Source organism: Bifidobacterium sp. WCA-178-WT-4B (assembly GCF_009696495.1).
GTDB lineage: Bacteria > Actinomycetota > Actinomycetes > Actinomycetales > Bifidobacteriaceae > Bifidobacterium > Bifidobacterium infantis.
In genome coordinates this window covers 1-56,221 of record NZ_VULV01000019.1, presented here as the reverse complement: position 1 = coordinate 56,221, position 56,221 = coordinate 1, and the positions used below count along the sequence as shown (strand labels likewise).

At 60.2% G+C, this 56,221-nt stretch carries 58 protein-coding genes and 1 tRNA gene (1 of these 59 cut by a window edge); 17 read left to right on the top strand and 42 right to left on the bottom strand.

Annotated elements, in window-relative coordinates; translation table 11 throughout:
• Positions 1-84, top strand: partial view of a phage holin gene (locus FYJ31_RS11860; RefSeq protein ID WP_154536758.1) — the 3' portion only. The gene continues 228 nt to the left of window position 1, outside the view; only the last 84 of its 312 coding nucleotides appear in the window; its start codon lies off the left edge, out of view; it ends in the stop codon at positions 82-84.
• A gap of 499 nt (positions 85-583) precedes the next feature.
• Here the strand turns inward: FYJ31_RS11860 and FYJ31_RS11855 are convergent, their stop codons facing one another.
• From FYJ31_RS11855 to FYJ31_RS11840, 4 genes are all read right to left on the bottom strand, one after another.
• A complete protein-coding gene (locus FYJ31_RS11855) occupies positions 584-805 on the bottom strand; it encodes a hypothetical protein (RefSeq protein ID WP_154536757.1) in 222 nt (73 codons plus the stop codon).
• A 49-nt stretch (positions 806-854) separates the two neighbouring features.
• On the bottom strand, positions 855-1,349 hold the full coding sequence (locus tag FYJ31_RS11850; protein WP_071478528.1) for a hypothetical protein: 495 nt from the start codon (positions 1,347-1,349) through the stop codon (positions 855-857).
• A 428-nt stretch (positions 1,350-1,777) separates the two neighbouring features.
• Entirely contained in the window at positions 1,778-2,905 is a 1,128-nt protein-coding gene (locus FYJ31_RS11845) for a branched-chain amino acid aminotransferase (RefSeq protein WP_012577891.1), read from the bottom strand.
• A gap of 224 nt (positions 2,906-3,129) precedes the next feature.
• Positions 3,130-3,753, bottom strand: a complete 624-nt coding sequence (locus FYJ31_RS11840; RefSeq protein WP_012577892.1) for a 50S ribosomal protein L25/general stress protein Ctc — start codon at positions 3,751-3,753, stop codon at positions 3,130-3,132.
• A 428-nt stretch (positions 3,754-4,181) separates the two neighbouring features.
• On the opposite strand from FYJ31_RS11840, the gene FYJ31_RS11830 reads away from it, so the two are divergent.
• Positions 4,182-5,219 (top strand): alpha/beta hydrolase, encoded by a 1,038-nt coding sequence (locus FYJ31_RS11830; protein WP_012577893.1) that lies wholly within the window; start codon positions 4,182-4,184, stop codon positions 5,217-5,219.
• Positions 5,220-5,265: 46 nt separating this feature from the next.
• Here the strand turns inward: FYJ31_RS11830 and FYJ31_RS11825 are convergent, their stop codons facing one another.
• Genes FYJ31_RS11825 through FYJ31_RS11815 form a run of 3 tightly spaced genes read right to left on the bottom strand, consistent with a single transcriptional unit; the run spans position 5,266 to position 8,174 of the window.
• Entirely contained in the window at positions 5,266-6,690 is a 1,425-nt protein-coding gene (locus FYJ31_RS11825; RefSeq protein WP_154536756.1) for an NAD(P)(+) transhydrogenase (Re/Si-specific) subunit beta, read from the bottom strand.
• Complete coding sequence (locus tag FYJ31_RS11820) at positions 6,690-6,995, bottom strand: NAD(P) transhydrogenase subunit alpha (RefSeq protein ID WP_007053366.1); 306 nt, start codon at positions 6,993-6,995, stop codon at positions 6,690-6,692. The genes FYJ31_RS11825 and FYJ31_RS11820 overlap by 1 nt, the downstream gene beginning before the upstream one ends.
• Before the next feature lie 15 nt (positions 6,996-7,010).
• Positions 7,011-8,174 (bottom strand): NAD(P) transhydrogenase subunit alpha, encoded by a 1,164-nt coding sequence (locus FYJ31_RS11815; protein ID WP_154536755.1) that lies wholly within the window; start codon positions 8,172-8,174, stop codon positions 7,011-7,013.
• 437 nt (positions 8,175-8,611) lie between these two features.
• Here FYJ31_RS11815 and FYJ31_RS11810 point away from each other — a divergent pair, with 437 nt between their 5' ends.
• Entirely contained in the window at positions 8,612-10,645 is a 2,034-nt protein-coding gene (locus FYJ31_RS11810) for an AMP-dependent synthetase/ligase (protein ID WP_065472095.1), read from the top strand.
• A gap of 116 nt (positions 10,646-10,761) precedes the next feature.
• Here the strand turns inward: FYJ31_RS11810 and era are convergent, their stop codons facing one another.
• The 6 genes from era to FYJ31_RS11780 form a co-directional block, all read right to left on the bottom strand.
• Positions 10,762-11,826, bottom strand: coding sequence for a GTPase Era (era, locus tag FYJ31_RS11805; protein ID WP_154536754.1), 1,065 nt, complete (start codon positions 11,824-11,826; stop codon positions 10,762-10,764).
• 1 nt (position 11,827) lies between these two features.
• A complete protein-coding gene (locus FYJ31_RS11800; RefSeq protein ID WP_154536753.1) occupies positions 11,828-13,261 on the bottom strand; it encodes a hemolysin family protein in 1,434 nt (477 codons plus the stop codon).
• A gap of 75 nt (positions 13,262-13,336) precedes the next feature.
• Positions 13,337-13,885, bottom strand: a complete 549-nt coding sequence (gene ybeY / locus FYJ31_RS11795; protein WP_007052156.1) for an rRNA maturation RNase YbeY — start codon at positions 13,883-13,885, stop codon at positions 13,337-13,339.
• Positions 13,875-15,050 (bottom strand): PhoH family protein, encoded by a 1,176-nt coding sequence (locus tag FYJ31_RS11790; RefSeq protein WP_326831214.1) that lies wholly within the window; start codon positions 15,048-15,050, stop codon positions 13,875-13,877. The genes ybeY and FYJ31_RS11790 overlap by 11 nt, the downstream gene beginning before the upstream one ends.
• 17 nt (positions 15,051-15,067) lie before the next feature.
• Positions 15,068-15,406, bottom strand: a complete 339-nt coding sequence (locus FYJ31_RS11785) for a histidine triad nucleotide-binding protein (RefSeq protein WP_032743702.1) — start codon at positions 15,404-15,406, stop codon at positions 15,068-15,070.
• Positions 15,407-15,454: 48 nt separating this feature from the next.
• Positions 15,455-16,252, bottom strand: coding sequence for a 16S rRNA (uracil(1498)-N(3))-methyltransferase (locus FYJ31_RS11780; RefSeq protein ID WP_065472101.1), 798 nt, complete (start codon positions 16,250-16,252; stop codon positions 15,455-15,457).
• Positions 16,253-16,347: 95 nt separating this feature from the next.
• On the opposite strand from FYJ31_RS11780, the gene FYJ31_RS11775 reads away from it, so the two are divergent.
• From FYJ31_RS11775 to glgC, 3 genes are all read left to right on the top strand, one after another.
• A tRNA-Leu gene (locus FYJ31_RS11775) sits at positions 16,348-16,435 on the top strand.
• 60 nt (positions 16,436-16,495) lie between these two features.
• Positions 16,496-17,374 (top strand): TrmH family RNA methyltransferase, encoded by an 879-nt coding sequence (locus tag FYJ31_RS11770; RefSeq protein WP_154536752.1) that lies wholly within the window; start codon positions 16,496-16,498, stop codon positions 17,372-17,374.
• A 201-nt stretch (positions 17,375-17,575) separates the two neighbouring features.
• Positions 17,576-18,820, top strand: coding sequence for a glucose-1-phosphate adenylyltransferase (gene glgC, locus FYJ31_RS11765; RefSeq protein WP_032683911.1), 1,245 nt, complete (start codon positions 17,576-17,578; stop codon positions 18,818-18,820).
• Positions 18,821-18,909: 89 nt separating this feature from the next.
• Here the strand turns inward: glgC and FYJ31_RS11760 are convergent, their stop codons facing one another.
• The 10 genes from FYJ31_RS11760 to aroC all read right to left on the bottom strand — a co-directional run bounded on the left by FYJ31_RS11760 (position 18,910) and on the right by aroC (position 30,656).
• Positions 18,910-19,503: a metal-sulfur cluster assembly factor gene (locus FYJ31_RS11760; RefSeq protein ID WP_154536751.1), complete on the bottom strand. Its 594-nt coding sequence runs from the start codon at positions 19,501-19,503 to the stop codon at positions 18,910-18,912.
• A 6-nt stretch (positions 19,504-19,509) separates the two neighbouring features.
• Positions 19,510-20,064: a Fe-S cluster assembly sulfur transfer protein SufU gene (gene sufU / locus FYJ31_RS11755; protein WP_195839504.1), complete on the bottom strand. Its 555-nt coding sequence runs from the start codon at positions 20,062-20,064 to the stop codon at positions 19,510-19,512.
• 11 nt (positions 20,065-20,075) lie between these two features.
• Positions 20,076-21,350, bottom strand: coding sequence for a cysteine desulfurase (locus FYJ31_RS11750; protein ID WP_154536749.1), 1,275 nt, complete (start codon positions 21,348-21,350; stop codon positions 20,076-20,078).
• Positions 21,351-21,489: 139 nt separating this feature from the next.
• A complete protein-coding gene (gene sufC, locus FYJ31_RS11745; RefSeq protein ID WP_012577907.1) occupies positions 21,490-22,269 on the bottom strand; it encodes a Fe-S cluster assembly ATPase SufC in 780 nt (259 codons plus the stop codon).
• Positions 22,270-22,294: 25 nt separating this feature from the next.
• Entirely contained in the window at positions 22,295-23,530 is a 1,236-nt protein-coding gene (gene sufD, locus FYJ31_RS11740; RefSeq protein ID WP_154536748.1) for a Fe-S cluster assembly protein SufD, read from the bottom strand.
• Between the two features lie 5 nt (positions 23,531-23,535).
• Positions 23,536-25,035 carry a Fe-S cluster assembly protein SufB gene (gene sufB / locus FYJ31_RS11735; protein WP_012577909.1) on the bottom strand — a complete coding sequence of 500 codons (1,500 nt, stop codon included), beginning with the start codon at positions 25,033-25,035 and terminating at the stop codon, positions 23,536-23,538.
• 228 nt (positions 25,036-25,263) lie between these two features.
• A complete protein-coding gene (locus FYJ31_RS11730) occupies positions 25,264-26,925 on the bottom strand; it encodes a CTP synthase (protein ID WP_014484975.1) in 1,662 nt (553 codons plus the stop codon).
• Between the two features lie 228 nt (positions 26,926-27,153).
• Complete coding sequence (gene aroQ / locus FYJ31_RS11725; protein ID WP_012577911.1) at positions 27,154-27,600, bottom strand: type II 3-dehydroquinate dehydratase; 447 nt, start codon at positions 27,598-27,600, stop codon at positions 27,154-27,156.
• 163 nt (positions 27,601-27,763) lie between these two features.
• Entirely contained in the window at positions 27,764-29,386 is a 1,623-nt protein-coding gene (locus FYJ31_RS11720) for a bifunctional shikimate kinase/3-dehydroquinate synthase (RefSeq protein WP_154536747.1), read from the bottom strand.
• Positions 29,387-29,468: 82 nt separating this feature from the next.
• Positions 29,469-30,656: a chorismate synthase gene (aroC, locus tag FYJ31_RS11715; protein ID WP_023658228.1), complete on the bottom strand. Its 1,188-nt coding sequence runs from the start codon at positions 30,654-30,656 to the stop codon at positions 29,469-29,471.
• A gap of 63 nt (positions 30,657-30,719) precedes the next feature.
• On the opposite strand from aroC, the gene FYJ31_RS11710 reads away from it, so the two are divergent.
• Positions 30,720-31,193 (top strand): prepilin peptidase, encoded by a 474-nt coding sequence (locus FYJ31_RS11710; protein WP_012577914.1) that lies wholly within the window; start codon positions 30,720-30,722, stop codon positions 31,191-31,193.
• A 165-nt stretch (positions 31,194-31,358) separates the two neighbouring features.
• Here FYJ31_RS11710 and mltG read toward each other — a convergent pair whose 3' ends face one another.
• The 6 genes from mltG to FYJ31_RS11680 form a co-directional block, all read right to left on the bottom strand.
• Positions 31,359-32,540, bottom strand: coding sequence for an endolytic transglycosylase MltG (gene mltG / locus FYJ31_RS11705; protein WP_154536746.1), 1,182 nt, complete (start codon positions 32,538-32,540; stop codon positions 31,359-31,361).
• Positions 32,541-32,553: 13 nt separating this feature from the next.
• Positions 32,554-33,009, bottom strand: a complete 456-nt coding sequence (ruvX, locus tag FYJ31_RS11700; protein ID WP_012577916.1) for a Holliday junction resolvase RuvX — start codon at positions 33,007-33,009, stop codon at positions 32,554-32,556.
• Between the two features lie 8 nt (positions 33,010-33,017).
• On the bottom strand, positions 33,018-35,696 hold the full coding sequence (gene alaS, locus FYJ31_RS11695) for an alanine--tRNA ligase (protein WP_038425923.1): 2,679 nt from the start codon (positions 35,694-35,696) through the stop codon (positions 33,018-33,020).
• A 128-nt stretch (positions 35,697-35,824) separates the two neighbouring features.
• Positions 35,825-36,061 (bottom strand): hypothetical protein, encoded by a 237-nt coding sequence (locus FYJ31_RS12555; RefSeq protein WP_007053386.1) that lies wholly within the window; start codon positions 36,059-36,061, stop codon positions 35,825-35,827.
• Positions 36,061-36,459, bottom strand: a complete 399-nt coding sequence (locus FYJ31_RS11685) for a DUF948 domain-containing protein (protein ID WP_012577919.1) — start codon at positions 36,457-36,459, stop codon at positions 36,061-36,063. Before FYJ31_RS11685 ends, FYJ31_RS12555 begins: the two co-directional genes overlap by 1 nt.
• A gap of 82 nt (positions 36,460-36,541) precedes the next feature.
• Positions 36,542-37,216: a histidine phosphatase family protein gene (locus FYJ31_RS11680; protein WP_015438748.1), complete on the bottom strand. Its 675-nt coding sequence runs from the start codon at positions 37,214-37,216 to the stop codon at positions 36,542-36,544.
• A 262-nt stretch (positions 37,217-37,478) separates the two neighbouring features.
• Here FYJ31_RS11680 and FYJ31_RS11675 point away from each other — a divergent pair, with 262 nt between their 5' ends.
• Together FYJ31_RS11675 and FYJ31_RS11670 are read left to right on the top strand one after the other, a co-directional pair.
• The gene (locus FYJ31_RS11675; RefSeq protein ID WP_003829235.1) at positions 37,479-37,775 is read left to right on the top strand and encodes a type II toxin-antitoxin system RelB/DinJ family antitoxin; all 297 of its coding nucleotides are present in this window, start codon (positions 37,479-37,481) and stop codon (positions 37,773-37,775) included.
• Entirely contained in the window at positions 37,762-38,118 is a 357-nt protein-coding gene (locus FYJ31_RS11670; RefSeq protein WP_154536744.1) for a type II toxin-antitoxin system PemK/MazF family toxin, read from the top strand. Before FYJ31_RS11675 ends, FYJ31_RS11670 begins: the two co-directional genes overlap by 14 nt.
• A 176-nt stretch (positions 38,119-38,294) precedes the next feature.
• Here the strand turns inward: FYJ31_RS11670 and FYJ31_RS11665 are convergent, their stop codons facing one another.
• The 3 genes from FYJ31_RS11665 to FYJ31_RS12960 all read right to left on the bottom strand — a co-directional run bounded on the left by FYJ31_RS11665 (position 38,295) and on the right by FYJ31_RS12960 (position 39,237).
• A complete protein-coding gene (locus tag FYJ31_RS11665) occupies positions 38,295-38,897 on the bottom strand; it encodes a transglutaminase-like domain-containing protein (protein ID WP_154536743.1) in 603 nt (200 codons plus the stop codon).
• A 104-nt stretch (positions 38,898-39,001) separates the two neighbouring features.
• Positions 39,002-39,124 (bottom strand): hypothetical protein, encoded by a 123-nt coding sequence (locus FYJ31_RS13125; RefSeq protein WP_268234353.1) that lies wholly within the window; start codon positions 39,122-39,124, stop codon positions 39,002-39,004.
• Positions 39,085-39,237 (bottom strand): SdpI family protein, encoded by a 153-nt coding sequence (locus FYJ31_RS12960; RefSeq protein ID WP_229774101.1) that lies wholly within the window; start codon positions 39,235-39,237, stop codon positions 39,085-39,087. Before FYJ31_RS12960 ends, FYJ31_RS13125 begins: the two co-directional genes overlap by 40 nt.
• Before the next feature lie 208 nt (positions 39,238-39,445).
• Between FYJ31_RS12960 and FYJ31_RS11655 the strand changes: the two genes are divergently transcribed.
• Both FYJ31_RS11655 and FYJ31_RS11650 read left to right on the top strand, forming a co-directional pair.
• On the top strand, positions 39,446-39,931 hold the full coding sequence (locus FYJ31_RS11655) for a cytidine deaminase (RefSeq protein WP_154536742.1): 486 nt from the start codon (positions 39,446-39,448) through the stop codon (positions 39,929-39,931).
• Between the two features lie 137 nt (positions 39,932-40,068).
• Complete coding sequence (locus tag FYJ31_RS11650) at positions 40,069-40,851, top strand: gamma-glutamyl-gamma-aminobutyrate hydrolase family protein (RefSeq protein ID WP_154536741.1); 783 nt, start codon at positions 40,069-40,071, stop codon at positions 40,849-40,851.
• A gap of 178 nt (positions 40,852-41,029) precedes the next feature.
• Here the strand turns inward: FYJ31_RS11650 and rpsD are convergent, their stop codons facing one another.
• From rpsD to FYJ31_RS11625, 5 genes are all read right to left on the bottom strand, one after another.
• On the bottom strand, positions 41,030-41,656 hold the full coding sequence (gene rpsD / locus FYJ31_RS11645; RefSeq protein WP_007052130.1) for a 30S ribosomal protein S4: 627 nt from the start codon (positions 41,654-41,656) through the stop codon (positions 41,030-41,032).
• A gap of 198 nt (positions 41,657-41,854) precedes the next feature.
• On the bottom strand, positions 41,855-42,847 hold the full coding sequence (locus tag FYJ31_RS11640; RefSeq protein ID WP_154536740.1) for an ABC transporter ATP-binding protein: 993 nt from the start codon (positions 42,845-42,847) through the stop codon (positions 41,855-41,857).
• 1 nt (position 42,848) lies between these two features.
• A complete protein-coding gene (locus FYJ31_RS11635; protein ID WP_326831213.1) occupies positions 42,849-44,066 on the bottom strand; it encodes an ABC transporter permease in 1,218 nt (405 codons plus the stop codon).
• A 90-nt stretch (positions 44,067-44,156) separates the two neighbouring features.
• The gene (locus FYJ31_RS11630; RefSeq protein ID WP_154536739.1) at positions 44,157-44,555 is read right to left on the bottom strand and encodes a DUF4418 family protein; all 399 of its coding nucleotides are present in this window, start codon (positions 44,553-44,555) and stop codon (positions 44,157-44,159) included.
• Between the two features lie 144 nt (positions 44,556-44,699).
• Positions 44,700-47,393, bottom strand: coding sequence for an ATP-dependent helicase (locus tag FYJ31_RS11625; RefSeq protein WP_326831212.1), 2,694 nt, complete (start codon positions 47,391-47,393; stop codon positions 44,700-44,702).
• Positions 47,394-47,509: 116 nt separating this feature from the next.
• On the opposite strand from FYJ31_RS11625, the gene FYJ31_RS11620 reads away from it, so the two are divergent.
• Together FYJ31_RS11620 and FYJ31_RS11615 are read left to right on the top strand one after the other, a co-directional pair.
• The gene (locus FYJ31_RS11620; RefSeq protein WP_071475365.1) at positions 47,510-48,091 is read left to right on the top strand and encodes a xanthine phosphoribosyltransferase; all 582 of its coding nucleotides are present in this window, start codon (positions 47,510-47,512) and stop codon (positions 48,089-48,091) included.
• Positions 48,092-48,141: 50 nt separating this feature from the next.
• The gene (locus FYJ31_RS11615; RefSeq protein WP_154536737.1) at positions 48,142-49,506 is read left to right on the top strand and encodes a nucleobase:cation symporter-2 family protein; all 1,365 of its coding nucleotides are present in this window, start codon (positions 48,142-48,144) and stop codon (positions 49,504-49,506) included.
• A 129-nt stretch (positions 49,507-49,635) separates the two neighbouring features.
• Here the strand turns inward: FYJ31_RS11615 and FYJ31_RS11610 are convergent, their stop codons facing one another.
• From FYJ31_RS11610 to FYJ31_RS11600, 3 genes are all read right to left on the bottom strand, one after another.
• Positions 49,636-49,845, bottom strand: a complete 210-nt coding sequence (locus tag FYJ31_RS11610; protein ID WP_003829211.1) for a helix-turn-helix domain-containing protein — start codon at positions 49,843-49,845, stop codon at positions 49,636-49,638.
• Between the two features lie 6 nt (positions 49,846-49,851).
• Positions 49,852-50,109, bottom strand: a complete 258-nt coding sequence (locus tag FYJ31_RS11605) for a DUF2975 domain-containing protein (protein ID WP_154536736.1) — start codon at positions 50,107-50,109, stop codon at positions 49,852-49,854.
• Between the two features lie 151 nt (positions 50,110-50,260).
• Positions 50,261-51,082, bottom strand: coding sequence for an alpha/beta fold hydrolase (locus FYJ31_RS11600; RefSeq protein ID WP_154536735.1), 822 nt, complete (start codon positions 51,080-51,082; stop codon positions 50,261-50,263).
• A 542-nt stretch (positions 51,083-51,624) separates the two neighbouring features.
• Between FYJ31_RS11600 and FYJ31_RS11595 the strand changes: the two genes are divergently transcribed.
• On the top strand, positions 51,625-52,563 hold the full coding sequence (locus FYJ31_RS11595; protein WP_032683896.1) for a cobalt transporter: 939 nt from the start codon (positions 51,625-51,627) through the stop codon (positions 52,561-52,563).
• A gap of 89 nt (positions 52,564-52,652) precedes the next feature.
• Here FYJ31_RS11595 and FYJ31_RS11590 read toward each other — a convergent pair whose 3' ends face one another.
• Positions 52,653-53,054 carry a VOC family protein gene (locus tag FYJ31_RS11590; RefSeq protein ID WP_065472147.1) on the bottom strand — a complete coding sequence of 134 codons (402 nt, stop codon included), beginning with the start codon at positions 53,052-53,054 and terminating at the stop codon, positions 52,653-52,655.
• Between the two features lie 159 nt (positions 53,055-53,213).
• Between FYJ31_RS11590 and FYJ31_RS11585 the strand changes: the two genes are divergently transcribed.
• Together FYJ31_RS11585 and FYJ31_RS11580 are read left to right on the top strand one after the other, a co-directional pair.
• Positions 53,214-53,828: an isochorismatase family protein gene (locus FYJ31_RS11585; RefSeq protein WP_154536734.1), complete on the top strand. Its 615-nt coding sequence runs from the start codon at positions 53,214-53,216 to the stop codon at positions 53,826-53,828.
• 99 nt (positions 53,829-53,927) lie between these two features.
• Positions 53,928-54,551 (top strand): Type 1 glutamine amidotransferase-like domain-containing protein, encoded by a 624-nt coding sequence (locus FYJ31_RS11580; RefSeq protein ID WP_143882225.1) that lies wholly within the window; start codon positions 53,928-53,930, stop codon positions 54,549-54,551.
• Between the two features lie 192 nt (positions 54,552-54,743).
• Here the strand turns inward: FYJ31_RS11580 and FYJ31_RS11575 are convergent, their stop codons facing one another.
• Positions 54,744-55,964 (bottom strand): MFS transporter, encoded by a 1,221-nt coding sequence (locus FYJ31_RS11575; RefSeq protein ID WP_015438738.1) that lies wholly within the window; start codon positions 55,962-55,964, stop codon positions 54,744-54,746.
• A gap of 136 nt (positions 55,965-56,100) precedes the next feature.
• On the opposite strand from FYJ31_RS11575, the gene FYJ31_RS11570 reads away from it, so the two are divergent.
• A partial coding sequence (locus tag FYJ31_RS11570; RefSeq protein ID WP_154536733.1) for a helix-turn-helix domain-containing protein occupies positions 56,101-56,221 on the top strand: 121 nt, incomplete at its 3' end.

The window sequence follows — 56,221 nt, the reverse complement described above, 5'->3', positions numbered from 1 at the left end:
ACCACGCTCAACGCGCTCGGCATCCTCGCCGGCGCGCTCATCGGCGTCAGCGCCATCAAACAGCACCTCGACCGCGCCGCATAACCACACATAGTTCGGCCCCGCCCGGCATCGCAGGCGACTCGAATAGAGTCAACCTGCTGCCGGACGGGGCCGATTTCGCGTTGTGGCAGAGGGCTTCGCGGGCTCGATTTCTGCCCACATCTTGCCCACATTTTCCGTAAAAACAGGTTAAAAACCGTTAAAACTGGTTAAAACGAAAAAAGCCGCTCAGCCCTACTCCCGCAAGGCAAAGCGGCCATTTTCCAACCCGTTCTCAGCTCAGCGCGTCCTTCAACAAACAGAAGAAGCACCATCCGCGCCAGCCGGGACATCCGAATCACAACCCGCACCCATCCAACAGCAACCATCAACCAACACCACTCGCCCAGCGCCAGACACTCCCGTCACCCCTCAGCCCACACCTCGACCGTCTCCCTCAGCCCCATCATGGGACGTGCCAAGCACCGACTCACCCTCAACTTTTCCTGACACTTTATGAGGGGAAGATGACGTTGATGTCATCTGAAACTTACATGGACATCTAAAAATAGGGCGTTTTTTGACGTTTTTCATTGATTGATGTAAGTTTTGGCGTGCCAAAACTTACATCAATCAAAATCCACGGCTTTTCTGATGACGGATAATGGCACTGGAGCTGTGTCTTCGATAAGGTCAATATCGAGCGTTTGATCGCCGCAGGATTCGGAGTCGCATACAACCCGGTACGCATGGCCGGCAAGTAGTCGCAGCGAATAAATACCACCGCCCCTCCCCCAGCAGTAACGCTGGACGGAGGGGCGGTTTTCGCGTATTTACGCTTTCATGGGCGGAAGATTGAAATACAATCGGGCGATTCGCTCAGCTTCGCGGTTCTCCCTCTCATTACCAAGCAACAGAAGCCAGATGGCATTCTTCCCCGCTAGAGGAATCGGAGCCTTTAGCTGCTTTATACAGCCCTGCTCTTGTAAAAACTTTGCACCACGGCTCAGTCGGTTTCGCGCTGTCCGTGTGCGGGCCATTGTTGTTTCTGCGGCAGTGTCTAAATCATGTTCCTTGGAGGCGATGACCATGCCCATACCCTCTATCATCTTGTCCCAACCCTCCCAATAACACCAGTAGGCACGGTTTTGATATACGACGGCGTTCACATCCTCTTTGTCGATTACCTTCGAGGCCATGTAGGTCATCATCGACAAAGCCAGTAGGTCTAGCGTCTGCTTGCCGTTTTCATCAGTCTTGGAGAATTTGCCTTGGCTTGCGAGAGCATATACGCGATCTACATTGCGGTAGCCCATCTGTTCCGTCATCTTTCCTCCACGCCCTCGACTAAACTTGGGAGTGGAACTCTTGCTAGGGTTTCGTTTTTCAACCCTGTGGAGTCTTCACCTCCATAGGGTTTTTTATTCACACTCACATGATAACAGATAGTCACACCATAATGGGAATAGTGAGTCACAGTCAACGCTGATTATTGCTCACACCGACATGTGAACATACATGGATAGATACTAAAAGGCTTACATGAATATTTATACAAAAACCGATTTTTGATTTTTCGAGCGAATCACCGTCGATTCCGCCACGCCGAAACCGTTCCGCAGCCCAACCCGAAGATTTGTTGGAGAATGTTGGAGAATGACATTCCTAGACGCCGGAAATCTTACCCGAGATACGATGAGACCCCTTGCAAACATTGTCGTTCGCAAGGGGTCTCAATGTCTAATCAGCGAGTGATTCAGCATACCTTCCACATCCAGTTGTGCGGGTCTTCCACCTCGCCGAGCTGGATGCCGAGCAACTCGTTGCGCAGGGCGACGGTCAGCTCGCCGGAGCCACCGTCGGCGACGGTGACATCGAACTTCTCGGACTTGAAGCGACCGATCGGGGTGATGATGGCGGCGGTACCGCAAGCGAACACCTCAGTGACCTCGCCGGACTTAATGTCCTCGAGCAGCTGGTCGAGGGCGATCATGGTCTCGACCACGTCGTGGCCCTTGTCCTGAAGCAGCTGAATCAGGGAGCGACGGGTCACGCCCGGCAAAATGTTGCCGGTCAGGGACGGGGTCTCCACGTGGCCATCCTTGTGCACGGCCATCATGTTCATGCCGCCAAGCTCTTCAAGGTAGGTCTTGGTGGCGGCGTCCACAAAGCAGACCTGCTCGCAGCCGTTCTCGATACCTTTGTACTCGCCGAGCAGGGAGGCAGCGTAGTTGCCACCGCACTTGGCGAAACCAGTGCCGCCGGGGCCGGTGCGGAACCACTTGTCTTCAACCCAGATGCTCACCGGCTTGACGCCGCCCGGGAAGTACGGGCCGGACGGAGAGGCGATCACGCAGTAGTCGACTTCCTGCGGAGCGCGCACGCCGAGGAACGGCTCGGAGGCGAACATGAACGGACGCATGTACAGCGTGTACTCACGGCGTGACGGCACCCAGTTGGCGTCGCGCTTGACCAGCGCGGCCACGGAGCCGAGGAAGTCGTCAACCGGCAGCTCGGGCAGGTATAGACGCTTGGCGGAATTCTGGAAACGCTCGGCGTTCGCATCCGGGCGGAACAGCCAGGTGGAGCCGTCAGCGTGACGATAAGCCTTCAGACCCTCGAAACACTCCTGTGCATAGTGCAGCACAGAGGCACCCGGGTCCATCTTGAGCGGCGCGTACGGCTCGACGCGGCGGTCGGACCATCCTTCGCCTTTGGTCCAAGTCATGTGAGTCATGTTGTCAGAGAACACCTGGCCGAAAGCCGGCTTGTCGATGAGGGACTGACGCTTCTCATCGGATGCGGGGTTGTCGTTCGGCAGTACGGTGAACGGTTCGGTGAGCTGGTCGAGCGCTGCCGGATCGTGGTGCGTATTTTCAGTCATTACTAGCTACTTCTTCTTGACTTTGGCAGCCCGAAAGCCACCATATGGGGTGTGTGCTGTGCGCTTGTGGCGCGAGCTCTGTTGCATACTTTTGCACACCCATGTGTTACTCGTGTGGCAGAGTTCACATGGTGAAAAAACGAAGAAGCCCGCACCGTTCTCAACGGCTGCGGGCTTCCACGTTTCAGTTATGTTCTGAATTGTTCGCTATCGAAGCGACCGACTCACTTGGCGTCGGCAGCCGGAGCAGCGGCGGCGTCAGCCGGGGCGGCAGCAGCTTCCGGAGCGGTGGTGGACTCGGTGGCATCCTCCGGCACCTCGACGGTGACGACGGACTCTTCCGGATCCTCGATGTCCAGCTCGACGCCCTCAGGCAGGACGACATCCTTGGCGAACACCTTGGTGCCGTCGGTCAGGCCTTCGACGCTGACCACAATCTTCTCGGGCAGGTTGGTGACGTCGGCGCGGACCTTGAGCTCCTGAATGTCGACGAACGCCACGGCAGCACCCTTCGGGGTGCCTTCCACGAACACCGGCACCTCGACGTCGATCTTCTCGCCGGCCTTGACCTCGAGGAAGTCGATGTGCTCGATGATGCGCTTGACCGGGTTCTTCTGCACGTCCTTGACGACGGCCATCTTGGTGTTGCCGTCGAAGGCGATGGTGAACAGGGCGTTGGTGTGACGCAGGGCCAGGGTGGTCTCGCGCATCGGCAAGGTCACGAAGGCGGGCTCTTCGCCGCCGGCGTAGATGGTGGCTGGAATCTTGTTGGCAACGCGCAGACGACGAGCAACGCCCTTGCCGAACTCGGAACGGGCCTCGCCCTCAAGCTTAATGGTGGTAGCCATAATGGATACTCCTTGTAGTTTCGTTTCGTACTGTCTCGCTCAGACGCCACGACGCGCCGAAAGACACCCTACAAAGAGTGAAATACGCCGAGTCGATAACGGAAGCTGTGTCATGTGTCAGCACGCACACTTCCCTCGCCAAAGCAACAATTGTCAATTATACGCCAACTCCGGACTTTGCGTGGTGATGTTTCGATGACGCTGCATCCCGGCCGTCCCAGCCACGTCAACGCACGGTTTCCGCGAAATAATCCCTAGCTTTGTGAAGAACGTACGCTTACCCGTTCTCATCATACGGTTTTCACGAAATCGTCCGCCATTTCGTGAAAACCGTACGCTCAGCGACACTCAGTGTACGGTCTTTCACGAAGTTGGGGATGATTTCGAAAAATAACGTACGATGGTGAGTACCGTATCGGGAGGTTGATATGACTCGTTCGGACGACGTCATCAATGAGGACGACCATGACGTCATCGCCGCACACACTCGCGTTGTCAGGGGTATGGCTGCGGCACTTGCCGCGATAGCCGCCACCGGAGCCGGCGTCACAGCCGCGGCCGCCAACGTCATGTTCACGTTCGCGCTGGACACCAAGGCCAAACGTTCGATGTTCAACATGCCGCACGAGGAGACGCCGAAAGGCATCGAATTCGACATGTCCGAGCAGCTTGAGGCCACCCGGTGGTTCGAGGAGGCCAAGCAATCGGTCACGCTGCGCAGCCATGATGGATTGAAACTCCACGGCTGGCTGTTGGACCCGGATTGTTCCGACCCACAGCCGCACCTATACGCGATCTGCTGCCATGGCTATACCGGAGAGCCCGCGGAAATGGCCAAATGGGCGCATCGCTATGCGCAACTCGGTTTTACGGTCCTGCTACCCGCGCAGCGCGCCCATGAGTTGAGCGAAGGGCGTTACGTGGGTATGGGATTGCTGGAAAGCGACGATCTGTTGGGCTGGGTTTCGCTGATCACCGCAGCTGATCCGGATGCACGCATTCTGTTGCATGGCAATTCGATGGGCGCCGCCACGGTGATGATGGCGGCCGGCGATGCGCGACTCCCCCGCAACGTCGTCGCCGCGATTTCCGATTGCGGATACAGTTCCGTGGTCTCACAGTTTACGGATAATGCCGAGGCGATGTTCCATTTGCCGCACTCGTTGGCCGTGCTGCTGGTCAAAGTGGCCAGTCATGTGTCTAGACGCAAAGCTGGATACCGGTTTGAGGACGCCTCCTGTGTGAAGGCATTACGGCACGCGACTATTCCGATGATGTTCATTCATGGCGGAGCGGACACTTTTGTCAATCCGAAGTATCTGGACATCAATTACAACGCCTGCGCCAGCATCGACCGCGAGAAGCTGCTGATCCCCGGCGCCGACCACACGATGAGCGCCAGCACCGACCCGGACCGCTATTGGCGTCGCGTTAACAGCTTTGTTAAGCGGGTGTTTGGGCTGTAGTAGATATAGAAGCTTGGCTCCCCTCTGTGAGGGGAGCCAAGAATGGTTACGCGAGCAGTTCCTTGACGGCGGCGATGACGGACTGCAGACTCTTTTTCGCGTCACCGAACAGCATCTGGGTGTTGTCCTCGAAGTAGAGCTCGTTCTGGATACCGGCGTAGCCCATGCCGCGGCCACGCTTCATGACCACGACGTTCTGGGACTTGTCGACGTCGAGAATCGGCATGCCGGAGACCGGGGTGCCGGGGCGACGAGCGGCCGGGTTGGTCACGTCGTTGGCGCCGACGACCAGAGCCACGCTGGCCTGCGGGAACTGCGGGTTGATCTCATCGAGATCCACGAGTTCCTCGTAGGGTACGTTGGCCTCGGCCAGCAGCACGTTCATGTGACCAGGCATACGGCCTGCGACCGGGTGAATGGCGTAGGAGACTTCCACGCCGTGGCCCTTGAGCAGTTCGCCGAGATCAGCGAGCTCGCGCTGGGCCTGAGCCTGAGCCAGACCGAAGCCGGGCACGAAGATGACCTTCTGCGCGTAGACGAGCTGAACGGCCAGATCGTCCGGCGTGGTCTCCTTCATGGTGCCTTCCAGACCGTCGCCAGCAGCGGCGGCGTCAGCACCACCGCCGAAGCCACCGGCCAAGACGGAGAGCAGCGGACGGTTCATGGCCTGAGCCATGAGGATGGACAGGGTCACACCTGCGGAACCGACGAGTGCGCCGGCCACGATCAGGGCAACGTTGTCAATCGCCAGACCGGACATAGCCACAGCCGTACCGGTGCAGGCGTTGAGCACAGAGATGACGACGGGCATATCGGCGCCGCCGATTGGAATCACGAAGACCAAGCCGTAGCACAGGGCGAACACGGTGGTCAGAATCGACCACAGCAGACGCTGTTCGGGCTGGACGCACAGCATGACCAGCGAGGCGACAGACAGCACGGCGAACAGAATGTTCCATACGCCCTTGCCCGGCAGGTTCAGCTTCTTGACCCACTTGATGCCCTGTAGCTTGCCGGCAGCGATGAGCGAGCCGGTGAAGGTCACAGAACCGATGAGAATACCGAGACCAGCGGTGATGAGCACCACGATGTCCGGGGTGCCTTCCTTGGTCAGGATGTCGTTCAGGGCCACGAGTGCGGCGGCGCCACCACCCACGGTATTGAACACGGAGACCAGCTGCGGCATATCGGTCATCTTCACCTTCTTGGCGGAGACGACACCGGCCACGGCACCGATCAGGATGCCGACGACCAGCACCACCACGGCGACAATGTTCACGAAGCCCTTGGCGAAGAGCACGATGAACGCCATGAGCACGGCCACGACCATGCCGAACGCGGAGATCTGGTTACCCTTGCGGGCGGTCTTCGGCGAATTCATGAAATGCAGACCGACCACAAACAGGACGGCAGAGAACAGGTAGGCGAACCAAGCGACGATGTCGATGGCGCCAACGGTTGCGGAGGTCATTACTTCGACTCCCCCTTCTTCTCGTTCTTGCTGGACTTGAACATCTCAAGCATGCGGTCGGTGACCACGTAGCCACCAACGACGTTCATGGTGCCCAGCACAGCGGCCAGGAAGATGAACACGTAGGCCAGCGGGCTATTGGCTTCGGCTGCCACGATCACAACGCCGACGATGACGATGCCGTGGATGGAGTTCGCGCCGGACATAAGCGGCGTGTGCAGGGTGGCGGGCACCTTGCCGATGACCTCGATGCCGATGAGCAGCGCAAGGACGAACAGGGTAATGGAAACGACGAGAGTAGGCATGGTATTCCTTCTTCCTTACTTCTCGGACTTCTCGGCATCGACAGCAGCTGCCGGGGCGGCGGCGCGGCCGGCAACCACCAGCGCGTCGTCAAGTTCTTCGGTGAGATCCTGGCCGAGCTTGCCGTCACGCACGAAGTGCACGAGGATGTCGGCCACATTGCGCGAAAGCAGGTTGGATGCGGTGGTGGCGACGCCGGAGGCCAGGTAGGGAGCGCCAATCAGCTTGACACCGCCCTCGGTGACCTGCTCGCCGACGGCGGAGCCCTCGACGTTGCCGCCGAGGTCGGATGCTGCGCAGTCCACGATCACGGCACCACGCTTGAGACCCTTGACGCCGGCTGCGGTGAGCAGCACCGGGGGCTTACGGCCCGGGACCTTGGCGGTGGTGATGATGATGTCAAAGCCGGCGGCCTTCTCATCGACGGCAGCCTGCTGCTGAGCCTGCTCTTCGGCGCTCAGCGCGCGGGCATAACCGCCCTCGCCCTGGCCCTTGGAGAAGTCAAGTCCCAGATCAAGGAACTTCGCGCCGAGGGACTCGACCTCACCCTGGGAGGCGGGACGCACGTCGTACGCGGTGACGACCGCGCCTAGACGCTTCAGCGTACCAATGGCCTGCAGGCCGGCGATGCCGGCACCGAGCACCAGCGCCTTAGCCGGGCGAATCGTGCCGGCGGCGGTGGTCATCATCGGCAGGAAGGAACCGTAAGCATCGGCGGCGGTGATGGCTGCCTTGTAGCCCATCACGGAGTTCTGAGAGGTCATCTCATCCATGGACTGGGCGCTGGAAAGCTTACGGGGCAGCTTTTCGATGGCGATGCCCACCAGACCGGCCTTCTCGAGCGCGGCCATGTAATCGGCATCGGTGAAGGAACCGAGCATGCCAATGACCCACTGGCCGGCCCTGAGTTTGGCCACGGTCTCGGCGGACGGTCGGTCCACAAAACCGAGCGCGTCGGCTTCGGCGAGCACCTCGTCACGGCTGGTCACCTTCGCACCGGCCTTTTCGTAATCCTCATCGGTGTAGTCGGCAGCAATGCCGGCACCTGCTTCAATCAGTGAAGAGACACCGCTCCTCTTCAGCCGGGTGACGATATCCGGCGTCAGCGCGACGCGGGATTCCGTTTCGGACGTTTCGTTCAAAACGCCGAACACCACGGTGGCTTCTGGGTTTTGCGCCATGAGAGCCCTTTCTTGTTCTACTTCAAAATGGACATGGTTATCCGCATAGAAAGTGTAGTCGGAGGGTAAAGACCATGACTTGAGATTCCGCCAATCGAAACAGAAACGAACCCGAAATTAGTGAGAAATACGAATGTGTCCATGTGCATTGCGGATGAATTGCTCGGAAGTCGTCCAACAATCACCCGGCATCGATTAGCAACCAACCGCTCAGTAATTATCGACAATCACCATAATTATCGACAATCACCGTTTCGTAGCTCACGGTTACTCAACAATATCGGGACCTGTGCAATATTTTGCCACGCACTCCCCTAACCCGCCAGAATCCTACGGTTGCGTAAGGTGACGAGTTCGGTTTGGGTGATTACAATTTGAGCTTTGAGAAGCGTTCGCCTCATGGCTGGACGACACTGAAAGGTTTACAGGAGCAAGACTTGTCGGTTATCAATTCCTTCACGCAGCACACTATCAATCTCACCCGTAAGGCGCTCAGGTTGGGATCCGACTTCGTCCACCCGGTCCACGACGACACCCCGGACGAGCCCGATTACCTGTCCAACGCCGACGTGCCGGTCGAGACCAATATCGCTTTGCCTCACAGCGACGATTGGGACGACGGCCACCTGACCGTCACCGACATCGACCCCGCCACCGGCCTGCTCACCACCTCCACCGAAGGCAATCCGCCGCTGGACGAAGGTACGTCCATCTACGACCTGTATGCGGACCGCGCCGAACGTATGGGCGATGAGCCGCTGTACACCTACAAGTCCGGCAACGATTGGGTGACCGTCACCGCCAACGAGTTCCTGGCTGACGTGCGTGCCGTGGCCAAGGGCCTGATTCATTACGGCCTGAAGAAGGGCGATGCCGTGGCATTCATGTGCCGAACTTCCTACGACTGGGACCTGACCGACGCGGCGATCATGGCGTGCGGCGGCGTGCTCGCCACCATCTACGACACCGATTCCGCCGAGCAGATTCGCAATATCGTCAACAACTCCGATGCCCGACTGCTGATCGTGCAGGACACGGACATGCGTAAGAAGGCGGATGGGTCCGTCGAAGAGTGCCCGTCCCTGGAGCACATCATCACCATCGAGACCGGTGGCTTGGACGAAATCAAGGCCTACGGCACCACGGTCTCGGACGAGGAGCTGGACGAGCGCATCGATTCGGTCAAGAAGACCGACCTGTGCTCCATCGTGTACACCTCCGGTTCCACGGCCGCGCCGAAAGGCGTGGAGATGACCCACGAGCACTACTGCCAAACCGCGCTGAATCTGCCGGCCTACATGCCCGATCTGCTGCACGACAAGAGGAACACCATCCTGCTGTTCCTGCCGCAGGCCCATTCCTTCGCCCGCGCCATCAACTACATCGTCGTCTCCTCGAACGTCCGCATCTACATCGCCACCGGCATCAAGACGCTGATTAGCGATCTGCAGGTGGCCAAGCCCACTCTCATGATCGTGGTGCCGCGCGTGCTGGAGAAGGTGTACAACGCCGCGTCCCAGAAGGCCGGCCACGGCCCCAAGGGCGTGGTGTTCGCCTCCGCCGTGGTGGCTGCGCAGAACTATATGAAGGAAGTCTCCGCCAATGGCAAGGCAGGTGCACTGACCCGCACTCGCCGCGCTGCCTTCGATCCGATTGTCTACTCTTCGCTGCGCGAAGTGCTCGGCGGTCGCGCCAAGTGGATTGTGGCCGGCGGTGCCCCGCTTGACCCGGAACTGCTGGCTTTCTTCCGTGGCGCGGGTGTGCCTGTATACGAGGGGTATGGTCTGACCGAAACCACCGCGCCGTGCGCGTTCAACCCGCTGGGTACGCCGTTCCACGCTGGTTCCGTGGGCATCGCATTCCCCGGATTCTCCCTGCGCATCGCCGAGGACGGCGAAATTCAGGTCAAGGGTCGTGCCGTGTTCCCGCGCTATCACAAGAACGACGAGGCCACTGAGCTGTCGTTCACCGAAGATGGCTGGTATGCCACCGGCGATCTGGGCCGTATCGACAACGACGGGTTCCTGTACATCACCGGGCGCAAGAAGGATCTGATCATCACCGCCGGCGGCAAGAACGTCTCCCCCGGCCCGATCGAGGAAGTCATCCAGCGTTGCGAGTTCGTCTCCCAGGCGTTGGTGCTGGGTGACAAACGCCCGTTCATCTCCGCCCTGGTGACGTTGGACGAGAAGTCGTTGCGCCCGTGGCTCGCCGCCAAGGGGCTTGACGAGAACATGTCCCTCGAGGACGCGGCAAGGAACGCCGCCGTGCGCGCCGAAGTGCAGCAGTGGGTCGATCGGGCCAACGAGGGCGTCTCCCGCGCCGAATCCGTACGCAAGTTCATCATCCTGCCCGAGGAGTTCACCCAGGAGAACGGTCTGATGACCGCCTCCATGAAGGTGATTCGCCCCAAGGTCATCAAGCGCTACTCCACCCTCCTCAACACCCAGATGTACACCAAGAAGAAGTAGCGATGCGCAATCGGCATTGCGGGAACGTGCCGCGTCGAAACGCTCCCGCAATGCCGATTCCATAGGGCATATATCGGCCCGACCCACGGGCGGGACCACCGGAGGCTAATCGGAGGCTAGAAGCCGAGACGTTCCAGCTGCTTGGGATCGGACTGCCAGCCTTTGGCTACCTTGACGTGGAGGTCGAGCTTGGCTTTTTGGCCGACGATGCGGTTGACCGGGGTGCGTAGCTTCTTCTTGACGTAGGTGAGGTTCGAGGCGCCCTTGCCGATGATGATCGGCTTTTGGGAGTCACGCTCCACATAAATGGACACGTTGACCTGCGCCTTGCCGTCATAGCCCTGACCGGTCTCGTTGTCTTCCGGATAGTCGATGGAATCGACCACCACGGCCAGCGAATGCGGCAGCTCGTCGTCCAAGGTCTCCAGGAACGCACCGCGCACGAGTTCGGCGATGGTGTCTTCCGGACGCTCCTCGCTGATCTGATCGTCCGGGTACATCTGCGGGCCTTCGGGCGTGTGTTCAATGAGCACGTTCTTCACCTCGGCCAGATTGTCGTGCTTCAGGGCGCTCACCGGCACGATGTCCGAGAAATCGGCGAAATCGTTGATTGCGATGAGCTTGTTGATGAGTTGCTGACGGCCAAGCTCGTCGATCTTGGTGACGATGGCAATCAGCGGGATGCGCCATTTGAACGTACCGTCCTCACGCTTGGTGGCGAAGTCGGTACGCAGTCGGGAAAGAATACGCTTGTCGCCGGGGCCGATTTCCTGGTCGGCGGGCAGCAGGAAGGCCACCACGTCCACATCGGCCAAGGATTCGTCGACCACGTCGTTCAGACGCTGGCCAAGCAACGTACGCGGACGGTGAATACCGGGCGTGTCCACGAGCACGAGCTGCGCGTGGTCGGCGGTCAGGATGCCGCGAATCGCCTTACGGGTGGTTTCCGGTCGAGAGGATGCGATGGCGATCTGCTTGCCGATCAACGCGTTGATCAACGTGGATTTGCCGACGTTCGGGCGGCCCACCACGGCCACGAATCCGGAGCGATACGGCACGTCCTGCTTGGTCACGTTCTCCGTTTCACCGGTCGCGTCGACTTCGGCAACGCCGGCAACATCGGAAGCATCAGTGACGTCAATGTCATCGACGTCGTTCGTGCTGTTGTTCTGGTCGGTCATATCACTCCTTGCTGGCGGTATCATCGCCTTCGACGGGCTCGCCGTCAGTTTCCTTATGGGTCTTGTTATCTTCCTCGCCGCCCTCGACGTGCGCCGGTTGTACGACGATGGTGGACACCTTCTTGCGGCGTCCGGCGGAGTCCACGGCGGTCAGTCGCAGACCGCGCGTCACGGCCGAGGCACCGACAATTGGCACGCGGCCCAGAATCTTGGTCAGCAGGCCGTAGACGGTATCGACGTCGTCCTCATCAATGTCGATCGCGAAGATCTCCTCCAGATCGGCAATCGGCGTACGGGCAGGCATCTTCCACTTGTTGTCTCCGATTTTCTCCGGCTCAGTACGCTGGGTGCGGTCGTGCTCGTCTTCCAGCTCTCCGACAATCTGTTCGATGGCATCCTCGATAGTCACCATGCCGGCGATGCCGCCATACTCATCGACCACCACGGCCACATGCTGGCGGGAACGCTGCATCTCATGGAACAGGTCGTCCACCGGCTTGGATTCGGGAACAAGCAGCGGCTGCCGGACGATGGATTCGACCGCGCGCTCCATGGCCGCCGGGTTGAAGGCGGTGGCACGCACGGCGTCCTTCAAATAGGCCACGCCGATCAGGTCATCCACATCCTCACCGATCACCGGCACGCGGGAGAAACCGGAGCGGGAGAACAGTTTCAGCGCGGAAGACAGTGTGGAGTCGCGCTCCATGCAGATCATATCGGTGCGCGGCACCATGATCTCGCGAGTCAACGTATCAGACAGGGTGAGCACGTTGCGCAACATTTCGGAGACTTCCGGATCGAAGTCGTTGGACTCCACCAGCCGGTCGATGGCGGCCTTGCCCTGCTCGAGCTGAATCTTCTCAAGCTCCTCGTCGTCGGACAGATCGGAGTCCTTGGAGCGGCGGCCCGACCCCTTGGAACCGGACTTGTCGCCACCGATGCGTGCGAACGGCGTGAGCTTGGTGGCCAACGACACGATGCGCGAGTTGGAAATCATGATGTCGACCGGCTTGGTCATGCCGGCGGTGCGCGGGCGGACCAGTACGGAGACCACGGCTACGATAATCGCGAACAGGAATCCGGCGAGCAGTTCAACCCACAGTTCCGCACCCCACAGGGATGCGATGGAAGACACCAGTACGCCGTCGAGCACATTGCAGGCGATGCGGAAGAACGCACAGCTGCCGGCGGTGGCATAACGGTCGGCGATGAGCCGTTGCACGCGATGAATCTTGTCGATCTTCTTCATCTTGAGGAACTGGCTTGCTTCGGAGTCGGTCTGCACCTCGAGGATGAGATTGTTGAGGCTGGCTCGCGTTACGCGGGCCACGGCACCTTCAGCGGCGGCCATGGTCAGCGAAAGCCAGACGAACAGGGTCGCCACAAGTACGAGAATGACGGTGACGGCGATCAGCGTGGTACTGGAATACTCCATAATGTTTTTTCGGTGTCCTTGAATGTCCTTGAACGGTATCGAATAATCCGAATTTGGTGTGATTGATTTGGAAGTTTATTTGGAATCGAGGTCGCGGCCAGCACCGTGCGCGGCGTCGTACAGGGCCAGCGCGTCGGGTGTGCCGGCGGGCAGCGTGGCCTGCACGTTGGCATCGTGGCGCAGGGCGAAGAAGGTGAGCAGCAGCTGTCGCTGCAGGCCGAACATCTGGCGCTCCTGCTCGGGGGTCACGTGGTCATAGCCGAGCAGGTGCAGGATGCCGTGGATGGTGAGCAATAACATCTCCTGCATGGTGCTGTGTCCAGCTGCGGCAGCCTGTTGGGCAGCGACCCACGGGCAGATGACGATGTCGCCGAGCACTCCTTCCATCACGGTTTTGCCGTCGCCAGGGCGCAGCTCGTCCATCGGGAAGCTCATCACGTCGGTCGGGCCTTCGAGGTTCATCCAACGCATGTGCAGTTCGGCGATGGGATCGGGATCCACGAACATGATGGTCAGGTCGGACTGGGTGCTCACGCGCATCTGGTCGAGTACCCAAATACCCAAATCGGAGAAGACCTTGGGGTCGATGACCCACTGGGTTTCATTGGTGACGTCAACGCTCATCGTATGTCTCACTTTGGTTGGTTGAATCCGCTTGCTGGCGGGCATCGAAGTCGGTATGGTTGCGGCGGCCCTTGCGTTCGATGTCGCGGTGGTCGCCGGCGATGGCGGAGTGACGGTCGTAGGCGGCCACGATCTGGCCGACCAGCTGGTGACGTACCACGTCCTCGGTTTTGAGATGCACGAATGCGATGTCGTTGATGCCGCCCAGGATGCGTTCGATGGTGGCCAGTCCCGAGCGCGGCACGGTCAGGTCCACCTGCGAGATATCGCCGGTGATGACCATCGTGGTGTTGAAGCCCAGACGGGTCAGGAACATCTTCATCTGCTGTTCGGTGGTGTTCTGAGCCTCGTCGAGGATCACGAACGCGTCGTTCAGCGTACGGCCGCGCATGTAGGCGAGCGGCGCCACTTCGATGGAGCCGTCGTCCATGTACCGCTTGAGCTGGTCGGCGCCGAGCATGTCACCAAGCGCGTCGTACAGCGGGCGCAGATACGGGTCAACCTTGTCGTTCAGCGTGCCGGGCAGAAAGCCGAGGCTTTCGCCGGCCTCCACGGCCGGGCGCGTGAGGATGATGCGGCGAATCTGCTTGTCCTGGAAGGCACGCACAGCCTTGGCCACGGCCAGATACGTCTTGCCAGTGCCTGCGGGACCAATGCCGAAGGTGATGGTGTGCGATTCGATGGCGTTCACGTAGGCCACTTGTCCGGCGGTTTTCGCACGGACCGGTACGCCGGCAGCAAAGGTGATGACGCCGGGAACCGTGGGCTTGCGGTACGTCGGGTCGTGGGAGCCGGCAGAACGTGCATGGGCGCGTTCGTTTGAGGTCGATTGCGCCAGTTTGTCACGCACCGGGCCGTGACCAGGATGTTCGAGGCGCACGTGGTTCTTGAGCACGTTCTGGTCGAGCATGCGACGCACGGTGTCGGCGTCCATAGGCGCGGTGTAGGCGGCTTGGATGATGGAGTTGACCAAATCCTCGGCCTGTGCGGCTTGAGCTTCGGTCTGCTTGGAGCGGGAGACAATCGCCACGCGGTTGCCGCGCACGATAATCGTCAGGTCCGGAAAGGCGCGCTCCACCTCGCGAATGACCTCGTCAACCGGGCCAAGCACGGCGACGGGGTCAAGTTGGGGCGGGATGGTGATGGTACGTGTAGTCGTTGCCACGAAGCGGATATCCCCTACTACTCGTCGAGCTTTTCGCCGGTCATCACGTGCGCGTGCACGTGGAAGACGGTCTGGCCGGCGTCGAGACCGGTGTTGAACACCAGTCGGTAGGCGCCGTGAAATTCCTTGTCGGCGATGTTCTGCGCGATGGAGACGATGTGGGCCAGCTCGGTCGGGTCATCGGCGGCAAGTTCGGCGACGTTGGCGTAGTGCTTCTTGGGCACCACAAGCACGTGGACCTTGGCCTTGGGATTGATGTCGTTGAATGCGTAGGTCGTCTCGTCCTCGTAGACCTTGCTGCCGGGAATCTGCCCTGCGATGATCTTGCAGAACAGGCAATCGTCGGATTCGCTCATCATGCTCCTTGGTTTGATGTTGCTACGCACCAGCTTAGCGCGTGGGCGTTACTCGTAACGTCCCAACACCCGAGACAACAGCGACAACGCTACAGGACCGGCCGTCGCGGCTCTCAGAATATTGCGCCCCAGTACGCAGCTCACCGCTCCGGCCTTGACGAAATCAGCTACCTCCTGCTCACTGATGCCGCCCTCAGGCCCAACCACCACACTGACAGTCCGCGGCCGGCCGTCCTGGAGCGTGCGTTCCACCAACTGCGCAACCTTCTCCTCCACGCCGGACCACGTATCGGTAGCATCCTGATGCAGCACAATCACCACATCGCCATGCACGCAGGCCCTGCGGCAGATGGCCACGACCTCTTTGCTGGACGCGCACGCCTCCAATTGCGGCTTAAAGGCGCGCCGCGACTGCTCGGTGGCGGCATCCAGTACCGAATTCCACTTCTTGTCTGTACGGCCGACCTTCCACTTGGCAATGGATCGGTCCGCCTGCCATGGCACCACTTGGTCGACGCCGATCTGCGTAGCCATATCGATGGCCTGCTCATCATGGCCGGTTTTCGCCAATGCCTGAATCAGCGCCAAACGGGTGAGCTGCTCGGGTTCGCGCCCCACTTCCACGACTTCAGCCAGTCCGGCTTCAGGATCGGCCATCACTGCCTGGATTCTCAAGCCGTTGCCGTCGGAAAGTTGCAGGCTGTCCCCTGCCTTGAGTCGCATGGCCTGCACGGCATGGCGCTTGATGTGAGCGGGCAGGGTTAGCTTCCAGCCGGCGTGGAGTTCGTCGCTGTTCACCGGGACGTCGTCGACCTGCGGGTCGAAAAGAAAAAGGGCATCAGTCATGACTCCAAGGCTACACGCGACACGCCGGGCACACGCGCGAATTGCATCCCTGTAATTTCATGCTAAGCTATTTACTCGTTGTCCAAACGACACCTGCCCGGGTGGCGGAATGGTAGACGCGCTAGCTTGAGGTGCTAGTGCCTATTTTATACGGGCGTACGGGTTCAAGTCCCGTCTCGGGCACAGATAAACCCCTTGCATTGCAAGGGGTTTTTCGTTATCTGCACACACGAAAGGCCACCAATGCAGTTCATCACGCTGGACACCGTTGACGACCCGCGCGTCGAAGCGTATGTGAGCCTCACCGAAATGCAGTTGCGCAATCGCTTGGAACCAGCCAAGGGCGTGTTCATCGCCGAGTCCCCCAAAGTCATCGACCGCGCGCTGGCCGCTGACCGCGAACCACTGTCACTGCTGGTCGAGGAACCTTGGCTGGAGGGCATGAAAGACACCTTCGACTTCATCGACGGGCGCTGGGGCGCGGACATTCCCGTCTACGTGGCCTCACCTGAGCAGCTCAAGCGACTGACCGGCTATTGTCTGCATCGCGGCGCCCTATGCGCGATGAGACGCTGGCCGCTGCCCTCCGTAGCCGAGGTCTGCAGGAGTGCCCGCCGCGTGGCAGTAATGGAAAACATCGTGGACCACACCAATGTGGGCGCACTGATGCGTTCGGCGGCCGCGCTCGATGTGGATGCCGTGCTGGTCACGCCCTCCTGCGGTGATCCGCTGTACCGACGAGCCGCTCGTGTGTCGATGGGCACCGTATTCCAGATTCCGTGGACCCGTATCACCGGGTTCAACGACGACGGTACCGAAAACAAACATTACTGGCCGTTCCAGGGCATCGACGAGTTGAAGTCGCTGGGCTTCACCACCGTGGCCATGGCATTGGAGGATCGTTCGATTTCGTTGGACGAACTGACACGCCGTCTGCACGCGCCTGACGAAGATCCGACGCATATCGACAAGCTCGCGCTGATCTTCGGCACCGAGGGCGACGGCCTGTCCCACCATACGATTGCCCGCGCCGATTTGACCGTGAAGATTCCGATGGGTCACGGCGTGGATAGTCTGAACGTGGCGGCATCCAGCGCAGTGGCGTTCTACGCGACACGCTAAGGAATCGCACGCGCTCCTAAAAGGCCGAATCCTTAACAAATCCGCGAAACTGTTCATCGCAAGTTCACGGCACGCGGGTGGCAAAAGCCTTGCATGTTCGATTTTTTCTGCAATTATTAACTATGTAAACCGAATGCAAGGAAGCATCCGGCCCAGTAGTGCGGTGTCGAAAGACGCTCAGTAACAGAGAGGACAGTTACGATGGCCAAGAACCCCAAGATTCTGTCGATTGTGCTTGCAGGTGGTGAGGGGACCCGCCTGATGCCGTTAACCCGCGATCGCGCGAAGCCCGCCGTTCCCTTCGGTGGTGTGTATCGTCTGATCGATTTCCCGTTGAGCAATCTGGTGAACTCCGGGTACCGTCAGGTCGTGGTGCTCACCCAGTACAAGTCTCACTCGCTTGACCGCCACATCTCCCAGGTCTGGCGTTTCTCCCCGCTGCTTGGTTCGTACGTCTCCCCTGTGCCCGCGCAGCAGCGTCTCGGCAAGCATTGGTATCTCGGCTCCGCCGACGCCATCTACCAGACCATTAACATCATCGAGGATGTCCAGCCGGACATCGTGGTGATTGTGGGTGCCGACCACGTCTACCGCATGGACTTCGAACAGATGGTTCAGCAACACATCGAGTCCGGTGCTGAGTTCACCGTGGCCGGTATCCGCCAGCCCATCGAGGAATCGAACCAGTTCGGTGTGATTGAGGTCGATCACGATCACCCGAACATGATCAAGAACTTCCAAGAGAAGCCGGCCACCACCACCGGTCTGCCGGACAATCCGAACCAGATTCTGGCTTCCATGGGTAACTACGTTGCCAACACCAAGGCCCTGTTCGAGGCTCTGTCTCTCGATGAGAAGGCTGCCGACACCAAGCACGACATGGGCGGCGACATCGCCCCGTACTTCGCTTCTCGCAACGAGGCCGGCGTCTACGACTTCAACTCGAACGAGATTCCAGGCTCCACGGCCACTGATCACGCTTACTGGCGCGACGTCGGTACGATTAAGCAGTTCTACGATGCACACATGGATCTGATCGCCTATGTGCCCGAGTTCAACCTATACAACCAGGATTGGCCGATTTACACGATGTCCGGCAACCTGCCGCCAGCCAAGTTCGTGCACGCGGGCCGCGACCGTCTGGGCCACGCCACCGATTCAATCGTCTCCCCCGGTGTGATCGTCTCCGGCGGTGAAGTGCACCACTCCGTGCTCTCCCCCAATGTGCGTATCCATTCGTGGGCACAGATTGTCGATTCCGTGCTGTTCGACGGTGTGATCATCAACCGCCGTGCCCGCGTGTACAAGGCAATTCTTGACAAGAATGTGGTGCTCACCGAAAACTCCACTGTCGGCATCGATACCGAGCACGATCTGGCCCGCGGCTTCACTGTCACGCCAGACGGCATCACGGTTGTCCCGAAGAACACCATCGTCGATGACTGATTGACCAGTCCAGACATGGAAAAGCCCCGTATCATGCGGGGCTTTTCTCGTATAGAGCTCCCTCATCAGAGGGAGCTTACTAAGCGCTATCAGTACTTTGGCACGTTGTCGAAGTTGAAGCCTAGGGCGGCGAGCTGGTCGCGGCCTTCGGGTGTGATGCGCTCCATGGTCCAGCGCGGGTCCCACGTCCAGTCGATGCGGAACTCCTCGACCAGACCGGCCAGTGTGGAGGCGCATTCGTCCTCGATAAGGTCGGTCAGCGGGCAGGCCGGCGTGGTCAGCGTCATCGTAATAATGGCGCGGCCTAGCTCATCGATCTCAATGCCGTAGACCAGACCCAAATCGATCACGTCGATGCCAAGCTCCGGGTCAATCACCTGATGCAGTGCCTCGCGCACGTCTTCGGCAGTGGCGCGGCCGATATCGTCAATCGCCTTGATCGGAATCTCGCTGCCATCGGACTGTTCGTCATCCCGGCAACCGCATCTGCCGTGGTGACCGCCACACGCACAGGTGTCATCGCCGGACGCAGCAGAGTGCTCGATCGGGCGTCCGTTCGGGAAGCCCTTGGCCAAGGCCGGGTTGGCCATCACGCGGCGAGCGGCCTCCTCGTCCTGCAGGACGCCGTTGACGGCATCGAAAACGGACGGCTGTGGTTCGGGAACCAAATTATCGTTGGACATATTTCCTCAGTTCTTTGCAGCGAGGGCTTTGGCGATGGAATCCTTCAGCCCTTCCCAGCCTAGCAGAGCGCATTTGATGCGCATAGGGTATTTCGACACTCCTTGGAATACCACGGCGTCGCCGAGCTTTTCTTCCAGGTTATCGTCGTCCAGACCGGCACCGCGCGATTCCATCAGCTTGTGGAATGTCTGTTCCAGATCCATGGCCTCGTCCACGGTTTTGCCGTCCACCAGATCGACCATCACCGACAGGCTGGCCTGCGAAATGGAGCAGCCGTGGCCGTCCCATACCAATCGCTTGATGGTGTGCGGTTCGTCATCGGAGACTTCGACATGGATGGTCGCCTCGTCGCCGCAGGTCGGGTTGAACTGGTGCGATTCACCGGGCGTGCAGTATTCGTGGCTGGCTTGTACGGTGACATTGGCCGCTGCGTCCGCGGACTGTTCGACCGCTGCGTTGGGAGCAAAGGATTCCTTGCCATGCGGATGTTTCGACGCCTCGAGGATGACCTCTTGGTACATCTGTTCGAGGTCATCCCCGCTCATACCAAATTCGTTCATGGTGTTCTGTTTTACTCCACTCCAAAGAACTTACGGATGCCCTTGGCCGCTTCGACCAATGCTTGGGCGTCTTCGACCGAATTGTAGACACCGGAGGAGGCACGGTTGGATGCGTATAGGCCGAAGTGGCGGTGTACCGGCTGGGCGCAGTGGTGCCCCACGCGAATCGCGATGCCCTGGGCGTCGATGAACTGGCCCACATCGTGCGGGTGCACGCCGGCCACGTCGAACGCCACGGTGCCGATGCGGTCCACGTTTTCGCGCGGTCCGAGGATACGAATGCCATCGATGTCGCCGAGCTTCAGCAGTTCGGCGGCGATGGTCTTCTCATGGGCTTCGATGTTCTCAAGACCGATGTTCATCATCCATTCGGCGGCGACGCCTGCGGCCACCACTTGGGCGACCGGCTGGGTGCCGGCCTCGAAACGGGCCGGAGGGGCCATGTATTGGGCCTCGTGGTCCATGTAGGCGAGCTCGACCATGGAGCCGCCGAAGTTGGCCGGCGGCAGGGCTTCGAGCAGTTCGCGCTTACCGTACAGGAAGCCGACGCCGGTAGGACCGTACATCTTGTGCGCGCTCCAGGCGGCGAAGTCCACATCAAGCGCGTGGAAATCGACCTTGAGGTGCGGTACGGACTGGCACGCGTCCAAGATGAAGATCGAACCTACTTCATGCGCACGCTTGATGATAGGGGCGATGTTGGTGATGGCACCCGTGGTGTTGCCCACGTGGGTGACGGCCACGACCTTGGTGCGTTCGGTGATGACTTCGTCGAGGTTGTCCGTGCGAACACGGCCGTCCTCGGTCAGGTCGATCCACTTGAAGGTGGCACCGGTACGGTAGGCCAGCTCCTGGAATGGCAGCAGCACCGAATGATGTTCCGCACGCGAGACGACGATCTCATCGCCCGGCTTCAGGGCAAAACGCTTGGCGGCTTCTCCCCCACGACCCAGCGATGCATTGCCGAATGCGGTGGCGAGCAGGTTCAGTCCGGCCGTGGCACCACCGGTGACGACGATCTCTTCTTCGCCTTCCGCTGCATTCGCGCCGACCAGCTTGGCGACCTTGGCACGGGCCTCTTCGAAAGCCATGGTACTACGGGCCGCCAGCTCGTGGGCACCGCGGTGCACGCCGGCGTTGATCGTACGGTAGAAGTTCGCCTCGGCGTCGATCACCACATTCGGCTTCTGCGAGGTGGCCGCAGAGTCCAGGTACACGAGCGGGTGCCCGTGAATCTCCTGATTCAGAATCGGGAACTCGCCCCGAATCTCCTTAAAATCAACCATTATGTTCCCCTACTTACGTAACAATTGTACGAAACGAGTGGGAGTCGGACATGGCCTGTTCGCGACCGTAACGACTTGGCCTGAGCGGCCCGGAGCGTGTCGAGAATAGGGCATGTCAGGCGCTCCCACGGTCACGGACTCAGGCCAGCGCGGACTCGGAATCAGCACCCTCGGGCAGGTACTGGTCGTAGCCGTTCTCTTCGAGTTCGTCGGCCAGCTCAGGGCCGCCGGTCTTGACGAAGTGGCCGTCGGCGAACACGTGCACGATGTCCGGCTTGATGTACTTCAAGATACGGGTGTAGTGCGTGACCATGAGGATGCCGAACTGGTTGGCTTCCTTGGCACGGTTCACGCCTTCGGACACGATACGCAGGGCGTCCACGTCCAAGCCGGAGTCGGTTTCGTCAAGGATGGCAAACTTCGGCTTCAGCAGTTCGAGCTGCAGCACTTCGGCGCGCTTCTTTTCACCGCCGGAGAAGCCTTCATTCACGGAACGGGAGGCGAACTTCGGGTCCATCTTGAGGCGCTTCATGGCTGCGGACAGGTCCTTGGCCCACTGGCGAATACCGGGAGCCTCGCCGTCGATTTCGGTCTTGGCGGTGCGCAAGAAGTTGGTCATGGACACGCCCGGTACTTCGACCGGGTATTGCATGGCCAGGAACAGGCCGGCCTTGGCGCGCTCGTCCGGAGTCATCTTGAGGATGTCCTTGCCGTCGAGGAGGGCCTCGCCGGAGTCGACCACGTACTTGGGGTGGCCGGCCAACGTGTAGGCGAGAGTGGACTTGCCGGAACCGTTGGGGCCCATGATGGCGTGGGTTTCGCCGGAGTGGACGGTCAGGGTGGCACCCTTCAGGATCGGCTTGATGCCTTCCTTGGTTTCGACGTGGACGTGCAGGTCCTTGATTTCGAGTGTTGACATTGTTGTGCTCCTAAAAATGCTGTTCTTACTTGTCTTCGAGGACCTGTGCCATGGCGTCGTTTTCGCCACGGGCCAGTCGGCGGTCAATCACGGTCATCAGATGTTCGGAGATGGCGGGAATGCCGATCTCCTCGACGAGTTCGCCGAAGAAGCCGCGCACAACGAGCTTGCGGGCGTCGGTTTCGGGGATGCCGCGGGATTCGAGGTAGAACAGTTCCTCGTCGTCGAAGCGGCCCACCGAAGAGGCGTGACCGGCACCGATGATGTTGCCGTTTTCGATTTCGAGGTTCGGCTCGGAATCGGCGATGGCACCCGGGGTCAGGACCAGGTTGCGGTTGAGCTCGTAGGAGTCGGTGCCGGGGGCGGCGGGCTGGATGAGCGCGTTGCCCACCCAAGTGGAGTGCGCGCCCTTGCCGTCAAGCGCGCCCTTGTAGACCACGCGGGACTTGCAGTCGGGCTGGTTGTGTACCACCATCGTGCGGTGTTCGATGTGCTCGCCGGGGTCCACGAAGTAGATGCCGAGCATGTTGAGGTCGCCTTGTTCGCCGCCGAAGTCCTGATCCATGCGGATGCGGACGATGTCGCCGCCCAAGGTCACGACGGAGTGGCGCAGGGATGCGCCTTCGCCGACGTGGATGCGGTGGTTGGCCACATGCTTGGCGGTTTTGGCCCATTCCTGAACGAACGTGGTGGAGACGTGCGAGTCCTTGCCGGTGGTGATTTCCACGCCTTCGGCCAGTCGTGCGTCACCGTCGTGTTCCACGACGACGTCCGCATGAGCCTTGTCGGCGGCGGCGATCACCAGATGGAAAGCGTCGAGGTCCTCCCCCGCGCCGTGCACCTTGACGAGCACGGGCTGGGCGATCTCACCGGACAGTTCCAGAATGGTTGCGGTGTGGCCGGATTCCCATTCGACTGCGGAGACGCGGTCGTTGGGCTTGGACACAGTGCCGGACAGGCCCTCACCGAGCTTGATCTGGCTGAGCTTCACGCCTTCGGCCAACGGCGAGCCGTCAATCATGGAGACTTCGATCTGCGTTTCGCCGGAAGGCTTGAACACGGTGAAGAACTCGTTGATGCGCTCGATAGGCGTGTAGCGCCATTCGTCCTGCTTGCGGCTGGGCTCCGGGTAGTCGCCTGCGTTGAACGAACGCACGGCATGGTCCACGGAGGACGGCATGGCGGCCGGAATCGCGTACGGGTCGTTGGGGTCGGCGACCGGAATCTTGATTTCCTTGACGGGTGTTGTGTTGTCGGTCATCGGAATCAGCCCACCGATCCTTCCATCTGAAGTTCCACAAGTCTGTTGAGTTCAAGCGCGTATTCCATCGGCAGCTCGCGGCTGATCGGTTCGACGAAGCCGCGCACGATCATGCCTCGCGCCTCTTCCTCCGTGAGTCCTCGGCTCATCAGGTAGAAGAGCTGGTCTTCGGAGATCTTGGAAACGGTGGCTTCGTGGGCCATCGAAACGTCGTCTTCGCGAACGTCGACGTGCGGGTAGGTATCGGAGCGGGAGAAGTCGTCGACCAGCAGGGCATCGCACACGGTCGAGTTGGACGAACCGTACGCGCCCTTGACGATTTTGACCAGACCGCGGTAGGCGGAGCGGCCGCCGCCGCGCGAGATGGACTTGGCGACGATGGTGGAGCTGGTGTGCGGGGCGAGGTGAATCATCTTCGCGCCCGTGTCCTGGTACTGGCCCTTGCCGGCGAAGCCGAGGGACATGGTGGATGCCTTGGCGTACGGTTCGGCGAGGATGCAGGCCGGGTACTTCATGGTGGCCTTGGAACCGATGTTGCCGTCCACCCACTCCATCGTGCCGCCCTCACGCACGTAGGCACGCTGGGTGACGAGGTTGTAGACGTTGTTCGACCAGTTCTGCACGGTGGTGTAGCGCACGCGGGCGTGCTTCTCGACGATGATCTCGACGATGGCGGCGTGCAGCGAGTCCTCGGACCAGATCGGGGCGGTGCAGCCTTCCACGTAGTGCACGTAGGAGCCTTCGTCCGCGATGATCAGCGTACGTTCGAACTGACCCATGGCCGGGGTGTTGATGCGGAAGTATGCCTGCAACGGGATGTCCACGTGCACGCCCTTCGGCACGTATACGAACGAGCCGCCGGACCATGCCGCGGTGTTGAGGGCGCCGAACTTGTTGTCCTCAGGGGGCACGACGGTGCCGAAGTACTTCTTGACGAGTTCAGGGTATTCGCGCACAGCGGTGTCCGTGTCGACGAAGATCACACCCTGCTTCTTCAGGTCCTCACGAATGGAGTTGTAGATCACCTCGGACTCGTACTGGGCAGCCACGCCGGAGACGAGGCGGTTCTTCTCCGCCTCCGGGATGCCAAGGCGATCGTAGGTGTTGCGGATGTCGTCCGGCAGCTCCTCCCACGACTTCGCCTGCTTCTCGATCGGCTTGACGTAGTACTTGAAGTCGTCGGCGTTGAAGCCGGAGAGATCCACACCCCAATCGGGCATGGGCTTTTCGAGGAACGCCTTGAATCCACGCAGACGCATGTCGAGCATCCACTGCGGCTCGCCTTTGTCGGCGCTGATCGCGCGTACGACGTTCTCATCAATGCCTCGTTTTGCGGCTTCGCCGGCGGCATCAGAATCATGCCAACCATAGTTGTAGTCGCCGAACTGGCTGATGATCTCGTCATCCTTCTTGATCTTGTCCTCGTTGACGCGGGTACGATCAGCCACATACTGGCTCATCTCCACGTCAGCGGCGGCGTTTGGTGCTGTGTTTTCGGTCACCATCCTGCCTTCCTTGTATCACACTTAACCCTATGAAAACCTAGCAGAACCCAAGTGCAAACACTAGCTGCCCTGACGCATATTGGCTGTGGGCTTGATTACATGCGGGCGCCATCGGGCCATGCGGCATCACGGATGGCGCCAAACGGCGAAGGCGTGGCGGCGAAGCATCCTGAGATGCCGTGCCGTCACGCCTTCATCGTGCGCGGACCGACCGCGCGGGATCCACGGTCAGCGGGCCGCCTGATGGCCGAGCGCCGCCTTGACCAGACCGGCGAACAGCGGATGCGGCTTGGTCGGGCGGGACTTGAACTCCGGGTGAGCCTGGGTGGCCACATAGAACGGGTGCACGTCCTGCGGCAGTTCCACGAACTCGGTGAGCTCGCCATCCGGGCTCTGGCCAGAGATGCGCAGGCCGCCTTCGCGCAGACGATCCTTGTACGCCACGTTGACTTCGTAACGGTGGCGGTGACGCTCGGTGACATGCGTGGTGCCGTACAGTTCGGCGACCAGCGAGCCTTCCTCCAGCTCAGCCGGGTAGGATCCAAGACGCATGGTGTGGCCCATGTCGCCCTTGCCGGCCACGATGTCCTTCTGCTCTTCCATGGTGGCGATCACCGGGTTGGCGCAATCGGGCTCGAACTCGGAAGAGTTCGCGTCTTCAATGCCCAGCACGTGGCGGGAGTATTCGATGACCATGGACTGCAGGCCCAGGCACAGGCCAAGGGCGGGCAGCTTGGTTTCACGGGCGAACTTCAGGGCGCCGATCTTGCCATCGATGCCGCGGATGCCAAAGCCGCCGGGGATCACGATGCCGTCGACGTTGTCGAGAGCGGCGGCCGCACCTTCGGTGGTTTCGCAACGGTCGGCCGCAACCCACTTGACGTTGACCTTGGCCCAGTTGGCAAAGCCTCCGGCCTTGATGGCCTCGGTGACAGACAGGTAGGCGTCCGGCAGATCGATGTACTTGCCGACGATGGCGATGTTGACTTCATGCTTGGGGTGGTGGACGCGCTCAAGCAGGTCTGCCCATTCATCCCAATCGACATCGTGGAACGGCAGGCCGAGCTCACGCACCACGTAAGCATCAAGGCCCTCTTCGAACAGAATCTTCGGCACATCGTAGATGCTCGGCGCATCCACGCAGTTGACCACGCCTTCGGCATCGACGTCGCACATCAGGGAGATCTTGTCTTTGATGGACTGGTTGAGCGGGCGGTCGGAACGCAGCACGAGGGCGTCCGGGGAGATGCCGAGCTGACGCAGCATCATCACGGAGTGCTGGGTGGGCTTGGTCTTGAGCTCGTGGGCGGCGGAAATGTACGGCACCAGCGAAACGTGCACGAACATGCAGTTGTCCGGGCCGAGATCGCGACGCACTTCGCGGGCGGCCTCAAGGAAGGGCTGGGACTCGATGTCGCCGACAGTACCACCGATCTCGGTGATGATCACATCCACGTCATCGGAAGCCTGGGCGCGCATACGAGACTTGATTTCGTTGGTGATGTGCGGGATGACCTGCACGCACTGGCCGAGGTATTCGCCGGCGCGCTCCTTGCGCAGCACTTCCTGATAGATCTGACCGGTGGTGACGTTGGCCTTCTGACTCAGGAAGACGTCGAGGAAACGCTCGTAGTGGCCGATGTCGAGATCGGTTTCGGCACCGTCTTCGGTCACGTAGACCTCACCATGCTGGAACGGGTTCATGGTGCCCGGGTCGACGTTGATGTACGGATCGAGCTTTTGCTGCAGAACATGGATACCGCGGCTGCGCAGCAAACGACCGAGCGAAGATGCGGTCAGGCCCTTGCCGAGAGAGGAGACAACGCCGCCAGTGACGAAAATATGCTTGGTGACGTGTTCTTGAGAATTACCATGTGTTCTTCTAACCATGGAATTTCACTCTATCATCCGTGTATGACCCGGCGTGTTCATGACGTGGCCGGTGTAGTCGCGCGTAGGCGGCCCGTCTCGTCCTGCCTTGGCCAGCATATGGTCGAATACACGGCGCACTTCAGGTCCATAGGGCGCACCAGGACGAGGATTCTGGTCCGATTCGTCGGAACAGGAATCCCGGGCTCAACGTCGACTGATACCCGGGATTGGCTGGAGGGCTTGGTTCTATTCGCTCAGCAAGTGCGCCACAGCATCGAGCGCGAGCTTGTAGCCGTAGAAACCCATGCCGGTGATGGTGCCGGTGGCCACAGGGCTGATTACGGAACGCTTGCGGAACTCGTCGCGGGCGGACGGGTTGGAAATATGGACTTCCATAAGTGGCAGGTTCTCATCAATGACCATGTGCGCGGCGTCGGCGAGAGCATACGAATAGTGCGTGAAGGCGGCGGGGTTCATGACCACCGGGGTTTTCTCGTCGGCGGCTTGGTGCATCCAGCGCACCATTTCGGCTTCGTCGTCGGTCTGACGCACCTCGACTTCGAGGCCGAGGTCCTTGCCCCATTCGGCGCAGAGCTTGCGCAGGGTGTCGAGGTCTTGACGACCGTAGACGTCGGGCTGGCGGACGCCGAGACGTCCGAGGTTAGGGCCATTGACAACGATGACTTTGGTCATCGGGACTCCTTTTGTTTGTGCTTCTCTCCCTCCGCCTCTTCGGGGCACCTCCCTCATCAGAGGGAGGAAGAAGGTAGATCCGACTCCGGGGCACCTCCGTTAGAGGGGAGCCAAGTACTTTTTTCTGAGGGGATGGCGAACGGCACGGCCTGTGGCCGTTCAATTATTGCTGGATACGATGGAAGGCTTCTTCTACGGCGTCGGCGGGCGGGTTGTCGAGGTGTACGACGTGACCAATCTCGTCAAGGACCACGAAACGCAGTTCGTTGCCACGGGCTTTCTTGTCGCGATGCATCAATGCGAGCACGTCGTCGAACGAGCCGCCATGCCACGACGTCGGCAGACCCAGCGAAGCGAGCAACGAGCGGTGATAGTCAACCAGATCCTGATCGATGTAACCAATCAGATGGGCCAGCTCGGCGGCATACACCATACCGACGGCCACCGCATTGCCATGCCTCCAGCGGAAGTGCTCGAGCTTTTCGATGGCATGGCCCATCGTGTGCCCGTAGTTGAGGAATTCACGAAGACCCTTCTCCTTCAAATCGGAGGAGACGTGGTAGACCTTGACCTTTACCGTGCGCTCAATGAGCTCGGCAACCACGTCTTCGAGCGGCGAGCCAAGGAATGTAGAGCCGTCGAAAGCGCGCAGTTCAGCTGCGTGGTCTTCGAGGATATGCAGGATTTCGGGGTCGCGGATGAAACCGGATTTGGCGACTTCGCCGAGACCCTCAATGAAGATGTCATTGGGCAGCGTAGCCAGCGTCTTGGTGTCGGCCAGCACACCGGCAGGCGTGTAGAACGAGCCGACGAGGTTCTTGCCCTGCGGGGTGTTGATGCCGGTTTTGCCACCGGTGGAGGCATCGACCATGGCCAGCAGCGAGGTCGGGCAGTTTACATAGCGCACGCCGCGCATCCACGTGGCAGCCACGAAACCGGCCAAATCGGTTGCGGCACCGCCGCCAAGCCCCACCACGGCATCGGATCGGGTGAAACCTTCGTTGCCAAGGCGTTCCCAAATGCCGTTGGCCACGGTAATGGTCTTGCCGGGTTCGGCATCCGGAATCACGATGTCGGAAACCTCATAGCCGCCCTGACGCAACAGGGCGCGGGCACGATCGGAGTGTCGCTGCACCGGCTGGGTATGGATAAGCGCGATCTTGGCGGGCTTGGGTCCCAGCACGTCGGCCAGATGGTTCATGGCACCTTCGCCAATGACCACATCATACGGCTCAATTGCCGATCCGGTAACATGCACTGCTCGCTCAGATACCATATCAATCACTTTCTTCGCTGCGCCCTGAGGCGTAAGCCCCCGGGTATGGACATGAACGTTGGCGACCTCGCGGAATACCGGGTCACGCTGCTTGAACAGTTTTTTCCAACGGGAGTTGGCGTTGCCATTGAGCATGGGCCGGCCTCCCCCACGGTTCGCGCGTTCCATGGCTTCCGCCGGATCGGCATCAAGGTAGACCACACGACCGCCATGGTCGATGTAGGAGGCGAGGGCATGCTGGGTGGAGGACGTCATGGGAGCGCCACCGCCCAGCGAAAAGATACCGTCGAAATCCTCAAGCATATCGGCGATGAGATCGGCCTCGACCTCGCGGAATGCCGGCTCACCGTATTCCTCGAAGTAGGAGGGAATCTTCATGCCCACTTCACGTTCGATCTCCACATCGGCATCGGCGAACGGCAGACGCAACATATGCGCCACTTCCTTACCGACACGTGTTTTGCCGGCTCCCATCATGCCGATGATGACGGCGCGGGGGCGTGCGGTCATAATCTACGAATCCTCTCGACGATTAGTGGGTACAGTTGCTGATGGTTCCGCGGCAGTCATCACGAAACCATACGCCCTTCGTTCAGCGCATGTGCTCCGGCCACGAGGCGAGATACGACTCAAGGTTGCGCCGTGTTTCGGCAACACTGTCTCCACCGAACTTATCCAGCGCGTACTTCGCCAAAGTCAGACGCACCATGGCCTCGGCCACCACGGATGCCGCAGGCACGGCGGTGCTGTCGGAACGCTGGTTGATGGCTTGTGCGGATTCGCCGGTCAGCACGTCGACCGTACGCAGGGCCTTGGGGATGGACGGAATCGGCTTCATGGCACCGCGTACGCGAATCACCTGGCCATTGGACATACCGCCTTCAATGCCGCCTGCGCGGTTGGACAGACGGTCGATGCGGCCGTCGGCGTTGACCACGATCTCATCGTGCGCCTGCGAACCGGGGCGGGAGGCTTCCAGGAAGCCGTCGCCGATCTCCACACCCTTGAACGCCTGAATGCCCATAATCGCGGAGGCCAGAGCCGCGTCCAGTCGGCGGTCGGACTCCACATACGTGCCGATGCCGGCAGGCACACCGTAAGCCAGCACTTCAATCACGCCGCCCAACGTATCGGCGGCCTTCTTGGCTTCATTGATGCGTTCGATGATACGGACCTCAGCCTCTTTATCCAACGTACGCACGGGAGAGGCATCCAACGCTTCCAGATCGTCAGGTGTGGGCAACGGCAAATCAGGGTTGGTCTGCACGCCACCGAGCGCCACCACGTGGGCTACGGTGCGGATGCCGAACGCCTGATCCAGGAACTGCTTGGCCACCTCGCCCAAGGCCACACGGGAGGCGGTCTCACGGGCGCTGGAGCGCTCCAGTACCGGGCGGGCGTCGTCAAAACCATACTTGCGCATGCCGGTCAGATCGGCGTGGCCCGGGCGCGGGCGGCTCAGCGGCGCATTGCGGCCTTCGCGCGGCAGGTCATGGTCGAGTGCATCGGCGCTCATGACCTCGGTCCACTTCGGCCATTCGGTGTTGGCGATTTCGATGGCCACCGGCGAGCCGAGGGTCAGGCCGTGGCGTACACCGGTCAGCAGACGGACCTTGTCTTGCTCGAACTTCATGCGGGCACCACGGCCATATCCAAGTCGACGGCGTGCCAGTGCGGAAACGATATCGTCCGTGCTAATGCGCACGCCGGCCGGCAACCCTTCAATCATGGCCACCAATGCTTCTCCGTGAGACTCCCCTGCCGTCTGCCAACGCAGCATAACTTCCCTCGTTTCATGTGTGTACGTCTATGAGTACGTCTAACTAGGGGTTAATGTTAAGCCATGCCATACCTGTTCACGCTACCCGGTCTGCTATGTGGGCTTACACTGTCCATTGAGGATGTTCGTCATCGGCGGGTGCCGATCGCATGGGTGGCCGTGGGCGCGTTAATCCAGTTGGCCGCCGATTTCGCGTATGGAGTGGTGGCGAACGACCTGTTCGTGCTGTTGCAGGCACTGTTGTTCACCGTGCTATGTTGCCTGATCCAGTTCGCGTTGGCGTTGCTGGTGCCGCGGTCATTGGGATTCGGCGATGTGACCGCCTTGATACCTATGGGATTGTCTGTCGGACTGTTTGGCCTGTTGCCTGTGGTGGTCTGGTGGCTGGCGATGGGCGTTGCCGGCATCACATGGATTGCCTTGTGGACGCGATTCGACCCACAACGCACATCACCGGCACATGCGGGCAAGGTGCCGTATGTGCCGGTGATATTGGCGGGCGCGATTGTGGCGGTGGTGGTTGGGGTGTTGTCCTAGATTTCTCCTCCATCCGCTTGCGGGAGCCCCGGGCTTAAGTCGAGCGTTACATTCCCCGCAGTGCTCCCCTCAGTCCGCTTTGCGGACAGCTCCCCTCGGCGAGGGAGCCAATGAAGAGACTAATGTCCGATCAGCTTCCCCAAGCGAAGGAAGCTAACGGGATGACTACTGGTTTTCGGCTTGCCACTTGCGTAGTTCGGCCACGTTCTGGTCATGTTCATCGGCGGTTGCGGCGAACTTGGTTTCGCCGGTGTCCAGATTGACCGTGCAGAAGTACAGCCAATTGCCGCTTTCGGGGTGCAGTGCCGCTTGAATGGCGCTATCGCCGGGATTGCTGATCGGCGTAGGCGGCAGGCCGGAGATCTTGTACGTGTTGTACGGGTTGGACTCGTCCTGGGTCATCTCGGTGGTCACCTGCGCGGGCTTGACGTTATTGCCATAGGCCACGGTGGAATCCATGCCCAACGACATGCCCTGCTCCAAACGGTTCTCGATGACTCGCGTCACTTTGCCGTAGTAATCGGCTTTGTTGACCTCGGCCTCGGCGATAGAGGCGATGATCATCACCCGTTCGCGGTCACTGCCGGTCGGCACGCCCAATTCATCCAACTTGGCGATACGCTTATCGACCATGGCCTTGAGGATTTCCGAAGCGCTCTTCATGCTCTTGACGTTGTAGGTTCCCGGCTCCAGCCATCCCTCAAAGCTACCGCCCGCTTCATTGGGCAGAATATTCTTACCCTTGTTCTTGATAATCGTGTCGAATTCGCTTTGGGAAATGCCGGAAAGCTTCGCGGCGTCGGCGAACACATCGGTGGCACGTTCACCGGGATGAACCTCAAGGAAGCCCGCCGCCTGGTTGGTGTCGGAGAGAACGGCGATCACATCGGATGCGGCCATATGCTTCTTCAATGTGAACGTTCCAGGATAGAGTGTCGAGCTATTGGCGTTGACCACGCTGGTGAACGCGGCAGTGGACTTGATGACTTCGGCCTTGAGCAGATTATCGGCGATCTCCGCAGCGCCTTGGCCCTCGCTCACGGTGAATTCGACCTCGCCATAGCCCGGTCCCGGATAGTCCGCGATGGCCGTCGACTGGTTGCTCCGGCTGTCGCGCCATGCGATGAGCTTGGTTACGCCGAAATAGCCGCCGCCGATAAGCAGGGCGACGATGGCGATAGCGATGATAATGCCACTGATACGCTTGCGCTTGCGATGTGCACGTCGCTTGCGCATCTCCTTGCGGGATTTCGGCGGTTCTGGCGGCTTGGCCCCGCGCATTGGTTCTGACCCCTGTTCGACCCAATGCGTGTTGTCATCAAAGAACTCGTTAAAATCATCGGTCATAACCGATACCTCACTACTCCCGGGTACGGTCGAGTGCCGTCTGCAAAATCACCACTGCCGACTGCTGGTCAACCACCGGCCTGTGCTTGTTCGAAGCTTTATGGGCCTCGAACAGTTGACGATGCGCACTGACTGTTGTTAATCTCTCATCTATCAATGACACCTGCGGAATCTGATACTCCGTAGAATCACTGTCTTCACTCTCTGCTTGCAGCCTCTTCTCCAGATTGGCCGCCCACCTGCGCGCTTTTTTGGCGCTTTTGCCTTCTGTACCGTCCATCTGCAGGGGCAATCCGACGATTACATGGTCCACATGTTCGTCTTCGATGACGTTCAGGACCTCGTCAATAGCAAAGAAATAGTCGCCGGCAACATGAATGTTGCCAGCAGGGTGTGCAAAGGTAAGCTCCGGGTCGGACAGTGCCAGTCCGACCCGGGCATTACCCAAATCAACGCCTAACCACACCACTGGCGGAATCAGGCTTTCTGCGCCTCGTGCTTGAGCGCTTCGAGGGCCTCACCGATCTTGGAGGCATCGACACCGCCACCCTGGGCGAAGTCCGGCTTGCCGCCGCCACCGCCGCCGAGGACCTTGGCTGCGCCACGCACCAGATCACCGGCCTTGATGCCGGCCTTGCGGGCGGCCTCGTTGGTGGCCACGGCGACCATCGGCTTGTCATCCTCGTTCACGCCGGCGAGGGCCACCACCACGGGGGCGTCTTCACCGAGTTGTGCGCGCACGTCGAGCACGGTCTTGCGCAGGGCGTCGACCGCGCCGAAGTGGCCCACGTTCTTGACAGCCACCTTGACCGGGGCCGCGGAGTTCTTGGTGTCAGCAACCAGCGCCGGAACCGAGGCGGCCAGCTGGGACTCGTACATGGAGGCCAAGCGACGATCGGATTCCTTGAGCTTGGCGAGCAGGGCGTTCACACGCTCGGCGAGCTCGTCCGGGCGAGCGTTGAGCTTGTCGGACAGCTGGGAGACCAGCGCATGCTCACGAGCGTTGAAGTCATAGGCACCCTGGCCCACGACGGCGTCGACACGACGCACGCCGGAGCCGATGGAGGCTTCGGACAGGATGTTGACCATGCCGATCTTGCCAACGTGGTCCACGTGGGTACCACCACACAGCTCGCGGCTCCAGCCGTCTTCGCCGATGGAGACCACGCGTACGATGTCGCCGTACTTCTCGCCGAACAGGTGCATGGCACCGAGGGCGATGGCGTCGTCGAACTTCATTTCCTTGGTGGTCACGGCGAGGTTGTCTCGCAGCTTGTCGTTGACGCGCTCCTCGACTGCGGAGATCACGGACTTGGCCGGGGCCTTGGACCACTGGAAGTCGAAGCGCAGACGGTTTGGGGCGTCTTCGGAGCCGCGCTGGGTGGCCTGCGGGCCAAGCTCCTCACGCAGCGCCTTGTGCACCATGTGCGTGGCGGTGTGAGAGCGGGCGATGGCGCCACGGCGGGCCAGGTCGATGTTGGCGTTGACTTCGGCGCCGACGACCAGCGTGCCTTCGGTCAGACGGCACTGGTGGACGATGAGGTCCTTGATGGGCTTCTGCACATCGTCGACTTCGAGCACGGCGCCGTCGTCGGACAGGATCTCGCCCTGATCGGCAAGCTGACCGCCGGCCTCCGCGTAGAACGGGGTGCGGTCGAGAATGACCTCGACGTTGGCCGGGCCGGTCACGGCGGGCACGGAGCCCTTGCCTTCCTGCATGATGCCGATCACCTTGGCACGGGCAGACATATCCGTGTAGCCGAGGAAGTCGATCGGGCTGACGAGCGTCTTCTTGAAATCGTCGTAGACGGAGAGGTCCACGTTGTGGCGCTTCTTCAGGGCGTCGGCGCGTGCGCGGGACTTCTGCTCGGCCATGAGTTCGCGGAACTTGGCCTCGTCCACCTTCACGCCCTGATCGGCGGCCATTTCGAGGGTCAGCTCAATCGGGAAGCCGTAAGTGTCGTGCAGAGTGAACGCATCAGAGCCGGAGACCACCGGGTCGGCGGTCTTCTTGGCCTTCTTGACGGCCACGTCGAGAATCTCGATGCCGTTCTCCAGCGTACGACGGAACGCATCTTCCTCGCCGTAGGCCGCTTCGGAGACATCGTGGAAGGTGTCGTTAAGCTCCGGGTAGCTGGCGACCATGGCCTCCTTGGAGACGGGCAGCAGCTCGGGAATCACCGGATCGGTCACGCCAAGCACGCGCATGGCCTGCACGGTGCGACGCAGCAGACGACGCAGCACGTAGCCGCGGCCGACGTTGGACGGGCGCACGCCATCGGACATAATCATCAGCGCGGAACGCACGTGGTCGGCCACGACACGGAACTTGACATCCGCGGCCTCGTCCTCGCCGTACTTGCGGCCGGACAAGCGCTCGGCGGCCTCGATGACCGGGAAGACCTCATCGGTCTCGTAGATGTTCTGCTTGCCCTGCATCAGGTAGGCCAAGCGTTCCAGACCGGCACCGGTATCGATGTTCTTCTGGGCAAGCTCGCCGACGATGTGCAGGTCGGTCTTGGACTTGACGTTGTCGACCTCGTAGTTCTCGAACACGAGGTCCCAGATCTCGATGAAGCGCGTCTCATCGGCCGCGGGACCGCCATCACGACCGTATTCGGGGCCGCGGTCCACGTAGATCTCGGAGCAGGGGCCGCCGGGGCCAGGGCCGCCGGTGGTCCAGAAGTTGTCTTCCATGCCGAAAATCTGCATGTGCTCGGGATCAAAGCCCTCGTTCTTCCAGATGGAACGGGCCTCTTCATCGTCGGTAAAGGTGGTGACCCACAGCTTTTCCGGGTCAAAGCCGTAACCGCCCTCGCTCTGCGGGGTGGTCAGCAGCTCCCAGGCGTAGTGGATGGCCTCTTCCTTGAAGTAATCGCCGATGGAGAAGTTGCCAAGCATCTGGAAGAAGGTGCCATGGCGGGTGGTCTTGCCGACCTCATCGATATCCAGCGTACGCACGCACTTCTGGTTCGATGTCATGCGACGCTTCGGCGGGGTCTGCTCACCAAGAAGGTAGGGAATGAACGGCACCATGCCGGCGATGGTGAACAGCGTGGTGGGGTTCGGGGAAATCAGGGACGCCGAAGGCATGACGAGATGATCATGTTTGGCAAAGTAATCGAGGTATCGCTTTGCGATGTCCGCAGTGCGCATGAGCGGATGAACTCCTTGTTTGGGTAATGGGCGCAGTTGCGCCTGGTATTGGTGGAAAAAGACTGGATTATGAGGACTAGTTTGTTCTAGCTGGTTCAGTGACTAGATGGCAAGGCGGCATGCGCGTGTCAGTTGGCGCGCTCGATGTACTGACGGTTGAGCTCAGCCTCGCGGGCTCGACGGGTGGCATTGAACTCGTTGACCAACCCTTCGAGTGTTTTCATCGGCACATTGTCCTGATCGGGGCCAAGCAGGAACTGGCGTGCCGCATCAGGCGTATTGGCCTTGACATAGGCCTGTGCCTTGGTGACGGCAACGATTCCGATGGCCACGCCGACGCCGACCCAGAAGATGCGTTTGAACATCACTCCCCCTTCTCGGCGGTGTCGTTGACGGTGGTTTTCGCGGCGTTCTTCGCAAGGAAGGACTGCCCCGTGGTTTTCAGCGCGTAGAAGGTGGAAGCAATCTTGATGATGGGCTTACCGAGGAAGGAGCCATACAAATCGGTCAACGCACCAACGTTGTTGGCGGTGGTGGAAGCCGCGGCGGAAATCTTGTTGACATCCTCAAGCGACTTGTTGACCTGCTTGACGGTGGTCACGCCCTCATCCAATGCGGGGATGGCATGCTCACCGGATTCCCGGACCGTCTGCGAAATCTGGTCGAACATCTTGCCCAGCCTGATCAGCGGATAGATCATGAAACCGGCCAATACTGCGAACGCGATGGCCGCGATCAGGCCAGCGATCTCTCCGACTTCCATTGTTGCCTCCTTGAGGTCACACTTACTCGGATAAGGGTAGCACTCCTCCCCTATTTACCCGTGCAACTGACGATGAAATACGCTATTTGCCGTATGAGACGATGGTCACGGCCTGCGAAAACGGTTTGGTCGTGTCGAAGTCGAGTACGGTTACCGAGCCGTTGGCCGGTCGTTCGCTAAGGTCAAGATCGGGGCCTCCGAAACGGTGGCCGAGGCTGAGCAGCGTGTTACCGTGCGAAATCTGAAGCACATCATCGCCATCCTTGAGATTGGGGTTGCTGGCGATGAGCTGGAATGCTCCTTCGACGCGCGTCCAGTATTCTTCATCGGATTCCGCGTCATGGAAGGGGTCGGCCTCTTTCAGGAAATCACGGGAGGCGGCCAGACCAAATTTGGCTACGATGTCGTTGTAGTCCTTCGCGCCGTGAGGTCCACCCGCAGCGGTCCAAGCCAGCGACATGTCCTGACCCTCGAAGTATCCGTAGCATTGTTCGCGGAAATGCATATCGGCCGTGAGTTCTGGCCGTGCATGTCCGGCAGCCTCATTGATATCGAGAATTCGCTTCGCTGTGATTTCGGCGCGAGAAGTATCGGAACAATATGCCGCCGCAAAATCATAGCCCTCAAGTTTGTGCCCGGCCCTGTCGGCATCGGCAAGTCCGGATGCGGTAAGCGGCGCATTGCACCATCCCTGAAGACGGTTGTATTTATTGAACGTGGTTTGCCCATGACGAACCAGATGCAAATGCAGAATCATGGTTCCCATGCTACCGCAGTCCGCTAAAACGCAGGCCCGTCGCCCCCTCCATGGCACGCGAACCGCAGGAGACCGTCGACGAAACCGACAACAGGCCCATGCGAGCGCTCGGCCACCGCACCCCCGCCGAGGCATTCGCCGACGAACCGCCAGAATCAGCCGCGAACAAGGATGTTGCACTTACAAATAGATAACGGGCCCCAGCTGACATGACTGATTTGAGGTATGATATACGTATGTCACACCACTGTTATAAGGAGTAATGATGGCTATCAAGGAGAAGACCACGATCAGTCTGGATGCGCAGACCAAGCGTGACGGCATCGCCATACTTGACGCCATGGGGTTGAACCTGAGCACGTTTGCCGAAATGTCTCTCAGACAATTGGTACGCGACGGGCGTCTGCCATTCACGCCAAGCGTCCGCCCTTCATTCGAAAAAGACAACGAGGGATATCCCCTGTTCAAAGCGAACATGGATGATCCCCGCATCGTGACGCCCCAGATACGTGATGGTGCCGTGATCCTGCCGGAGGGTTGGGACGATGATGAAGACTGATCCGCGCCAGTTCGAGATATGGTGGGTGCCGTTCGCTTTTCCCGACAAGCCAGGCAAAGCGCAGAACCGTCCCAGCGTGATCCTCCAATGGGACGACGGCACCCGCATCGCCTTGGTGACCAAGGTCACCGGCAACACCTGGCGCGACGAACCGGGCTATGTGGTGCTGCGTGACTGGCAGGACGCGGGACTGAGCAAGCCCAGCGCCGTACAATGCTCGCAACTGCTGCGGCTGCCAAGCAATCTTTTCCTCGACGACGGCCCGACAGGAAGACTTTCGGCATATGATGCCGGCCGCGTCGCCTGGGCGATCAACGAACTCTATCCGGGCCTACTAGCCTGAGAGCAACCGATACCGTCACCATCCCTGTCGAGGTGCTTGCCGCAGCACGGGTCACCGACGTCACTCTTGTCAAGTTTGGCGTGATGGGCTGTTGTCGCGGGCGAATCGTTCCCCGCTAACCGCTAATGCAGTCCGAAACAGCCGCTGCCTCCTGCCTCCCGATAAAAATGAATTCGTCAAATTCTTTCGGGCAGCGAATGCAGATACATGTATAGAGCATCTGTACTATTTTCAAGAATGCTCATTGTCTGCGGCAACGGTTCGGCATACACAGTTTTATAATCCATCTCATCGTACTCTTTCCGAATGGGGAAAGCCAAACGTTCATCGTCAACAGAAAAGTCTGCTTGTACACCCTCTTTATTCCCTCTTGCATCTACACGAATCCATCGGTCAATGGATCTCAGATAAATGGCATTCAAGGCATGGATGCAGTATCCGCTTTCAGGCGTACTGCCTAACGTAAGCCTTTGATAGCATATTCCGGCAGGAATGCCATTTGCTCTTAATAGGGCGGCCAATAAATTAGATTTTGCCCAACAAATACCGACGCCCTCCCTTAATGCGTCTGAGGCTGTTGCCGTGACTCTTTTGTCTTGGACATCCCATGAATGCTTGATTTCATCTCTAACAAAATAGTAGGCGGCTTTTGCCAGTTCGATTTCGCCTTCAGTGGAGTCTTTTAGTTCCTTGGCTTTTCTTTGCACACTCGGTTCATTCCAATCGATATAGTGCGAAAAGGCAAGGTAGCTACTGATATCATCTTGAATATCCAACATATAACACCTCCGAGAATCCCGATTCGTCGCTCTCTTACTTTTTACCCCGTTGCGAGGTTGGTTGTTTCAGCAAGTCCGACATAGCGGCTTCTCACCAAGCTATCTCATTTTCGTGCAGACCGATCTGCCAAAACAACGACGACCAGATTGGCCAGCACCATGACAACAAGCGTGGCCACCAACGCAATCAATACCTCCGATGCCGTGTTGTTGAAGCTCTTCTCCATGGCCCCCCGCCAATGATGATTTCAAGGGCGATGAGGAACAGGGCACATGCATCAACAAGGAATATCGGAGCGTACTGCTTGTGAGTCCGATTCCATGTGTCTTCGGATGACATTGTTGCCGGCGTTTTGATGCCTACCGAATTCTGCAAAGGCAACGTTCCGTTCTTTGCATCACGATAGACCCCGACCAAAAACACGCCGACGACCACGGCCACAACTACTTCGACGATAAGCATGCGTCAAGGATATCTCCCCCTAGACTAGTAATGGTTTGAATCCCGCCTGCCCACCGATGGCAGGTCGATTACGCGAGGTGACCATATGGCTCCAGTGGAGCGTCATATCGAGGAAGCGCTGTATCGCAGTGCCGTGGAACTGATCGAGCGAAGGTATCCGACAGGATGGGGAGGCGCGGCGGCGATGCGACTCGCCGGCAAAGACAACGGTAAACATGACGGAAGCAACGGCTCGGAGGCACTTATCGTCACGAGCGTGGCGATTGAGACACCCAATGCCGCCGCTTCGCTATGCATCGAGGTCGGAGCGATGTGCGAGGCGATGAAGCTTGATCGCCGTGTCACCCACACCATCTGCGTCGTACGCGATGACGAACACGCCCCGTTCACCGTGTTGTCTCCATGCGGCATCTGTCAGGAACGGCTGGGCTATTGGGGCGACGACGTGATGTGCGCCGTTTCAGACAACAATCAGGGAGAGCATCCGTTGTTCGTGCCGCTGCGCGACCTGCAGCCGCACCATTGGACTCAGGTGTATTCACTCGCCGAATTGGAACACTACGAGCGATAAGCCGCCCTCGATTGAAATCCCTACCTCCCTAAGCTATGCAGTAGGCTCCGCCCGCAAGTCACACTGGTACAATTTTCAGGTTTGAGACTGTAGCAAGTTGAGTCGCTTTATCAGTAAGTCTGTATTTGGAGGTATCGATGGCCCATCGTCCGCTTATCGGCGTGGTCCCGTTGTGGGACGACAAATTGAACAGCCTGTGGATGCTGCCCGGCTATTTCGACGGCATCGCCGAAGCCGGTGGCATCCCGGTGATGCTGCCGCTGACCGACGACGAGACTACAATCGAACAGCTGGTCAGCCAATGCGATGGGTTCCTGGTCACCGGCGGCCACGACGTGGATCCGGAACGGTATGGCGAGGCGGCCGGCCCCAAGACGGTCAAACTGTGCAAGGCCCGCGACCGGATGGAGGAGCGTCTGATTCCCTCCGTCATCGCGGCGGACAAGCCATTGCTGGGCATCTGCCGCGGCATCCAGAGCCTCAACGTCGCCTTGGGAGGCACGCTGTGGCAGGATCTGCCGGACGAGCATCCCAGCCCGGTCGTGCATCATGGCGACAAACCGCCGTATGACCCGGTGGTCCACGAAGTGTCGATAGCGCCCGATTCGCCGTTGGCCCGCGCGTTGTGGCCGCTGGGAGACAACGGCCCGAGTGAGGCGGAGGCCGATGAGGTCGATTCCTTCGGCAGGCCGTATCATCCGCGCGCCTATACGCTGGGCGTCAACAGCTATCACCATCAGGCGATTCGCACGCTGGGCCAGGGACTGGAACCGATGGCCACCGCCCCGGACGACATCGTGGAGGCGGTCCGGATGCCGGCCAAGCGTTTCGTCTGGGCCGTCCAATGGCATCCTGAGTTCTCCCACCGCGCCGATAGCAACCAACGTCGCATCCTCAGCGCCTTCATCGACGCCTGCTGACGCAAGCTCCCGCCAATCTCGACGAAACGCCTTCCAGGAAGCAGAACGGCGTGATTCCGCTCATCCAGTCTCCGGGAAAACGCCCGCGCCCCGGAACGCGAGAACCCCGCGTCCCTTGCGGGAGCGGGGTCCAAGCGGTATGTCCTTGATTCTGATGTTTCAGATAAGGGGGCCCGAATCAGCGGGCGTAGAATTCGACCACGTACTGGATGTTGACCTGCACCGGGATCTCTTCGACCTCCGGTTTACGGGTCACAGTGGCCTTCAGGGACGGCAGGTTCACGTCGAGGTAGCCGGGGACCGCAGGCAGCACGTCACGGTGCACGCCTTCGGCGGCGATCTGGAACGGAACCATGGTCTGGCTCTTGGCCTTCACCTGAATGGTCTGGCCGGGCTTGACGCGGTAGGACGGGCGGTCCACGATGTTGCCGTCAACGAGGATGTGACGGTGCACCACGAACTGACGGGCCTGGGCGGTGGTGCGGGCGAAGCCGGCACGCAGCACCAGGTTGTCGAGACGGGTCTCGAGGTCGGTCAGCATGGCGTTACCGGTCTGGCCGGCAGTACGGGTGGCCTTCTCGTAAGCGGCGCGAAGCTGCTTCTCGGAGATGCCGTACTGAGCGCGCAGACGCTGCTTTTCGCGCATACGCACCGCGTAATCGGACTCGGTGCGGCGGCGGTCACGGCCGTGCTCGCCAGGAGCGTACGGACGCTTTTCGAAGATGCGCTGAGCCTTGGGGGTCAGTGCGATGCCGAGGGCGCGAGACAGACGCACCTGACGGCGAGAACGCTGAACGTTCGTCATTGGATTAATCCTTCTGTCGTTATCTGAACGGAACGCTTGCCTTGCATATGCCTGGCAAGCGCTGAGCCGGGCCTCCCCAGCGCTTCGTCGTGAACGAACACGAACGGGTTGGTTTTCTTGCGATCACCTACCGCCGACCCGCTGATGGGCTATGACTCCAGACGGTATCTACCTGTTGGCAGACACCAGCAGACCATATTACACCGAGGCTATGGACAGCACTCCGGCGTCCATGCGATACACCCGGTCTGCGTATTCGAGTGCATCGGGATCATGGGTGACCATGAGAATCGCCGTGCCGTTGTTGGCTTGGTCTTTGAGCAGACGCATTACGATGTCGGTGCTCTCCTGGTCGAGGTCGCCGGTCGGCTCGTCGGCGATGAGCAGGCTCGGCTGGTTCATCAGCGCGCGGGCGATGGAGACGCGCCGCATTTCACCGCCGGACAGCTCGCGCGGGTAGCTGTCTGCCAGATCGGCGACACCAAGCTGGGTGAGCAGCATGCGAGCTCGGGTGGCGAACAGGTCCGGACGGCTCGCAGCCGTGTTTGACGGCGTGTTTTCCCGGTCTGTGATTGGCGCAATGACATCCGGCATGAACGGGTCGGCGGCTGCTTCATCATTGGTGGCAGCGGCTTGTGCCACGGCATCGGTCGACGCAACAGCGTCCACCTGAGCAACGGCATCCGTTGCTTCTGCGTTTTGGGCGAACGGCAGCGGCTCCGGAAACATCGTTGCGGGCAGAATCACGTTGTCGAGCACGGTCAGGTTGCCGAGCAGGGTCTGGCTTTGAGTCACGAATCCGATGGTACGATTCCTCAGCACGGACAGTGCTTTGTCGCCCAAGTCGGCCACATTGCGTCCAGCCACGCTCACGGTTCCCGAGGTCGGGCGAATCAGCCCAGCGACCATGTTGATCAACGTACTTTTACCGTTGCCCGACCGGCCGACGATGGCGATGAATTCGCCGGCATCGACGATGAGGTTCACGTGGCTGACGGCGTCGAACGGCGTGCCGCGGCGGACGAACTGGCGGGTCAGGTCCGTCAAGGTCAGCAGATGGTCCGGGGAGGGCGTCTCGGTTACGTGCGGCGAATCCGGCGCAGTCGGCGCGTTCGGCTGAGCTGGCGTGGTCGGCGGGAGCTTGGTCGGCCCAACCGTGGTCGGCTGAAGCGGCGTAGTTGTCTCAGTCATATCACTCCCCCTCTCGCAGGGTCAGGTAGGCTTCGGGCCGGCCGAGACGCCACATGGTGGCCAGCGAACCGATGATGCCGATGACCGTAGAGCACACAATGGTCACGGCAATGAATCCGATCACCGCAACCGGGCTGGCTTGCAGATACGGCAATTGAAGTTGTTTGCCGATCAGCGAACTGAATGGGAAAATCACCAGGCTGGCCGCGCCGACGCCGATTACGCCACCGATCAGACCGATGATGGCGGATTCCTTCAGAATGATGGCATTCAACATGCCGCGCGTGGCGCCCATGATGCGCAGGGACGCGAATTCGCGTTTGCGTTCGTTCACCGACGAGGCGAATACGGCGAGCAGCACAATCACGCCCATTACCCAGATCACCGCCACGAAAATCTTGAGGTAGGTGACAAGCGCGGTCAGCGAAGTTCTGGTGTTGGCGGTGATGCCGCCGGGGTATACGTACCCCAAATCGGCGAATCGGGAGTCAAGACGCTTGATGTTCTCAGCCACGGTCTGCGCTTCGTACCCCCGCTGCGTCTTAATCATCACGGTGGAGACGGCTTTGCCGGCATATTCGGCGGGCATGACCTGCTTGGAGACCTTGGCCGAGGCGGCGACCATATCAGGCACGGTGTTTTGGTTGATGAACACCGAATTGTCGAGGCTGGTGCCGGTGTTGGCGAGCTGGGCGACGACCGGCCACTTATGGCCGTAGAGTTCGATGGTGCCGTCGGTGGACACGTTGACGTTCGCGCCGGCAATCATCTGACCGTCTTCAAGGGGGCCTTCGAACTGGGATGCGACCCATGGTTCGATGACGAAGTCAGTGTCCGGGTCGTAACCGATGATCTGCAGCTTTTCGGCACAGCAGGCGGCGGCCAGCGATGATATATAGGTCTGTTCGGTGGCCTGTGCGATGCCGTCGGCCTGCATGACCTCGTCGGCGATGTCTTTGGTGAAATAGAAAGTGCTGGGATTGCCGCTGGTGAGCAGCGCTTCGGCCTTCTGCGCGGTGTTTTGCGGCACGACCATAAGGTCGGCGCCCAGGCGCTTCTCCATACTGGTCATGCCGGTGTTGAGGTTCATGGTCAGCATGGTGCCGCCGAAGAACGTCAGCGCGAGGATGGTGACGACGGCGAGCAGTGCGCCGGTGCGGAACGGCTTGCGTTTGAGGTTTTCAATCGGAAGGCCGCGCAATACGATATGGGATGGCACGATGAGTCCTTATGTTGCTTATAGTGCGGTTGCAATAAGCGAGACCGGAGTCCAGCGTTCGGAATGGCTGGGCTCCGGCCGTCTGCTCGATCAGTTGCGCTTGGCGGCGCGAGAGTCGAGCCAGATGGCGATGGCCGCGAACACGATGGTGAGCACGCCGAGCACGATGAGCGTGGGCAGCATAACCATGCGGCAGTGCATCATCGCGCCCTTGCAGATGCCGATCAGGAAGGTGGGTACGGCGAGTAGCAGCAGGGCGTTGGCTGCGGCGGCGATATTGAGGCCGATGCGAATCTGCGGGGCGACGAACAAAGCCACGACGCCGAACACGAGGATGATGACGCCGATGCCGGTGGCCGCCTGTTGCGAGTGATGGCAGGCACCCGGCATGTCATGGCCGGTGCAGGCGTGCGCAAAGGTCTGGGGCGCGATGGTAATCAGCGCACCGAGCAGAATATTGGGCACGGATGCAAACAGCTTGTTCTTCATAACTACTTTTTCCTCTCTCCTGTTTCCAAGGCTCGTAGGCGCAACCTCCGCATTATGCCCAGATAGTGATGAAGAACACAAGTCTTGTTTTTTGTGAATTTATTTGGTATATAACTCAGCCCCTCGTCAGAGGGGCCAATTTATCTACAACTTCTCAATAGGCGCTACGCGGAGCATGAGGCGTTTGACGCCGGCGGAGCCGAAGTCCACGGTGATTACCGAATTGCGACCCTTGTCTTGCGCGTCGGTGACCTTGCCGAGACCGTACTGATCGTGGCTGATCATGTCGCCCACGGCGAAGTCGGCGATATTCAGGCCATTGTCCTTGGTGAGCTTCGAGCTGGGCACGGCAGAGCCGGTCGAACCGGATTTCGGTGTGGTGCGGCGCGTGGTGACCTTGCCGCCACGGGTACCGCCATATGAACCGGATGAAGAACCGGAACGGGAACGCGGCCCGTAAGACGACCCCGAACGGGAGCGAGACCCGTAGGAGGACGAGCCGGAGCGGGAATCATATGATGATGAACGGGAACCGTACGAAGAACCTGAACGGGAACCATACGACGAGGAGCCGGAACCCGAGCCATACGACGACCCATACCGCGACCGCGACCCATAGGACGAACCCGAACCGGACGAACCACGCGAGCCGAACGTCGACGACCCGCCAAACGTGGCGCCGCCGAAATCGTCATCATCCCAACCGCCCAAATCGTCGGCGAATCCATCGGTCTCCCAGTTGGCGCGCATACGCTCCACGCCGGCTTCACGACGTTTCCAATCAATCAGCGGATCCGGAATCTCGTCGAGGAATTGGCTGGGCATCATGTCGGCGGCCTGACCCCACTGGGAGCGGACGGCGGCGCGCGTGACATACAGTCTCTGCTTGGCGCGTGTGATGCCCACATAGGCGAGTCGGCGTTCCTCCTGCAGTTCAGTGGTGTCTTCCATCGAACGCGAATGCGGGAAGGTGCCCTGTTCCATGCCGGTCAGGAACACCACCGGGTATTCGAGGCCCTTGGCGGTGTGCAAGGTCATGAGCGTCACCTTGCCGGAGTCCTCCGCCTCGCCGGGTAGTTGGTCGGAGTCGGCCACGAGCGCGGTGGTCTCCAGGAATGCGGACAACGTGGCGTCAGGCGTGTTCTGTTCGAATTCGGCTGCGGTGGACTGCAGCTGGGAGAGGTTCTCCAGACGGGAGGCGTCCTGCGGGTCCACGGATTTCTCAAGTTCGGCCCTTAAGCCCGACTTCTCCAATACTTCAGCCACGATCTCGCTGGGCTTGGAGTCGTGCGCGCGCGTGAACTGCGAGAGCGCGCCCATCAGATCGCGGAATGCTCGTAGCGAGGTGGCGGTGCGGGTCGGCACTTCAATCTCATCCAAGTGCATAAGTGCGTAGAAGAAGCTGGTGCCATGCTCGCGCGCGTAGGCGAGCAGCACGCCTTCGGCGCGGTCGCCAAGCCCGCGCTTGGGCACGTTGAGAATACGACGTAGATTCACATCGTCGTCCGGATTGACGAGCGCCTGCAAATAGGCCAGCGCATCCTTGATTTCGCGACGTTCGTAGAACTTGGTGCCGCCGACGAGCTGATACGGCTGATTCGTGTTGATCAGCGCCTCTTCGAGCGAGCGAGATTGGGCGTTGGCGCGGTACATGATCGCCATGTCGGAGTAGGCGATGCCCTCTTCGGCGTGCAGGCGCGCGATTTCGGTGGCTACCCACTGGGCCTCCTGCTGGGCGTTGTCCGCCGCGTAGCCGACAATCGGCTCGCCCTTGCCGAGCGCGGTCCACAGTTTCTTGGGCTTGCGGCCCTCGTTGTTGCTGATCACCGCGTTGGCCGCATCCAGAATGGTCTGCGTCGAACGATAGTTCTGTTCGAGCATGATGGTCTTGGCGTTCGGGAAGTCCTGCTCGAAGTCCTGGATGTTGCGGATGTCGGCGCCACGGAACGCGTAGATGGACTGGTCGGAATCGCCCACCACGGTGATCCAGGCGGGGCCGGACTTGCCGGCGTTCGGCGCGCCCGGGATGGCCTTCTCCCCCGTGTCCACGCCGGCCAGCTCGCGCACAAGCACGTACTGGGCGTGGTTGGTGTCCTGATACTCGTCGACGAGAATGTAACGGAAGCGGTGATGGTAGTACTCGGCGACGGCCGGGTCGGTGCGCAGCAACTCGACCGTGCGGCCGATCAGATCGTCGAAGTCGACGGCGTTGGCCAGGGCCAAGCGATGCTCGTATTCGGCGTAGATCACCGCATAGATGGCTTCAAGGTCGCCCACCGTGCCGAACTGGTAGCCGCGCTGGCCAGGCGTGAAGTCGGGCGCGTGAACGGCGAGGTTTTCCTTCCAGCCGGTCAGGTTGTTCTTGAGGTCGGAGATGTGGCCGAGGATCGAGCGTGGAGTGTAGCGCTTGATGTCGAGGTTGAATTCGGTGGCGATGATTTTGACGAGTCGCTCGGAGTCGGCGGAATCATAAATGGAGAAGCCGGACTTGAGCCCGATGGACTTGCCGTCACGCCTCAGAATGCGCACGCAGGCGGAATGGAAGGTGGAGACCCACATGCGCTGGGCCACCGGGCCGATCAGCGAACCGAGTCGTTCGCGCATTTCGGCGGCGGCCTTGTTGGTGAAGGTGATGGCCAGAATCTGGCTCGGCCATGCGCCGAACTGGCTCAAGATCCAGGCGATGCGGCGGGTCAGCACGCGGGTTTTGCCGGAGCCGGCACCGGCGCCGATCAGCAGCGCCTGACCGCGATATTGCACGGCCTGCGCCTGTTGCGGGTTCAGATCGCCTACAAGTTCCTGCGCGCTGCGTGCAATGACTTCCGGCTCGTCGTACACTGTTGCCTCCCTTTGATTCGCGACATTCATGTTTACCACATGCACGGGTCAGCGTAGGACAACGTACACTTACGAGTATCCATATCACTCACTGACATACAGCAATGGGAGGTCAAATGCAGGAACTTGAGGAGCGAATCCAAAGCGAGGGAACGGTGAAGGCGGGTGATGTGCTCAAGGTGGACGCGTTTCTGAACCACCAGTGCGACGTGCGTCTGTTCGACCGCATGGGTTCGGCATGGGCCGCTCATTTCGCCGGCAAGCACATCACCAAGATTCTGACCATCGAGGCGTCTGGCATCGGCATTGCGTGTGTGGCGGCCCAGCATTTCGGCAATGTGCCGGTGGTGTTCGCCAAGAAGGCGCAGTCCATCAACCTTGACGGCGACCAGTACACCACCACGGTCTATTCCTTCACCAAGCAGAGGGAGTTCCCGGTGATCGTGGCCAAGAAGTATCTGAACGCCGGCGAGCATGTGCTGCTTATTGACGATTTTCTGGCCAACGGCAAGGCGTTGCGCGGTCTGATTAACCTGTGCGAGGCGGCCGGCGCCACGGTCGAGGGCATTGGCATCGCCGTGGAGAAGGGCTTCCAGGGCGGCGGTGACACGCTGCGCGCTGAAGGCTACGATGTGGATTCGCTGGCCATCGTCGAGTCCATGAATCCCGAGACCGGCGAAATCACATTTAGGCACTGAGCACATTGCCTGCTCCCGCCGGCGGGAGCAACAGAGAGAAGAAGAGAATCATGTCAGAGAAGAAAACCAAGAATTCCGTATCCTTTGAGGCGCTGTCTTCGCTGGACGCACCCGTATCCTTCTGGAAGGGCGTTCCGTTCGGCCTGCAGCATGTGATGGCCATGTTCGTGGCGAACCTCGCCCCGATCTTCATCGTCGCCTCGGCCGCGAAAATGACCCCAGTCCAATCGGCCACCATCATCCAGGCCGGCCTTCTGGTTGCGGGCCTAGGCACCTGCCTGCAACTGTACGGCGCGTGGCTCATCGGCTCGCGTCTGCCGATGGTCACCGGCATCTCCTTCACCTACGTGGCGGCCGCCGTCGCGATCTGCGCGGACAAAGGCTATGGCGCGGTGGTCGGCGCGGTAATGGTCGGCGGTCTGCTGGAACTCGTGCTGGGTTTGACGGCCAAGTATTGGCGTCGGTTCGTGCCGCCCATCGTCTCCGCCATCGTGGTCACGTCGATCGGCTTCTCGCTGCTTAACGTGGGTGCCACAAGCTTCGGCGGCGGCAGCGGAGCCAAGGACTTCGGAAGCTGGCAGAACCTGACGCTCGGGCTTATATCTTTGGTCGCCTGCCTGGCGTTCCAGCTGTTGATGAAGGGCACGGCCAAGCAGCTGTCCGTGCTGTTCGGCCTGGTGGTCGGCTATGTGGCGGCCATCTGCATGGGCAAGGTCGATTTCTCCGGTTTCCAGAACCTCGCCATCGTGTCCGTGCCGCAGTTCATGCCGTTCAAGCCTGAGTTCGACTGGGGTTCGATCATTTCGATCGGATTGCTGTACGTCGTCTCCTCGGTCGAGGTGCTGGGTGACACCGCCGCGCTGACCAAGGTGGGCCTGAACCGTACGCCCACCGAACGCGAGACCGCGGGCGCCATCGCCGGCGACGGCCTGATCTCCACCGTATCCGGCCTGTTCGGATGCCTGCCGCTGACCTCGTTCGCGCAGAACATCGGATTGGTGGCCATGACCAAGGTCGTCAACCGCAAGGTGATTCTCTCCGGCGGACTGATTCTGGTGCTGGCGAGCTTCGTGCCGGCCATCGCCGAGGTGTTCAACTCGCTGCCACAGGCGGTGCTCGGCGGCTGCACGATCATGATGTTCGGCAACATCATTCTTTCGGGCTTCCAGATGATCGCCGAAGCGGGCTTCACGCAGCGCAACATCACGCTTGCGGCGCTTTCGCTGACCATCGGCATCGGCTTCACCCAGGTGAGCGACATCTTCGCGCAGTTCCCGGCACTGTTCCAACAAATCTTCGCCTCGAACTGCATCGCCGTGGCGTTCGTGGTGGCCGTGATCCTGAACGCCGTGCTGCCCAGCGAGGGGCACTTCCTCTCTGCGCCCAAGGAGGCACCGGCCGCGGACGCCGAGTGATAACAACGCGACATATCAGCTACGCATAATCACATGATGATGCCCTATCGTCTTGCAGGATGATAGGGCATCATTGATTTTGGGAGAGACTACAAGTTGAACCATGAGTTCGAGCCGGTGGCGTGTCGATCAATCGTCATCTTCCCATTCGAGGATGTCTCCGGGTTGGCAGTCGAGCGCCTTGCAGATGGCGTCCAACGTGGTGAAGCGGACGGCTTTGGCGCGTCCGTTCTTCAGAATAGACACGTTGGCGGGCGTGATGCCAATTTGTTCGGCGAGCTCGCCGACGCCAATCTTGCGTTTGGCCATCATGACGTCGAGATTGATGCGAATCGTCATCTCAAATCACCTGCTCGAGTTCGCTCCCGAGCCGGACAAGGAGAACAGTTTCCATACGGCCACGAACGCCGCTTCGATGCAGAGCAGGAACAGCACGCCCATAATGAGATATGACCAGTACATCGACGTCTGGCTCGCGTGGACGGCCAGCGCGCCGCTCAATCCCGGTACGGCGAGTAGTTGGCCCCATAGGCAGGCCAGCCAGACCAGAATCATGATGGCTTTCAACGCGAGCAACACCCATCGGTTCATGTAGTTTTTCATAGCCCGGTCCTTTCAGGTGCCGACGTTTTTGACGACACCGCGAACATCGATATGACTATATCGAAAAACGATATACCATGCAAGGTGTATTGCGTCAACTGGCATTGGTCGCTCGTATACATATAGGCTTCGGCAGACCGTCAGCAGACCGTCAGCTCAACGGAGCGAACGCCATATGAGCCACCCATTCGCGCACGAGCGTGATGACGGCTTCGGGTTGGTCGATGTGCGCGTTGTGACCGGCATTGTCCAGCGTCACGAAGGTGGCGTTGGGATAGTGCGGCAACAGGGCTTGCTGGTCTTCGTATCCGACGATCTGGTCTTGCTTGCCGGTGACGATGAGCACCGGACCCGCATATGTGCCGAGCATTTCCTCGGGATTATCGGCCAGCCAATAACGCTGATCCAGTCGTTCGCATGCCGCACGGTCGCACAACGCCACGCCGGGCAGGATGAACCGTTGGTAGCGTCGCCACGCGTCGAATGACTGGTTGACGCCCATGGTAATGAAATCGAACACCTGTTCCTGCGGCAAGGAGTGCGTCAGCTTGGGATTGGGCTGTGCAACCACATGTTCGGCCACATGCCGGCCGGCATGCTGCGGGTCCACGACCGGCGCGATCAATACCATACCGGCCACTCGGCGAGGTTCGCGCGCCAATACTTCGCGAACAAGCGCACCGCCCATCGAGTTGCCGACCATGGCGAATGGAGCCGCTTTACCGACAAGGCCGTCAATGGCCGTTTGCAGCCAATCCGCCATTTCCGGCAGCCCGCAGGCATGCTCGGGCAATGCCGGCGTACGGCCGAAACCGGGCAGATCCAGATATATACGGCGAATTGAATCATTGCCGTCAAACGCCTTGTCGAGCATCATCAGCGAACGATGGTCCACACCCATGCCATGCACGAACACGACGGGCAATCCATCATCATTGCCCTCAATCGCGCAGTACGGCTGCAATAGTGCCATGTGTTCCTCCCCTTCAACCCGGTACAAATCGCCTTTCACACAATAGCGGCAGTAGATCCCTTGGTGTCGGAGCAATCCCGACCGCCATTCTCGGTTTCGAGGGGCTGATTTCGTGGTTTGGGGACATCCACTTCCGTTTCAAGGGGCTGGTCATTGGCCAAAACCCAAGTACGAATGGCTTCACGCCAACGTCATTTCGCCGTTTTGGAGCTGTTGCTACTCGGCCATCAGCCCCTCGAAACGGAAGTGGATGTCTCGGAACGAGCAAATCAGCCCCTTGAGACACAGATAGACGATTGCGAATCGGCTTATCAGCCGCGTCAACCTTGCAATACAGATGTCGGCGTATCATTCCCCGGTCTGATTGCGCGGATGTCATGAAGCGTGAAGAATTGTCACGAAGTCGCGTGATGGCGCAGCCGCCGTTCAGGTGGATATGCCACGCTGTCATGATGACGGCCGAGCCGGAACACGGCAAATCCCGCATGCTGCATAGGCCAGCCGGTCACGGTCAGCCATGACACCGAAATATTGGAGGCGCAATGGGACAACAGGTGCGGTACGGCAGACGCCGCTCCCATGGCGCGGGCGCGCTGATTGCAGCCGTCATACTTGTTGTTGCGGTGCTGATCGCGGCATGGACGCTGCTGCCACGGCTATTCACGCCTCGCGAGACCGCGCGCACGGCCGAGGAAGCATATTGCGCGGCGGTGTCGTCCGACGGAGCCCGACGCACCTTGACGCCTGATCAGGCGCAGAACGCGGCGCTGATTGCGAACATCGCCGTCACGCGCGGACTGCCGGATCACGCGGCGACGGTGGCCATCGCCACGGCCATGCAGGAGTCGAGGCTGACGAATCTGGACTACGGCGACTTGGATTCGCTCGGCCTGTTCCAACAGCGGCCCAGCCAAGGCTGGGGCACGGCGGAGCAGGTGTCCGACATGACCTATGCGACAAACATCTTCTACGACCATCTGCTGCAGGTGCCGGATTGGGAGACGATTCCGGTGGAGGACGCCGCGCAGGAGGTGCAGCGCTCAGGCTACCCGGAACTATATGCCACATGGGATGCGATGGCACGCGCCTGGGCCTCGGGGCTGACCGGTGAACGGTCGGCGGACGTCACGTGCGCGTTGGAGCCAGCAATCTCCTCGGACGCGGACGGGTTGGTTGCCGCCATAGGCGGTACACTGCCGAATGTCAATGTCTCGGTTGCGCCCCCAAATGGCAAAACCGGCACGAACAACGGCGCTGCGACCAATACGGCCAGCACAACGTTGACGATCACGCTGCCGGACGGCCTGTCCGCCGACAACCGCACTCGACTTTGCTGGCAGACGGCAGGCTGGCTGGTCACGCATGCACGTCAATACGGCATTGACGCACTGCACGCGGACGGCATGGATTGGAACCGCAAAGCCGGTACATGGACCGGCACCGAAACCGCCGAGCAGACCGTCACCGTCACGCTTGCGTGATGTGACCTATAACGCCGTCGCGACCACAAATCCGACTGACTGGAGCCTACGCCGTCGATGCCGCCTGAGGCACGATACGGATATGATTTTTACTCGTTCGAATGAGCCCAATCCACGACGGCTTCGATGTTATTGCCATCCGGGTCCAGCACGAATGCGGAGTAATAGCCGGGATGGTACGGGCGCGGACCGGGAGCGCCGTTGTCTCGGCCGCCGGCGGCGAGCGCGGCTGCATGGAACGCCTGCACGGCTTGCTGGCTGTCAGCCAGGAACGCGATGTGTGTGACCGGCGTGACCGGCGAAGCCTCCGCCTCCGGCCCGTCAATCGGTGACACGTAGAAATCGGAGTGCAGGGTTCCATCATCCACGCCGAATCCGAGCGTGGGCTCATGATGCGCCTTGACGATATAGCCGAGCGGTGCGAGCGCCTGTTTGTAGAATGTGATGCCACGGTCGATGTCTTTCACGTGCAACGTCAGATGGTCCAGCATGGTCTTGGTCGCCCTCCCCTGGTTCTTGTATTCGATTGCTGCGTGCAGTGTAAGCCCGAACGTTTCCCCACAGGGCCGCGCATGGCTATGATGAGAGCAATCGCACGTCGAGTTCGAGACAATATTCAAAACGAATCCAAGGCAATAGGGGGAATGACGATGACCAAGGCACTGATTGTGGTGGATATGCAGCCGACATTCTGTGAAGGCGGCGAACTGGGAGTCGAAGGCGGCAACGCGGTCGCCGAGCGGATCGCCGATTATGTGAACGCGCATCGCAGCGAGTACGCGTATATCGCAACCACGCAGGACTGGCATATCGAGCCGGGCGCGCACTGGTCGGCGGAACCGGATTTCGTGGACACGTGGCCGAAGCATGGTGCGGCCGGCACGCCGAACGCCGAATTGCATCCGGCGATCAAGGCGCTGATTATCCATCATCATTTCAAGAAGGGCCAGTATTCGGCGGCATATTCCGGTTTTGAGGGCATCGAGGACAATACCGACCGTATCCAGACCCGTGAGGAGGTTGCGGCCGAGCAATCCGCCGGCAAGACGCTGGCCAATGCGCTGAAGGCCGCCGGCGTGAGTCACGTGGATGTGGTGGGCATCGCCGAATCGCATTGCGTCAAGGACACCGCGCTCGATGCCAGGAAGTTCGGTTTCGAGGTCACCGTGTTCGAGGACCTGACCGTATCGGTCAGCGAGGAGCTCGGTGTCGCGGCCCGCAAACAGATGACGGCGGCCGGCATCACATTGGCCGAGTCCCGCTGATCAGGCCGGATATACCCAGAGCGAACGCACGAACACTTCCGTATATTCAAGGCCGACACTGCCGCATAGTCGCCTAGTCGATATGTGAAGAAGGCTTTTATGGTTACGATGCTGCTGACTTCGATATTCCGCAACGCCTCGTCCGCCGTGCATGAAGTCGAACCGCATCCGCAAGGCAAGCGGGTCGCGTTCATCCCGACGGCGAGCGCCGTGGAACCGTGGGGGCCGGTTCACTCGGCGTTGAGCAAACACGCGCTGCAACGCCTCGGTTTCGAGGTGGAGCAACTGGATGTGGAAGATGTGCCGAGCGGGTCCGCCGAACGCGTCACGCGTAGCATCGCCGAGGCCGACTGCATCTATGTGGGCGGCGGCAACACGTTCTTTCTCCTGCAGGAGTTGCGCCGCACCGGTGCCGACCGGGCCATCATCGAGCAGGTGCGCGCCGGCACGCCGTACATCGGCGAGTCCGCGGGCTCGGTCATCACGGCACCTGACATCGGCTATATCAAGCTCATGGACCGCACGGACAAAGCCCCCGATCTCACCGATTACGCAGGATTGGGCTTGGCTGATTTCCGCGTGGTCCCCCACCATCATGCAACGGCCATGGGCCACGCCGCACAACGCATTCTCGACCGGTATGGTGCCGATCTCAGTCTCAAGCCCCTCACCAACCGGCAGGCCCTGCTTGTCAAGGATGGCAAAACCCGGCTGCTGCGATGATGCGGGTCGTCGGCCCGTCGCCCATTCGGCATCACCGTGGTGTGTCCGGCCTGACATGCCTATCGAGCGGCATCAATCACACAGCAATGTGGCTGGGAACCTCGCCGAACGTCAACACCTGCATACATCAGCACGGCAAAATCTGCCGAAATCGCCCGGCGCACGAGATGCCAGCCGGCCCCATCCGTCACCTCAGTGCCGTACCGGGCCAGGCATGGCCTTGAGCAACGGGATGAATCCAGCGCACAGTACCAGGGCCACGACGGCGAGTATCTGCCAGTGGGCGGAGCCGAGCCAGCCGCCCCACGTGCCGACGGCACCGCCGATCGCATACGCGAACCTGGCACGGCCGCTGAATTTGGCCAGGTCACCACCGCTCAGCAGCAGTTGTCGCGATACGATCACGCCATGCGCCAGCAGGCCATAGCCGAGGTTGTTGATGAGCCATCCGACGCACACCGCGGCAAACTCGGGAACCAGTACGGCGGCAAGGGAAATCGCCGTGGCGATTGCCCCGATGGCGGACACGGCGCGCATGCCGAGTTTTGCGGAGAGCCGCATGTAGACAAACGATCCGATGATGCTGCCCACGCCGCCGAATGCGTAGACCACGGTCAGCATATCGCTGCCGTACCGGGAGCCGATGCCCAGCAACGCATAGCTTGCCCACAGCGACGGAATCAGCGCAAGCAGCAGCGATGCGATCAGCAGTCTGACCCGGGTCAAGCGGGTGACCGGAGTGCGCTGCGGCGCGTGTGACGTGTCGGCCGCCGTGGATTCGTCGGCGGAGCCGTCGCCGTCATCGCCGCCCGCACCATCGTTGCCGAATCCCGGCATGAACTCGCGGGTGCGGAATCGCGTCAGCGCGCAGGCAAATGACAGTGCCGACGAGGTGAGCAGCATGGCCATGATGGAGGCGTTGGCCAAGGCCGATCCGGCAACCTGGCCCAGCAACGTACCGGCCACGCTGGCAATCACGGCGACGTAGCCGCTGTACTTGACGAGCATGTCATCGTCGTCGCCGGCCGCATCCACCTCGAACACTTCGGAGGCCACGTCGATGACCTGCCCGGTCATCAGCAGCAGGCATGACAGGGCCAGCAGCAGCCACTTCCAATACGTCCAACCGTTGGGCACCAGCGCGACCGCCAGGCACAGTACGCCTTCCACGCCCTCCGTGGTCGCAAGCGAACGGAACGAGCCGAACCGCTGCACGATCCATGCGGATATCGGAGAAGCGAAGTCGATGACCAGATTGAACGTCTTGCGGAACGCGATCACCCATGCCGGCAGTCCGACGATCAGAATCGAAGGAATCACCGACCCCTCGAAAATCGCGTTGGACAGCATCGAAAACGTCATACCCACCAACGCCCATCGCAACGCCCTGCTCAATACCGATAATCCTCGCATACCTTAGTTCCTTGTCCTTGCTAGTGTAACGGAATTATGACTTCTCAATCGTCCGCCCGGGTTCTAGATAGAAGTGCAACACCTTGTCTAGGGTTGGAAGTGTTCGAAGTTTCTAACTTAAGAAGGTGTTGCACTCATGGGTCAACAGTATTCGCACCTGTCGTCCGAGGAGAGGATCCTGATCGAGAAGCTGCATTGCGAACAGCATCCGGGCATCCGTCGGACCGCGGAGAGGATCGGCCGGGACAAGTCCACGG

Bases quoted from the DNA above. Each gene is read 5' to 3' on its own strand.
- FYJ31_RS11630 (WP_154536739.1), bottom strand. From the start codon at position 44,555: ATGAAGAACAAGCTGTTTGCATCCGTGCCCAATATTCTGCTCGGTGCG.
- FYJ31_RS12555 (WP_007053386.1), bottom strand. From the start codon at position 36,061: ATGTTCAAACGCATCTTCTGGGTCGGCGTCGGCGTGGCCATCGGAATC.
- FYJ31_RS11820 (WP_007053366.1), bottom strand. From the start codon at position 6,995: ATGCCTACTCTCGTCGTTTCCATTACCCTGTTCGTCCTTGCGCTGCTC.
- FYJ31_RS11850 (WP_071478528.1), bottom strand. From the start codon at position 1,349: ATGACGGAACAGATGGGCTACCGCAATGTAGATCGCGTATATGCTCTC.
- FYJ31_RS11650 (WP_154536741.1), top strand. From the start codon at position 40,069: ATGGCCCATCGTCCGCTTATCGGCGTGGTCCCGTTGTGGGACGACAAA.
- ybeY (WP_007052156.1), bottom strand. From the start codon at position 13,885: ATGAGCGTTGACGTCACCAATGAAACCCAGTGGGTCATCGACCCCAAG.
- FYJ31_RS11780 (WP_065472101.1), bottom strand. From the start codon at position 16,252: ATGACTGATGCCCTTTTTCTTTTCGACCCGCAGGTCGACGACGTCCCG.
- sufU (WP_195839504.1), bottom strand. From the start codon at position 20,064: ATGAACGAATTTGGTATGAGCGGGGATGACCTCGAACAGATGTACCAA.
- FYJ31_RS11760 (WP_154536751.1), bottom strand. From the start codon at position 19,503: ATGTCCAACGATAATTTGGTTCCCGAACCACAGCCGTCCGTTTTCGAT.
- glgC (WP_032683911.1), top strand. From the start codon at position 17,576: ATGGCCAAGAACCCCAAGATTCTGTCGATTGTGCTTGCAGGTGGTGAG.
- aroC (WP_023658228.1), bottom strand. From the start codon at position 30,656: ATGCTGCGTTGGCAGACGGCAGGGGAGTCTCACGGAGAAGCATTGGTG.
- FYJ31_RS11730 (WP_014484975.1), bottom strand. From the start codon at position 26,925: ATGGTTAGAAGAACACATGGTAATTCTCAAGAACACGTCACCAAGCAT.
- FYJ31_RS11655 (WP_154536742.1), top strand. From the start codon at position 39,446: ATGGCTCCAGTGGAGCGTCATATCGAGGAAGCGCTGTATCGCAGTGCC.
- FYJ31_RS11665 (WP_154536743.1), bottom strand. From the start codon at position 38,897: ATGTTGGATATTCAAGATGATATCAGTAGCTACCTTGCCTTTTCGCAC.
- FYJ31_RS11575 (WP_015438738.1), bottom strand. From the start codon at position 55,964: ATGCGAGGATTATCGGTATTGAGCAGGGCGTTGCGATGGGCGTTGGTG.
- FYJ31_RS11685 (WP_012577919.1), bottom strand. From the start codon at position 36,459: ATGGAAGTCGGAGAGATCGCTGGCCTGATCGCGGCCATCGCGTTCGCA.
- FYJ31_RS11585 (WP_154536734.1), top strand. From the start codon at position 53,214: ATGACCAAGGCACTGATTGTGGTGGATATGCAGCCGACATTCTGTGAA.
- FYJ31_RS11785 (WP_032743702.1), bottom strand. From the start codon at position 15,406: ATGAGCGAATCCGACGATTGCCTGTTCTGCAAGATCATCGCAGGGCAG.
- alaS (WP_038425923.1), bottom strand. From the start codon at position 35,696: ATGCGCACTGCGGACATCGCAAAGCGATACCTCGATTACTTTGCCAAA.
- FYJ31_RS11595 (WP_032683896.1), top strand. From the start codon at position 51,625: ATGGGACAACAGGTGCGGTACGGCAGACGCCGCTCCCATGGCGCGGGC.
- FYJ31_RS11590 (WP_065472147.1), bottom strand. From the start codon at position 53,054: ATGCTGGACCATCTGACGTTGCACGTGAAAGACATCGACCGTGGCATC.
- FYJ31_RS13125 (WP_268234353.1), bottom strand. From the start codon at position 39,124: ATGGAGAAGAGCTTCAACAACACGGCATCGGAGGTATTGATTGCGTTG.
- FYJ31_RS11845 (WP_012577891.1), bottom strand. From the start codon at position 2,905: ATGACTGAAAATACGCACCACGATCCGGCAGCGCTCGACCAGCTCACC.
- FYJ31_RS11605 (WP_154536736.1), bottom strand. From the start codon at position 50,109: ATGAAAAACTACATGAACCGATGGGTGTTGCTCGCGTTGAAAGCCATC.
- FYJ31_RS12960 (WP_229774101.1), bottom strand. From the start codon at position 39,237: ATGTCATCCGAAGACACATGGAATCGGACTCACAAGCAGTACGCTCCG.
- mltG (WP_154536746.1), bottom strand. From the start codon at position 32,540: ATGACCGATGATTTTAACGAGTTCTTTGATGACAACACGCATTGGGTC.
- FYJ31_RS11720 (WP_154536747.1), bottom strand. From the start codon at position 29,386: ATGACCGCACGCCCCCGCGCCGTCATCATCGGCATGATGGGAGCCGGC.
- FYJ31_RS11800 (WP_154536753.1), bottom strand. From the start codon at position 13,261: ATGGAGTATTCCAGTACCACGCTGATCGCCGTCACCGTCATTCTCGTA.
- FYJ31_RS11675 (WP_003829235.1), top strand. From the start codon at position 37,479: ATGATGGCTATCAAGGAGAAGACCACGATCAGTCTGGATGCGCAGACC.
- FYJ31_RS11670 (WP_154536744.1), top strand. From the start codon at position 37,762: ATGATGAAGACTGATCCGCGCCAGTTCGAGATATGGTGGGTGCCGTTC.
- rpsD (WP_007052130.1), bottom strand. From the start codon at position 41,656: ATGACGAACGTTCAGCGTTCTCGCCGTCAGGTGCGTCTGTCTCGCGCC.
- era (WP_154536754.1), bottom strand. From the start codon at position 11,826: ATGACCGACCAGAACAACAGCACGAACGACGTCGATGACATTGACGTC.
- FYJ31_RS11770 (WP_154536752.1), top strand. From the start codon at position 16,496: ATGCAGTTCATCACGCTGGACACCGTTGACGACCCGCGCGTCGAAGCG.
- FYJ31_RS11640 (WP_154536740.1), bottom strand. From the start codon at position 42,847: ATGACTGAGACAACTACGCCGCTTCAGCCGACCACGGTTGGGCCGACC.
- FYJ31_RS11680 (WP_015438748.1), bottom strand. From the start codon at position 37,216: ATGATTCTGCATTTGCATCTGGTTCGTCATGGGCAAACCACGTTCAAT.
- sufC (WP_012577907.1), bottom strand. From the start codon at position 22,269: ATGTCAACACTCGAAATCAAGGACCTGCACGTCCACGTCGAAACCAAG.
- FYJ31_RS11620 (WP_071475365.1), top strand. From the start codon at position 47,510: ATGCAGGAACTTGAGGAGCGAATCCAAAGCGAGGGAACGGTGAAGGCG.
- FYJ31_RS11830 (WP_012577893.1), top strand. From the start codon at position 4,182: ATGACTCGTTCGGACGACGTCATCAATGAGGACGACCATGACGTCATC.
- sufD (WP_154536748.1), bottom strand. From the start codon at position 23,530: ATGACCGACAACACAACACCCGTCAAGGAAATCAAGATTCCGGTCGCC.
- aroQ (WP_012577911.1), bottom strand. From the start codon at position 27,600: ATGACCAAAGTCATCGTTGTCAATGGCCCTAACCTCGGACGTCTCGGC.
- FYJ31_RS11710 (WP_012577914.1), top strand. From the start codon at position 30,720: ATGCCATACCTGTTCACGCTACCCGGTCTGCTATGTGGGCTTACACTG.
- FYJ31_RS11840 (WP_012577892.1), bottom strand. From the start codon at position 3,753: ATGGCTACCACCATTAAGCTTGAGGGCGAGGCCCGTTCCGAGTTCGGC.
- FYJ31_RS11815 (WP_154536755.1), bottom strand. From the start codon at position 8,174: ATGGCGCAAAACCCAGAAGCCACCGTGGTGTTCGGCGTTTTGAACGAA.
- sufB (WP_012577909.1), bottom strand. From the start codon at position 25,035: ATGGTGACCGAAAACACAGCACCAAACGCCGCCGCTGACGTGGAGATG.
- FYJ31_RS11750 (WP_154536749.1), bottom strand. From the start codon at position 21,350: ATGGTTGATTTTAAGGAGATTCGGGGCGAGTTCCCGATTCTGAATCAG.
- FYJ31_RS11825 (WP_154536756.1), bottom strand. From the start codon at position 6,690: ATGACCTCCGCAACCGTTGGCGCCATCGACATCGTCGCTTGGTTCGCC.
- FYJ31_RS11600 (WP_154536735.1), bottom strand. From the start codon at position 51,082: ATGGCACTATTGCAGCCGTACTGCGCGATTGAGGGCAATGATGATGGA.
- FYJ31_RS11610 (WP_003829211.1), bottom strand. From the start codon at position 49,845: ATGACGATTCGCATCAATCTCGACGTCATGATGGCCAAACGCAAGATT.
- FYJ31_RS11615 (WP_154536737.1), top strand. From the start codon at position 48,142: ATGTCAGAGAAGAAAACCAAGAATTCCGTATCCTTTGAGGCGCTGTCT.
- FYJ31_RS11580 (WP_143882225.1), top strand. From the start codon at position 53,928: ATGGTTACGATGCTGCTGACTTCGATATTCCGCAACGCCTCGTCCGCC.